This window comes from Vibrio sp. 070316B (assembly GCF_013114115.1).
In the GTDB taxonomy this organism is placed as follows: domain Bacteria; phylum Pseudomonadota; class Gammaproteobacteria; order Enterobacterales; family Vibrionaceae; genus Vibrio; species Vibrio chagasii_B.
Genome location: NZ_VTYC01000003.1, coordinates 115,343 through 173,013, shown reverse-complemented (window position 1 = coordinate 173,013; position 57,671 = coordinate 115,343). Strand labels below are relative to the sequence as shown.

Sequence of the window (57,671 nt, the reverse complement as noted above, 5' to 3'; positions counted from 1 at the left end):
GCTTATCGCATTACGTCCATTGACTTGAGCCCACCCAGTGATGCCCGGGCGCACATTATGCCGTGTTGCTTGGCGCGCATTATACAATGGTAAATACTTCATCAAAAGAGGTCTTGGACCCACTAAGCTCATATCGCCCTTAAGCACATTCCATAAACCCGGTAATTCATCCAAACTTGAAGACCTAAGCTTTTTGCCAAATGAAGTTAAACGCTCACTGTCGGGTAAAAGCCTTCCCTTGGAATCAACGGCATCCTTCATAGAACGAAATTTAACCATTTCAAATGGAGTCCCGTGCAACCCTGGACGAGTTTGTCTAAAAAGAACGGGAGAACCAAGGTTTCTCCTAATCTTCCATGCAACAAAAGCAATTATAGGAAACAAGAGAATTAGTGCAGAAAGCGATACACAGAAGTCAAACAACCTTTTCATCGAACCTCCTCAAAAACTGAAATAAACTTTGCTACTCCCTGTTTTAGTGACAAGTTCTGCTCATAATAATTCTTTCCTGCATTCCCCAGACTCAGTCGCTCACTATCTGATAAGTCGCATACATACGCTATCGCCTCAGCTAGTGACTCAGGGTTGTCTGGTTGGCACGTTACACCAGCTCCTGCTTTAGTTATCAAATCAGAGGCGTCACCGGAAACTCCCATTATGATTGGTTTACCCATTGCCATGTTTGCTTGAGTCCTTGAAGGAACTGTAATTTCGAATAGTTCGTTTTTGTTTAAATGGACGAGTAGAATATCAGCACAAGAAAGTAATGATCCTACTTGCTGCATTGGAACTCTTGGTAAAAAATATACGTTGCTTAATCCAAGCTCTTTACTCTTTTCTATTGCAGCCTGTTTAGCGACCCCATCACCAAGAAAAACAATATTAACTCCAACATTATCTTTATTCAAAATCTCTGCGGCCTGAATAATTGAAGGTAACCCTTGGGCAAAGCCAAGATTACCGGCAAATAATAGATTTAAATTTCCATTTTCTGGCATTTTTAAGTCTGTATATTCCAAGTTATTTAGAGCTGGCTCATTACACCAATTATAAATCACTTCAATTTTTTTCTCCGACACACCGCGAGATATTATTCTATTTTTAAAACCTGGAGATAGAACAACAATTTTTGATGCTCTCTTATATATAAGGTCACAAGTTTTACCTACGACATTAAGGAGTCTTTTGTTATTTATCATTCCAGTTGCAGACAACGTATCAGGCCACAAATCTTGCACATCTACCACGAACGGAACTCGCTTAAACAGTCCCAACAAACAAGCAGACAAAGATGTTGTTAGAGGGGGATGGTAACAATAAATCACATCAACATTTCGAGTTTTCAACATCCCAACAAGGAAACTACAAACCGCAAAAGATACATAGTTTAAGACTCGTTTAGAGGCTGAGCCATCATGGCTTGGATATAAAGGTGCCCTATGAACCGTGATACCATCCATAATCTCTTTTTGGTAAATGTTAATTTTGTAACCGTCGTATAATTTCCCACCTGGGTAGTTTGGAAAACCAGTCAGAACTTCAACCTCATGTCCTTCATCACGCAACGCTTGTGCAAAAAGGAGCCCCTTAAAAGTTGGTTCAGGCTCAAACCATTGAGTTAACAAAAGAATTTTCATATATGGCTCTATCTTATAACTCGTGAGCTAAACCCACGAGCTAATTCATTTAATACTCTTTCCAAACAACGCGTTTAACGTAATCTGTATAGGAGTGAATGATTCTGACCATTTTATCAGATACATTAGGCATGCTGTAATCGTATACTGGGCGTAATAATCGCTCATGACCACTTGGCTGAGTTTCTAATACCTGCAGCGCTTGCATTACACGCTCTACATCTAAACCAACCATCATAACCGAAGCCTCTTCCATCCCCTCTGGGCGTTCATGTGCTTCGCGCAAATTTAATGCAGGGAAATTCATGATCGAAGACTCTTCATTAATTGTTCCGCTGTCAGAGAGAACCACTTTGGCATTTTTCTGAAGATGATTATAGTCATGAAAACCCAAAGGTTTGAGTAATTTAATGTTCTGATGAAACTCAATACCTTGAGCTTCAATTCGGTTACGAGTTCTAGGATGTGTTGAGACTATTACTGGTAAATTATAATACTCTGCAACAGTGTTTAGTGTCTCGGCAAGCTTCGCTAATTGTTTTGGAGAGTCTACATTTTCTTCACGATGAGCACTCACCACAAAAAACTGCCCTTTTTCAAGTTTTAATCGGGCTAGCACATCTGAGCCATCAATTTGAGGCATATACTGACTTAGCACCTCAAACATTGGACTGCCTGTTTTTATCACTCGATCAGCAGGTAGACCTTCCGCAAGTAAGTAATCTCGCGCAATCGAGCTATAAGTTAGGTTTATATCGGCGGTGTGATCAACAATACGGCGGTTAGTTTCTTCTGGTACACGTTGATCAAAACAGCGATTGCCTGCTTCCATATGAAAAATGGGTACTTTTCGACGTTTTGCGGGTATGGCAGACAAGCAAGAATTAGTGTCACCCAAAACTAACATTGCGTCAGGCTGGATCTCTTCTAATGCTTGATCCACCTTGATGATCACTTGCCCAATGGTCTCTGCTGCATTTTTACCAGCAGCACTTAAAAAATAATCCGGTTTACGTACACCTAAATCACTAAAAAAGACTTCGTTAAGCTCGAAGTCGTAGTTTTGACCTGTATGAACAAGAACATGGTCACAGTGCTCATCTAATTTAGCCAACACTCTAGATAATCGAATGATTTCAGGTCTAGTACCGACCACTGACATTACTTTTAGTTTTTTCATTTTTTATTCCTACAGCGGCTTTGAAAAAGTGTCTGGTTTTTCGCGGTCAAAGATTTCGTTAGCCCATAGCATTACAATAAGTTCAGAGTCACCAATATTAGTCACATCATGAGTCCAACCAGGGACAGTTTCGACCACTCGGTAATCATCACCCGTAACATCTAACTCGTAGCATTCACCAGTTGAGATATGTTCAAACCGAAATCTTGCTTGCCCCTTAATAACCAAGAATTTCTCATTTTTTGAATGATGATAATGCCCGCCACGCGTAATACCCGGATGAGCAGTAAAGAAAGAAAACTGCCCTGCATCCTTAGTTTTTAAAAGTTCACAAAAAGAACCACGAGGATCTGTATAAGCTGGGACTGTATATGAGAACTGTTCTGGGGAATAGTAACTAATGTAGGTAGAATAAAGTGCTCGTAAGAAGCCAGACCCTACGTTTTCAGTTATCAAAGATGACTTGCTCTTTTTAAATGACTCAAGCGCGTTAGCAACCTCACCAACCGTTGTTGGATAAATTGGCTCAATTTGTTGCTCTCCAGGTTCCTCGTCATGATTTAGATGATTAATAAAATGTTCACAAACTGTATCGATGTAAACTAAATTAACTTTTGCGGCAGGGTCATTGATCGTCAACGGTAGACCGTTTGCTACATTATGACAGAAAGTAGCAACCATTGAGTTGTAGTTTGGTCGGCACCACTTACCAAAGACATTTGGCAAACGATAGATATAAACTTTTGCTTGAGACTGTAAGCCGTATTCATTTACAACGTCTTCTGCCTGAGCTTTACTGACACCATATGGGTTCGATTGTTCTGCTTGTATCGAAGAAGTTAGAAGAATGGGTGTAGCTTTATTTAGTTCGTTTAGCTTAGTTACAATATGCGAAGTTAGATCAGCATTACCTTGTTTGAATTCATCGTCATTTTTTGGCCGATTAACACCAGCCAAATGATAAATAAAATCTGCTGTCTCTAACGCATTATCTAGCTCTTGAAGTGAATGGGCTCGGTCAATTTTAACGATATCTGTAAAACCTTGCTCTGCTAGTTGAAAACAAAGGTTTTTGCCAATAAAGCCATTTGCGCCTGTAACTAAAATTCTCATTACACACCCTCTGGCACGTTAAGACTGCCAGCTTCGATATCAACAATAAAATCCAACTTATGAAGTAGCTTAACCATACCAGCTACATCTAAGCGATCGGTATTGTGAGAGTTATAATCTTCAATAACACTTAAATCTTGCTCACCTTCTTCAACATACTGTGAATAATTTAAATCTCTGTTGTCTGAAGGAATTCGGTAGTAACCACCTTGATCTTCAGCAACAAACATCTCTTCACGGCTACATAATGCCTCATACAGTTTTTCACCATGACGAGTGCCTATCACATTGACTTCATGTTCAGGTTTGGACGTAATGGTTTTCAAAGCCTGTACTAAAACATCAATAGTTGCAGCGGGAGCTTTTTGCACGAAAATGTCACCATTAACACCGTGTGTAAATGCATGCAATACAAGATCCACAGCATCGTTAAGAGTCATCATAAAGCGTGTCATGTTAGGGTCTGTAATTGTTATTGCATCGCCATTAATGATTTGGCGCAAAAACAGTGGGATAACGGAACCACGAGATGCCATAACATTACCGTAACGTGTAGCTGATATAACAGTCTTGTTAGGATCAACATTACGGGATTTAGCAACAATGACTTTTTCCATCATCGCTTTTGAAATACCCATAGCATTAATTGGATAGACGGCTTTATCAGTGCTTAAACAGACAACTCTCGCAACTTCGTTTGCAATACAAGCTTCTAGAACATTCTCTGTTCCTAACACATTGGTCTTAACAGCCTCCATCGGATGGAATTCACAAGAGGGGACTTGCTTAAGAGCTGCTGCATGATAAACAAAGTCAACACCGCGAGTTGCAGACAAAATAGAGTTATAATCTCGCACATCGCCAATATAAAACTTTAGTTTAGGCGAATTGTACTTCTTCCGCATATCATCTTGTTTTTTCTCGTCGCGCGAAAAAATTCGGATTTCACCGATGTCCGTTTTTAGAAAACGGTCAAGAACTGCGTTTCCAAAAGAGCCAGTCCCACCAGTAATCAATAATATTTTTTTGCTAAAAATGTTTAACATACTCTTCCTTATCTCGAATCAAATCAACCTGACTTTTTGAGAAACCTGATACCTTGTTTATAAAAATAATCACAAAAGCCTTGCGGTAACAAACTCACCACAGACAAAGATAAACCTGTGGATAATTTATAAGGGATCCCCAATTCTTTTAACAAATATCTGAATTCTTTGTACGCTACTCCGCCATTACTTTTGCACCTTAGAGCATAGCTAATCAACCTTCTATTATATTCCTTATTGAAGGACTCTAGTATATCTTCGGAATATATTGATGAAAGATTAAGAATTACTTTTCTCAGAAAGACTTGGTACCTTAAGTTGGATAAAATAGATGCTCTATCTTGGAGGGCAGACTTATTTTTAGCTGCTTCATTCTTTCCAAAGTAATTCTCACCGTCCCCCCCTAAAACCAAAGCTCCACTATTTATATACTTATAATCTGAAAATTCATAGTTGAGAGCTACGGTTAAGTAAACTTGCGTATAAATACATGAAGACAAAAATACCTTGTCTAATTTCAATGAACAGACTTTTTCCCTATCAAAAATCAAACCAGAGAAGAGTATTGAGTTATAAATAAGTTGAGAAGTAGAGAGTTCTAAAATATTAAAGTTCGAGTCAACAACTCTTTTCATCTCACCTGATTCGATATATGAACTAATATAAAAAGGTTTGCGACTTTTTTTCAACTCAGATATAACATCTAAAAACTCATTCCCTACAATAAAGTCATCATCACTCAACAAGTAAACATATTGAGAGTTCGTAATATAGAATGAGTCCATAAGGTTAGAATCATAACCCATATTTTTTTCATTCTGATGAAGACTGAGAGGCACCGATAAAACATCTTGAAACTCAGAACAAATATCTTTTATTTCACCAATTAAGGGGGAGACGTCATCCTTAATAATTATACAGAATTCGTCGCTTTTGACATCGACAAAGTTTTCAAGAATTCTCCTGACTTGTTGAGGTCGATTATATGACAAAATTACAATTGAAACTAACATGATATAAAATCCAAAATTCTATTCTTTATATTACCTGCGTTAAATGCAAACAACGACTTTATAAGAAAAAAGGCTAATTTAAACCTAAGGTTTAGTATCGAAAAAACAATTAGCCTTACATGGGAATAGTTAAAATCTTTTACTCTGCTACTTGGGTAAACCCTAAATATAACTCTTTTACCCAGAAAGCTCTTCTCTGTACTGTCTTGTAGAGACTCGTGGTCAATCCCTTTAATACTTATAGGTTTTATGCTTCCACCATCAATAATAGTTTGGCAGCAATATTCATAATCTACACATTCAACATGATAACTTCGATTATGCATTAGTGATTCTTCATTGATTCTAAATAGACAACCGCTACTCGGGAAAAAACCAGATTTAAACTTTTCAACATTTTCGCTAGTATAAAATATTGAGTAGCCATCATTATCTTTCAGATCACCTCTATACCTTGTAAGTATGTTGCTCAACGTTTCTCTACCAACAATAGTATCTTGATCAAAGTAAAGAAAATCACCACCTCCATTTTTAAGTAGCATAGTTTCTAGATCATTAAATGCAACACCAAGCCCTGCGTTAATATTGTCCCCGAGTATATTGATACCCATTTTTTTTAGCCGAATTATATCATCTTCACTGGCATGGTTCAAATAAACGAAAACATCAAAACCTTTATCGATAGCATTCGATATATTTACATATACGTTGTCATCTGGATTATAAACAACAGTAAAAAACACCAACTTTTTATTCATAGTAACATTCCTAAAAGTGTTATTTTAGCTACTTACAATAATTAATAATAAAAATTAAAGTACGCATAACTAATATTTAGCTTCTTTCTTTTTCACTACACAGCTTAAAAAATGAGCAGACAGAACCAAATAAATTAGCTGTGTAACTCCCGAAGATCCTAAAATATAGACGTCTTTTAGGTTTAAAAATGGTAACATAAAGAAACATACAGCAACGAAAGGTTTGAAAACTGAACTTTTTGTACAGATTGATAGGAAAAATGATATTACAAAAAAACTACCAATGAACAAAATAGAATAAATTAACCCGCCGAAATTCGTTAGAAGTATCAATCCAAGATCACTATCTATATAGGGCATATTATTGCTTCTACCAAAATTCCCATCACCAAAAATCACATCATTTGGAATGATCAGCATGTTATTTATAATATAGTTAACAGTATCACCTGAAATTTGACTTGAGTTTTCAAAGAATAAAGAAAATGCCCACATATAAAAATACATAACTTCTTCAGTGTAAATAAAAAAAGTAAGTACCAAAAATATTAATACCATAAAGAAAACGCGATAAAGGATCGATTTTTTTATTCTTAAAAAATAAGAAGGTAAGATCAGGGACAAAAGGCAGATAGAAGAGATCAATATCATCCCGGTCCTTCCAGAATACACAGCCGCTAGCGAAGAAAGTGCGGCAAATAAGTATAGATATATTACATTTCTATTGCTAAAGTTATAATTAGACATGAATATAAAGGTAATAAATACTGAAAACCCATAGAAAACAGACAATATTGAAAAACCACTCTCAAACATGCCACTAATTCGCCTTCCCAACTCAAAATATACTCTAGCTGTTTCTGAAAGACCAAATATATTATAAAATTCCACACCAAAATCTTTACTGTAAATGATTAAGATTGAAAAGGCTACATTTACAAAAACAGCTAATATAATATTTCTTAAAACATAATACTTCCAATATTCATCATATAAGCTATGATAGAGATCGACAATAGCTCTCGATGACAAAAACAGCATAATGGATATAATAATAACTTTTATTATATATAAGTCAGACGCCGCATGATAATAAGAAAATCCAATAGTCAAAAATAACAAAAATACAAGATAAAATAAAAAGTAAAGACTAAACTTATCTATCTTCAATTCCATTAAGCATTTAGAAATAAAGATAAAAGCCAGAGGGACATTGATAATGTATAACATAGGTATATCAAAGACCCTGGAAGGAATTAAATAAAATGTTGTAATTAGGAATAATACAAATCCAAGTGTGAAATTTATTTTCCTTTTAAAAAAAAATAGATTCAAAACATTTACCTTACATAAAAAACAGAAGTAAATAAGTAAAAATCAATTAATGACAAAATTTATTATCATTGGCTTTTCCTTAATTTAAAAACGTCATATAACAAGTAAATGAATTCTTTAATATTCATTAATTTAAATAATTGAAATATGGTTATAAAGCTTCCGTGATTATAATAACAGTAATATCTACTTTCTATTATGGTGGCAACGTCTTTTGAAATTTTAATATCCCCATTTCTATTGTTAATTTCTCTTAGCAATCTAACTTTCTCGAAAATTGCTGCTTTTCTCTTCTTAACATTATCCTTAGTAAGAGACTTCCGGATCCTTGCGATATAACCTTCTCCGATATTAGAACCAATAAGGTTGTCATCATGTTGTCGGTAATATATTAACTCATTATTTACGTAACAAAGCTCTCCTCTAACCTCTGAGTTTGCTGCAATCCAATAGTCATGAGGTATACCGTCAGGGAAAGGAAGTAATGAAATGACGAAATCCGATTTACAGAGCAAGGTTGCACCAGTAACAAAATTATTTACTAGTATTCCATTTTTTTTATTCAATTTATAATAAATAGAATCATCTAACTTACTGCCCTGTATACGTAACTGGCTATCTGTTACATAAGCATTGCTAAAGCAACTAGATTTATTTTCATCTATTATATTATTCAACATTGTTTCAGCTTTATTTTCCAACCAAATATCATCTTGGTCGGAAAAGAAAAAATATTTTGATCGTACGGATTTAACTAATACCTCAAAATTTTTTACGTAACCTAAATTACCCAAATTATCGTCAAGTAAGATTATATTATCAAATTCTTTGGCTATATTTTCTATAATGGCAATAGTGTCATCAGAAGAACAATCATCTCTAATATAAATAGCTTTAGGCCTAACAGTTTGACCTAGAATGCTAAGAATTTGCTCCTCAATGTATTTACTACCATTATAAGAAGCCAAAATTACATCATAATCCAAAGTAAAACCTTAATTTTAATTGATTTTTATTAACCTGAATAACTGGCTGCTTTATATCCTAGACGATTCTGTCTATGTAAACATTATCATAAGTTAAGTCTAGCTCTTATCTTCTATCACTTTAAACGAAGTCTGAATTCAGCAATTTTTTTTACAGGGATGAGTACATTGATCAGAAGTAGAAACTTATATTTCAATGAAGCAAACTTAAATGCATTATCTATAAGCTCTGTTCCATGGAGTAAATGGTTTGCAATTGATGAATTTCCTATCAAACCCAGGGCCTCTGAAGTCATATTAGACTTGTAGGCCATATAAACCCTCATTTTTAAAGTAGATAATCTAAATAAATTATATTTAGCTTCACTCTTGGTATTTGATGCAGATTCTGGCAAGACCCTATAAACTGCTGTTACGTCATCAATAAAAATGACCTCACCTTTCATTGAAAGGTAAATCCATAGTGGCCAATCACCCAATAGCCACTTTTCTGACTCGCTTCCGTGCTCTGAAAAAAAACTATCGCAGTCTATTTTTCGAAACATTGTAGTTAGCGTTCTAATTCGATTCTGTACAAATAAGCTTTTAGTAGTATTAGTTTTTAATGGGACTTGACTAAGAATAACCTTGTTCGAAACCTGCTCAAAATCATATACATTTGTATGGACCATTGATGCGTTGTCATTGGAAATTAAATGTTTGATTTGCTTATCTATTTTAGATTTATCAATCCAAAAGTCGTCCCCCTCACATACCGCTATGTATAACCCTTCTGCGCGATCTAATGCATTAACAAACGGTTTCTGACAGTTTTTAGAGTATTGGTTTTCTTCTTGTACAATTAACTTAATAATGGAAGGATACTCATTGACATATCTTTCAAGTATTTCTTGAGTTTTATCTGTAGAAGCATCATCATGAATAATCACCTCAAATCTATATTCCGTTTCCTGAGCTAAAAAACTATTGATAGCCTCTTCTATATAGACTTCTTGATTAAATGTTATACAAACTATCGAAACATAAACCTTGTCTGCGTATTTCCAAGTATTTATGATTTCTTTTTCCGACGGGCTCGAATCTAGTCTAGTGAACATGTATCTACCTTTACAGTATTATAAATTTGGCCTAGTTTAATTTAAGTCTCTTCGCCGGGTTGCCAAGCATAGTAACATTTGGTTTAACTCTTGAAACGATGACGCTCCCCGCCCCAATGATAGCATCATCTCCTACGCTAACTTTGGGTATAACAACAGCGCTTGATCCCATAAAAACTCTCTTTCCTAGTTTTGCAAAGCCTGTAACATCGCAATGACCGCTCAATGTCGAATAGTCTCCAATTTCGGCATCGTGACCAATAGTTGAGTTCGCGTTTACAGTAACGCACTTCCCAAGTGTTATACCAGTAGTCAATGTTGTATTCGGACAGATCACCGTTCCTTCCCCAATTTTGACGTTAAAACCAATAACCGCACTCTGATGAATATAGCTTAAAATTTTTATACCCTTTTTAGTATAAAAATCATATAGCTTATTTTTTTGTTCCGGTGAGGCAATAGCGATGATTACTGCATCATTCTGAGTCATTGCAGTACTTTCTCTATCATCGACAATCCGGTGCTTTACTTCAGGATAAGTATCTAAATCACCTTTATAGTCACTAAGTAGACCTTGAAGAATATAACCTTCATATTCAAAGTCTGACTCACCTAGATAACTATAAATTTCTCGAGCAAAACCACCAGCACCAACTAAATACAGATTCATAGAAGTCCCTTCTTGATTATTTCTAGCACAGTATCAACATCGCCTGTACTTAGGTGTGCGTGCATCGGCAAACACAATATTCGCTCAGAGGCACTCTGACTGTTTTTTGTTCCAAAATTATCTTTTTCAGTAAACACAGTGTCCAAACTAGGTGCGAAATAGTGCCTCGATTGAATATTATTGTTAGCGAGTACTGATGATATAGACTTCATTTGAGATTGACTCTCAAGCAATATAGGCATATAAGCACCATTAGCATTAGCCTCAGGATGCCAAAGTGGTAGCTCCACCAATTCTTTTAAACCTTGACGATACTGGTAAAATAGCTCAGATCTATGATTTAAAATATCATCAATATCTTCAAGATTGACAAGACCCACAGCAGCTTGGTACTCGTTGAGCTTAGCATTGATACCTACATCAACAACACCATCTCCAGGTCTAATTCCAAAGTTAATAATATCTTCAGCTCTTTCCAAATGAGCCCTGTCTTTGAAAACAATAGCCCCCCCTTCAACCGTGTGAAACACTTTAGTTGCATGGAAGCTTAACGTGCTAGCATCACCATAGTTCAATACTGAGCGCCCATCGATATTTACACCAAATGCATGTGCTGCATCATAAATAACCTTAAAGTTATGTTGTTTGCTCAATTGTTCTATCGATTCCACATCGCACGGATTACCGTAAACGTGAGTCGCGACTACAGTATCTGCCTTACATCCCAACTGGTAAGCAGCATCTATTGCTTTAGGGCTTAAATTCAAGCTTCTTGGGTCTATGTCAGCAAAAGCTAACTCATCTTTCTGCCACTCGTAAGCACTTACCGTTGCAACAAAGCTAAATGGCGTTGCAATGATAGATTGAGTCCCCATAGCTCGGCTTGCTACTTGCAGTGCCGATGTACCATTATTAGTTAAGAGAAGATTTTCCACCCCCAAATAAGCTTCTAATCTCTCTGTAAGCTCTTTATGCATCGGCCCAAAGTTAGTAAACCAACCACTACTATTTACTTGTTCAAGTAATTTATAAAGTTTTTTCAAGTTAGGTTTTATAGGACTATTTAATGCGATCATTTATTGTGACTCCAAGAAAGGTAAAGTTTAGTGACTATACCTTCAATGTGTTTTTTAATTTAATTAGCAAAGGACGTTGTAAGGTGGTCATCATTATAATGTAGCTAATTAACGCCACCCCTAATGTTAAGGCAATTCTTAACATATTGTTATCTAAATTATTACCAACAAAGAACCCAATAAAGGCAGATAAGATTGCAATCAAGCCTATTGGCAGTAAAGACATTAACTGCTTATAAGCAGTTAATGTGGATAGCTTGCCTGTGTAATACGTATTAATTAACAATGATAAAAATGATGTCACAACCATACCAATACACATCGCTTTAATACTAATGGGTACAGTAATAATCAACATAATAGTCATCATTATCTTCTTAATAACTTCCAGTTTTAGAAAAAGATCCGAACGGCCTTTAACCTGAAGCATATTCAAATTTATTGCATGGATAGGATATAATGAAAATGCCACACTAATGATACTAATATACTCAGCACTGGCTTGCCACGTATCTCCTAAAAGAACATCAATTAAAGGTACTGCAATAATACTAATGCCAAGCATAAATGGGAAAATTATAAAAGCTGAAAACTGCAATGTTAACAAATAAGAACGATCTAGCTTCTTTATGTCATGTTGCATGTTACTTAAGAGAGGGAAAGTAACTTTTTGAATAATTCCTGTAAGGGTCATAGCTGGCACACTTGAAAGCTTATCAGCCTGATTAAACACCCCTAGCTGAGCAGAACTAAAATACTTCCCTATAATAAGCCCATATATATTAGTGTATATTGTATCCAGCAATCCAGACAAAAGTAATTTGGATCCAAAACCGAATAACTCTTTAAAGGAATCTATAGAAAAACGACACTTTGGCCACCAAGGATCAATATAGCTCAACATTAACGTATTCACTAGAGCCAAAGTTATTTGTTGCATAACTAATGCCCAAACACCAAAACCATTTACTGCTAAGTATAAAGCTAATGAACCACTAATTAAAAGTGAAGCTAAACTACATTTAGCCTGTGTCTTAAAGTTCAAGTCAACACTTAACTTCACTTTAGGAATCACCGAAAAAGCATTAATTATAATAACGAACGCAATATAACGAGTTAATGATGTTAGCTGTGGTTCCTGGTAAAAATCACTAATATAGGGAGCGGCCCAATACAACAACATATAGCATACTACTGATACTATTAAACTAAAATAAAAAGTTGTGGCGAAATCGACTTCATTCCTATCTAGCTTTCTAATTAATGCCTGGCTAAATCCTGCATTAACAAAAACATTTGCAATTGCTATAAATATTGTCAGTATCGCTACTAATCCGAATGCACTTGGACCGAGAAGATTAGCTAACGTTAAACTAATGATTAAACCTATTAGCTGTGCACCAAAGCTATCCAGTGCACTCCAAATAAAACCGCTTTTAACCCTATCCTTTTCGAACACTGTCACAATATTTCATCGAGTTTCAAAGCATTTTCATCTTTGTTAGATAGGAGAGGTAAGCTATTATTTGGCCATTCAATCCCAATAGAGGCATCATTCCAAAGAATAGACACCTCAGCGTTAGGGTTATAATAATCAGTACACTTGTACACAAACTCAGCTTCATCGCTTGTAACGTAAAAACCATGAGCGAAGCCTTCCGGCACCCAAAGTTGTCGCTTGTTTTCTGCAGACAAATACTCTCCCACCCACTGTCCAAAAGTTGGTGAACCTTGTCGAATATCCACAGCAACATCAAACACTTCACCAGAAACCACACGCACCAATTTCCCTTGAGTGTTTTCCGTTTGATAGTGTAAACCACGCAAGATGCCTTTCTTTGACTTTGAGTGATTATCTTGTACAAATTGTGTTGGCTTTCCCGTCACAAGCTCTTCAAACAGCTTCTGGTTCCAAGTCTCCATAAAGAAACCACGCTCATCACCAAATACACTTGGCTCTATAATTTTCACATCTGGAATACGTGTATCGATTACTTTCATTTTATTATCCGGTATACGCTTGAATATTGTTTAAAGCAGCCTTCCAATCACTCGCATCAATAGAGAAGTTTGTCAGAATTTTCTCGTTACTTAAACGAGAATTATTTGGACGTTTTGCTGGTGTTGGGTATTGGTCGGTTGTAATTCTTATTAGGGTTGGCTTGCTCTCAAGAACTTTTTGCTGAACAGCAACATCAAAAATCGCGTCAGCGAAATCAAACCAGCTGACATGAGGCAACCCCGAATAATGGTAAATACCATATTCCACCTCACTTCCCTGATTAATGCGGTTCGCGATTTGAATCAATGTACTTGCAATATCACCCGCATAAGTTGGTCCACCAAACTGGTCACCAATAATACTCAACGCCTCTCGAGTCTGCCCTAAGCGCAGCATCGTTTTCACGAAATTATTACCATTCTCGCCAAAGACCCATGCGGTACGAAGAATAATGTGCTTATCACATGACTGTGCAACTGCAATTTCCCCAGCCAGTTTACTTTCACCGTAAACACTTTGAGGGTTCGTCGTATCTGTCTCGATATAGTCCCCGGTTTTATTACCTTCAAAGACATAGTCTGTGGAGATATGCAAAATTGCTGCACCAATGCTTTGCGCAGCTTGTGCTAGATACTTGGGACCATCACGATTTATCGCATAAGAGAGGTCAATTTCCTCTTCAGCTTTATCCACTGCAGTATGTGCAGCAGCGTTAATAATTATGGTCGGCTGAAATTCAGAAATAATAGCAATAACGTCTTCTTGATTCGTGATATCAAGATGCTCTCTATCAAGCGCTAATACTTTAATCTTCTCATCATTATCTAACTGTTTTATTAAACAAGAGCCAACTTGACCATAACAGCCCGTGAGTAATACTCGCATTAGCATGCTACCTCTTTTTTGATTTCACTGACTAACCGAGTCAAATATTGCCCGTATTCATTCTTCATCATAGGTTTTGCCAAAGCCAGAACTTGCTCGTCACTCAGCCATCCATTTCTCCAAGCAATCTCTTCCAAACAAGCCACCTTTAAACCTTGGACATGTTCAATTGTTTGTACAAAAGAAGACGCTTCATGAAGGCTCTCATGTGTACCTGTATCTAGCCACGCAAAACCACGACCTAATAATTCTACATTCAGTGAGCCATCATTGAGGTACATTTCGTTTAGGGTCGTGATCTCTAACTCTCCGCGCTCAGATGGCTTCACTTGCTTAGCCATTTCAACCACGCGGTTATCGTAGAAGTAAAGACCGGTTACTGCATAGTTTGACTTAGGCTGTGTTGGCTTTTCTTCAATTGAAACGGCTTTCATGTTTTCATCAAATTCAACGACACCAAAGCGCTCTGGGTCTTTCACTTGATAACCAAACACAGTCGCGCCTGATTCTCTTGAAGCTGCACTTTGTAGTGTTTGAGAAAAAGACTGACCATAGAAGATGTTATCACCTAGTACTAAACACACGCTGTCATCACCAATGAAGTCTTCACCAATAATAAACGCTTGTGCTAGACCATCAGGGCTTGGTTGAATCGCGTATTCAAGGTTGATACCAAAATCAGAGCCATCACCAAGCAAACGTTGAAAGCCCGCATTATCTTCAGGTGTCGTGATAATCAGAATGTCTTTGATTCCTGCCAACATCAAAGTAGAAATCGGGTAGAACACCATTGGCTTATCATAAATCGGCAAGAGTTGTTTCGACACGCCACGTGTAAGTGGGTACAGACGAGTACCAGAGCCACCAGCTAATACAATACCTTTCATTACTTTACATCTCCTGTTACTACACCTAGACGCTCGCGTTGGTAGCTGCCATCTTGCACATTTTGACACCACTTAGAATTGTCTAGGTACCACTGTACTGTCTTACGAAGTCCCGTTTCGAACGTCTCCTCCGGTGTCCAACCTAATTCACGTTGCATTTTAGAGGAGTCAATAGCATAGCGACGGTCATGACCCGGGCGGTCTTGAACGTAGGTAATTTGCTCTGCGTATTTGGTCTCTTTCGGTACTAGCGTATCAAGGATGTCACAAATCGTATTCACGACTTCAATGTTTTTCTTCTCGTTATGGCCACCGATGTTGTAGGTCTCACCAACTTTACCTTCGGTTACTACTTTATAGAGTGCTCGAGCATGGTCTTCAACGAACAGCCAGTCACGAATTTGATCCCCCTTACCGTAGATAGGGAGGTCTTTTCCTTCTAGAGCATTCAAAATAACAAGTGGGATCAGTTTTTCAGGGAAATGATATGGACCATAGTTGTTTGAACAATTAGTAACAATAGTTGGTAGGCCGTAAGTACGAAGCCACGCACGCACCAAATGGTCACTTGATGCTTTTGAAGCAGAATAAGGGCTAGATGGTTCATAAGAAGTGGTCTCTAAGAACATCGGAAGCTCTGTTCCCTCAGGCACTTCGTCAGGGTGAGGAAGGTCACCATAAACTTCGTCTGTAGAGATATGATGGAAGCGAAACTCTGCTTTGGCTTGATCTTCAAGGTTATTCCAGTACTCGCGTGTAGCTTCCAATAACGTATATGTTCCAACTACGTTCGTTTCAATAAATGCAGCAGGACCAGTGATAGAGCGGTCAACATGTGATTCAGCGGCTAAGTGCATTACCGCATCCGGTTTATGCTCTGCAAAAACGCGGTCAAGTTCTGAGCGATCACAAATATCTACTCGTTCGAATGCATAACGTTCATTTGAATCAACATCGACAAGTGACTCCAAGTTGCCCGCATAAGTAAGCTTATCAACGTTTACAACGCTGTTCGATGTATTACTGATAATATGGCGAACAACTGCAGAACCGATAAAACCAGCACCACCAGTGACTAATATCTTCACAAAAAACCCCTAACCTAACTTTCTTGATTCATAAACTGTGCACAGTGCAAACCTCTTTACCAAGCACGCTACCGCCCATTGGTAACAAAGCGAAAACCACACTACGCATTAAAATTTGAAAATGTAAATCGGTGCATTATCTATCTAACGGAAAATATAATCAAAAAAATCGTTAAACTTTGCTTCTGATGCTGTTTAAAGATTTAGATCTCTATGTACACTAAACTCCAAACCTCGCTATACTCCTACCCTATAATTTTCCGCCCAATAACGAATAAGAGTTCAAGGCATGCAAGAGTTAGTTCCATTTGTTCAAGAGAATATGATTTTAGCCATCGTATGGATCGGCTTGGTTGTTGCCATCATTGCGAACGTTATCAAAACATCTAATGCAGCGTACAACGAGATCACTGCAGCACAAACTACACAGCTTATTAACCGTGAGAACGGTGTTGTGGTTGATATTCGTACTAAAGATGAGTTCAAAAAGGGCCATATTACTGACGCACTTCACATTTTACCGTCAGACATCAAATCAAATAGCTTTGGTAGCCTTGAAAGCCGTAAAGCTGACCCAATCATCGTAGTATGCAAGACAGGTCAAACCGCTCAAGAAAGCGCTAACTTGCTGGTTAAAGCAGGTTTCGAAAACGTAAGCGTGCTGAAAAGCGGCTTAGTGGCTTGGAGCGAAGCTAACCTTCCTTTGGTTAAAGGCAAGAAATAGTTCAAGGCAAGAAGTAAGCTGACCGAGTTAAACCAATATGACTTTCAGGCTTTGTTCGACTGATATGGTAAACAAAGTCTAATTTAAATTTTTAAGGACAAGAAAATGGCTGAAGCAGCACAACAAGACGCACAACAGAACTTCGCAATCCAACGTATTTTCCTAAAAGACGTATCTTTCGAAGCGCCAAACTCTCCAGACATGTTTCAAAAAGAGTGGAACCCAGATGTAAAACTGGACCTAGACACTCAAAGCCGCGAACTTGGCCAAGGTGTTTACGAAGTAATCCTACGCCTGACGGTAACAGTTAAGAACGCAGATGACACAGCATTCCTTTGTGAAGTTCAACAAGGTGGTATCTTCTCTGCAAGCGAAATGGAAGCTGGTCAACTAGCACATTGCCTAGGCGCATTCTGCCCGAACATCCTATTCCCATACGCTCGTGAAACAATCTCTAGCCTAGTGGTTAAAGGTACGTTCCCACAACTGAACCTAGCACCTGTAAACTTCGATGCTTTGTTCATGAACTACCTACAGAACCAAGCTCAACAAGCTGAAGGCGAACAGGCTTAATTCTCAAAGTAGAATTTAATTCTAACGATTTAAACGTTAGTTAACTTTTAAATGCACATCGCAACTTCTGCGGTGTGCATTTTTTCTTTACACTGTACTAAAGTAGAGAGCCTTCTGATTATTAGGAAGCTTTTCCAGAACTCTTCGATTTCCCTCATTATTTTTAGGTGGAAGCATGACAGACACAACTAACACGACAAACGCTTACGGCAAAGAAATCGCCATGACAGTCATTGGTGCTGGTTCTTACGGAACCTCTTTAGCCATATCTCTAGCGCGTAACGGTGCAAACGTTGTTCTTTGGGGTCACGACCCTATCCACATGGAACGTCTTGACTCAGAGCGCGCGAATAATGAGTTTCTCCCTAATATCGACTTTCCAGAAAGCCTGATCATCGAGTCAGACCTTGAGAAAGCAGTGACGGCCAGTCGTGATCTCCTAATCGTCGTTCCTAGCCATGTATTTGGTATCGTTTTGAATAGTTTAAAGCCTCATTTGTCAGCGAATTCTCGTATTTGCTGGGCTACAAAAGGATTGGAACCAGAGACTGGCCGACTACTTAAAGATGTCGCACATGATGTGCTTGGTGACCATTACTCGCTAGCGGTTCTATCTGGCCCTACTTTCGCCAAAGAACTTGCGATGGGTATGCCGACAGCAATTTCAGTCGCCTCACCGGATGAGACTTTCTTAGAAGAACTACAAGAAAAGATTCACTGTGGCAAGACATTCCGCGTATACGCAAACTCAGATTTCATTGGTATGCAGCTTGGTGGTGCGGTTAAAAACGTTATCGCGATTGGGGCTGGTATGTCAGATGGTATTGGCTTCGGTGCCAACGCACGTACAGCGTTGATTACCCGTGGCTTAGCTGAGATGAGTCGATTGGGTGCAGCTCTTGGTGCACAACCTGAGACCTTTATGGGTATGGCGGGACTTGGTGACCTAGTACTGACATGTACCGACAACCAATCGCGTAACCGTCGCTTTGGTTTAGCGTTAGGTTCCGGTAAAGATGTTGATACCGCCCAAGAAGAAATTGGTCAGGTGGTAGAAGGTTATCGCAACACTAAAGAAGTTTGGTTACTATCAGAACGCATGGGTGTTGAGATGCCAATTGTTGAACAAATTTATCAAGTGTTGTATCAAGGAAAAGACGCACACTTAGCTGCGCAAGATCTACTTGCTAGAGATAAGAAGTCAGAAAGATAAAAGAGCAGATGCGGGATGCGAAAAGAGTAAAAGCAGATACGAGATTCGGGTAAACGAGATACGAAGAGAGCAAGAGCAAATTGAGCTTCTTAATGACGGCTACTTTTCGTTACTCGAATCTCGGTTACTCGCTTCTGTTCTTGTAGCTCTTAGAAACTCTCATCTCGCCATCGCATCAGCCCCTGATAAAGAATGGATGGAAAAATGAAACACTGTGAACAACAAAAAGTTTGGCAATGCATTGTAAAAGAAGCTCGACAGCAGTCTGAGCAGGAACCTATGCTTGCAAGTTTTTACCATGCCACGATTATCAACCATGAAAGCCTAGGGGCCGCACTCAGTTACATTCTTGCTAACAAGTTAAAGACAGCCTCAATGCCTGCGATGGCAGTGCGTGAAGTTGTTGAACAAGCCTTTGAAGAAGATGACTCGATCATTGATGCAGCCGCTTGTGATATCTGCGCGACAGTTACTCGAGATCCGGCTGTAGAAATGTACTCTATGCCATTGCTCTACCTTAAAGGCTATCACGCACTGCAAGGTTATCGCGTGGCGAACTGGTTATGGAAACAAGGGCGTATTGCACTTGCCACTTACCTACAGAACCAGATTTCAGTCGCATGCCAAGTGGATATCCACCCTGCAGCACGTATCGGCAAAGCTATCATGCTCGATCACGCGACGGGTATTGTTATCGGTGAAACGGCGGTGGTCGAAAACGACGTATCCATCCTTCAAGATGTTACTCTCGGCGGTACCGGTAAAGAAGGCGGTGATCGTCACCCTAAAATCCGTGAAGGCGTGATGATTGGTGCTGGTGCGAAAATACTCGGCAATATTGAAGTGGGTGAAGGCGCTAAAATTGGCTCTTGTTCTGTGGTACTACAAGCTGTACCACCACATACTACGGTCGCTGGTGTACCCGCTAAGATTGTTGGTAAGCCAAAGACAGATAAACCTTCTCTAGATATGGACCAAGGGTTCAATGGTCGATCACAAAGCTTTATCCATGGTGATGGGATATAAAACAGCAGTAACGGGATACGAGTAATCGAGATACGAAAAGCTTAAGAGCAGATGCGGGATTCGAGTAACCGAGATACGAAGAGCTTAAAAGCAGATGTAGATTCGATTCAGCGAAATTCTAAAAATTACGAGCAGATGAATACAACTAAATGACGATAATGATGAAACATATTCGAGCTATCAGCCGAACTCTTCTTATATCAGCCAGCCTAAGTGCTGCGCTTTTATCAATATCGTCATTTGCCGCATCTCAAGGTGAATTAAAGGGTGTGTCTAGCGAGATCACTCGCCAGCAAAAAGCCCTCTCTTCACAGCAAAAGAAGCTCGATAGTCTACAAGCAAGCCTAAAGAAACAAGAGCTCTCTATAGCTGCGCTCGAAAAAGCTATCCAAGATAGTAAAAAGCAGCTTAATACGGCGAATGCGAATATTGCTAGCTTAGATGCCAAGATCAAAGTCCTTACTGCTCAAAAAAAAGTCCATACCGATAAGTTGGAACAACTGATTCAAACTTATTACATGACAAGTCGCGCCAAAGCCTCATCTCACATTCTCAACACGGGTGTCGAAGAAGATCGCATCAGCCATTACTACCAACATCTTGCTAAAGCCCGTTCTGCAACAATTAAAACTATTGAACAAACACAACTGGAATTAGAAGAAAGCCATAAACAGCGCCAACTTGAACAAGAGCAGATCGCAACTCTGTTAAAACAACAGACAACAAAACGCGACAAGTTAGCTCAGACTCAAACGCAGCGTAAGAAAACCGTTGGCAGTATTAAGAAGAACATCTCAGGTGATAAAAATTACTTAGCCGAACTGCAGCGTAATGAGACCCGCCTCAAAGCGGAGATCGCCAAAGCAGAGAAAGCCGCTAGAGAAAGACGTAACGCAGTGCCTATGGATGGCTTAGCAAAGCGTAAAGGAAAACTACCTTGGCCAATCAAAGGAAAAGTTCTGCATAACTACGGCTCACGTCAAACCGGGCAAGTTAACTGGAAAGGTATGGTGATTAATGCCAAATATGGTCAACAGGTTAAATCGGTTTACTCAGGCACCGTTGTTTTTGCTGAGTATCTACGTGGTTATGGCTTAGTAATCCTTCTTGATCACGGCAAAGGTGACATGACGCTCTATGGCTTTAACCAAGCACTACTCAAGAAAGAAGGCGATAAAGTGAAAGCTGGCGAAGCCATTGCCCTTGCTGGTGACACTGGCGGTCAAACCCGCCCATCACTGTACTTTGAGATTCGCAGAAACAGCCAAGCTCAGAATCCAAAGAGTTGGTTGGTTAGGTAGAAGCAGATACGGGATTCGAGCAACCGAGATACGAAGAGCTCAAGAGAAGTCGCGGGATTCGAGTAATCGAGAAACGAAGAGCTTAAAAACAGATACGGAGTTCAAGTCATCGAGATAAAAATCATGAGAGCCGATACAAGGTTAGAGCAAAACGTGACATGAAAAAAGCAACCTAGTCGTCGCTCTCCTGCTTTTCGTTTACTCGTATCCCGTAACTCAAATCTGCTCTTTCCCGCTCTTCGTTTACCCGTATCTCGCTTACTCACATCTTTCTATTTAGAGTTCAACGCCCTTACACCATCTTCTAATAATGTCAGCTGTTCAAAACCTTGCGCGGTCGCAATCGGCTTAACGGTCGCGATCATCTGCAGCATACCTTGGTGCACAACTTGCTCAGTTATTTGGGCTTTTGGAGACATCGCAGACTGATACGCTAACCAACCCGATGCGATCAGGTGAAGAGAAGTCACCATCGACTTCATCTCTGAATCGTTCGCTTTCAGCAAGTTCAAGTCAACAAAAGCCTTCATAATATCGACAAGATTAGTTTGAAGTCTTTCTTGCACAGCCATGTAATCGAGGTGAAGTTGCTCGTCACGAGACAAGATTTCAGGAAGGTTTGCGTAGAAAAAACGGTACTTCCACATCAGAGTAAATATGGAATCTAAATAGTGTTTTAATAGCGTGAGGCTCTCTTTCTGACCTTGGATGGGAGTAAACCTTTCAAGCAATTCAGTAGAGTAGAGGGTAAAGATATCACGGACAATTTCTTGCTTGTTACGAAAGTGGTAGTAGAGGTTACCAGGGCTGATCTCGATGTGGTCAGCAATATGATTCGTCGTAATACTACGCTCACCATGCTCGTTAAAAAGCTCTAAAGCAGCGTAAACAATCTTGTCACGTGTTTTCATTATTTATTAGTATCCCTATCCGTTTAGTGGTTTAGTATATCGCCACTAAACAGATAGATCGAGCTGTTAACATCTGGTCTAATTAGCACTAGCTAAAATAGAACCAAATCAATCACTACCAAACAGATCTCGTGTGTAAACCTTGTCTGCCACATCTGCAATCTCTTCTACCATTCTGTTAGAAACAATCACATCGGACACCGCTTTGAATTCCTCAAGGTCAGAATAGACTTTCGAATTAAAGAAGTGCTCTTCTTTTAGTACCGGTTCAAACACAACAACTTCGATACCCTTAGCTTTCAAGCGCTTCATAATCCCTTGAATTGACGAAGCACGGAAGTTGTCCGAGCCAGCCTTCATGATCAAGCGATAAATGCCGACTATTTTCGGAGAGCGCTTGATGATTGAATCCGCAATAAAATCTTTGCGGGTGCGGTTAGCATCAACAATAGCACCAACAATGTTGTTTGGTACATCTTGGTAGTTAGCTAATAGCTGTTTGGTATCTTTCGGTAGACAATAGCCACCATAACCAAACGAAGGATTGTTGTAGTGATTGCCAATTCTAGGATCTAAGCCCACACCCTCAATGATCTGGCGAGAATCCAAGCCATGCGCTTCCGCGTAAGAATCAAGTTCATTGAAATATGCAACACGCATTGCTAGGTATGTATTAGAGAAAAGTTTTACTGCTTCAGCTTCCGTAGAGTTGGTGAACAAAACATCGATATTCTCTTTTTCAGCGCCTTCGACCAGAAGGTCTGCAAACACTTTCGCTCGCTCAGAGCATTCACCAACGATAATTCGAGAAGGGTTCAAATTATCGTACAACGCTTTACCTTCGCGCAAAAACTCAGGGGAGAAGATGATATTTTCACAGTTCAGTTCTTGTTTGATCCGTTCAGTATAGCCAACAGGAACCGTTGATTTGATGACCATCACAGCTTTAGGATTTACTGCCATCACATCTTTGATAACAGACTCGACGGAGCTGGTGTCAAAGTAGTTGTTTTTAGGATCATAATCGGTAGGCGTTGCAATGATGACAAACTCGGCACCTTCATACACTGATTTATCGGTCGTTGCCCTGAAGTTCAGTACTTTATTTGCCAGGAAGTGTTCTATTTCAGCATCAACAATAGGCGACTGCTTGTTGTTAAGCATCGTCACTTTTTCATCGATTATATCCACTGCGATCACTTCATGCTGCTGAGCTAACAACATCGCATTTGAGAGACCTACATACCCTGTACCGGCTACTGCAATCTTCATGATAATACCTATAGTTTTGAGCAATTAACTCAACAAAATTTATAACTTAGCTTGCCATATCATACTCCGGTTGGGGAATTATTCCACTAGCCCGCCTTATCTATTCCTTGCTATACTCGTGGTAGTTTTGTATTCAAAAGAGTTAGAGAATTATGATTATCGTAACCGGTGGTGCTGGCATGATTGGCAGCAATATTGTTAAGGCGCTTAACGAAGCGGGCCACAACGATATTCTAGTCGTCGACAACTTAAAAGACGGTAAGAAATTTAAGAACCTTGTCGACTTAGACATCACAGATTACATGGATCGTGATGACTTCCTAACTCAAGTGATGGCTGGCGATGACTTCGGTCATATTGAAGCGATCTTCCACGAAGGAGCATGCTCTGCAACCACTGAGTGGGATGGCAAGTACATGATGCTTAACAACTATGAGTACTCAAAAGAACTGCTTCATTACTGTGTAGAACGTGAAATTCCGTTCCTATATGCCTCTTCCGCTGCAACATATGGTGAAACTGATACTTTCATTGAAGAGCGCGAATACGAAGGTGCATTGAACGTATATGGCTACTCAAAACAACAATTTGACAACTACGTTCGTCGCTTAACGGCTGATGCAGCAGCGCACAACGAGACACTTTCGCAAATCGTAGGCTTTAGATATTTCAATGTTTATGGACCGCGCGAACAACACAAAGGCAGCATGGCATCCGTAGCCTTCCACCTGAACAACCAAATGAACGCTGGTGAGAATCCAAAACTGTTTGCAGGCAGCGAAACCTTTAAGCGTGATTTTGTTTATGTTGGTGATGTAACAGCCGTTAACCTCTGGTTCTTAGAGAATGGCGTTTCTGGCATTTTTAATCTAGGCACCGGCAATGCAGAGTCATTTGAAGAAGTGGCAAAAGCGGTAATCAAACATCATGGCAAGGGAGAAGTTGAAACCATCCCATTCCCAGAGCACTTAAAAGGCGCTTATCAAGAGTTCACCCAAGCTGACTTAACTAAACTACGCAGTACAGGTTGTGATATTGAGTTTAAATCGGTCGCCGACGGTGTTGCTGAATATATGAAGCTTGTTAACGGATAATAAATATAATCATTTCCTGAGTAGCGAGCTTTTAGCTCGTTTCCCTGTTTCCCTAATAAAAAATGTAATAGTGTATTAATGACCACACAACGCAATGACTTTGACCCCAAAGCATACAACCCTGAGTTTGAATGGGGCTTTCTCGCGCCTAAATACTGGGGCACCTGGATCGCAGTACTACTATCTTCGTTAGTTAGCTTTTTTCCTAATAGTATTCGTTTAGCTATGGCTAAATTTATGGCTAAACAAGCCGTAAAAATAAAGAATAAAGCCAACCGTCGAGCGCGTGTAAACCTTGAGATGTGTTTTCCTGAGCAGTCAATGGAAGAGCGCGAAGAAGTCCTTTATAAGTCATACGTTACATCCATCTCATTTTTGATGGGCTTTGCATCCCTAACCCTTAAAAGCAAAGATTGGTTAGAGAGTAATACGTCGATAAACGGCCTGAGTAATTTGACTGATATTACAGACAATGGCGAGAATGTTATCTTGCTGGTGCCACACACATGGGCTATCGATATCCCAGCGGTATTATTAGCTTCACGCAATTTACCTGTATCGGCGATGGCAAAAGCTCAGAAAAACAAACTCAGTGACTGGCTGATGCATCGACAGCGCGTACAATACGGCGGTCGAGTTTATGACCGTAGCGGCGGTATAAAACCTTTCATCAAGTCTGTACGAGATGGTTACCTAGGTTATTATCTCCCAGATGAGGATCTTGGTCGCGAGCACAGCGTCTTCGTTAATTTTTTTGCTACACAAAAAGCAACTATTTCAGGCCTTGGTCGATTATCTAAACTGAGCAAGGCTAAAATTGTTCCACTATTCGCTCAATACGATAGCAACACTGGCCAATACACTCTGGACTTCTACCCCGCTTTGCCATTTCCAACAGGAAGCGAAGAACAGGATGCACGTATGATGAATCAATGCATTGAAGATTACGTGAGCAAAAATCCTGAGCAATATATGTGGATCTTAAGACTACTTAAGACTCGTCCTGAAAGTACTTTAAACCCGTATTCATAACATGACTATTCGTAACAATATCCTACAACTATTAATGCTATCTCCTTATTTATTTGCTTTTTCAGGAATGCTAATTATTCCAAGTGGAGATAAAAAAATGGCAATATTTTTAGTCATCGGTGCTTTGGCTAGTTTAGCCTACTCCAAGGTGAACAAAATAGAAATTAAAGAACAACTATTCCGCCCTTATTTATACATTTTAATAGTAGCTGCTTTATATACTATTTTTAGTTACTACACCCACGGAGCAAGCTCTCGAGAAATGAGAATGTTAATAGCTAGTTCCATATTTCTAGCTGCTTGTCCTATAATGGACACCAATAAGAAGCTCCTTGCATATCTATTGCTTATAGGCAGCTTGACACTATTTTTTAATAGTTTTAATTACCATTTTTTAATAGGCTACCATAGATTTACTGGATATATAAACCCAATCCCATACGCTACCATATGCGCATTAATTGCTTCTACGGCATATTCAATTATATTATCGAGCTCTAATATTAAAGAAAAGCTGGTATGTGTATTTACTTTACTTATAGTCTCTTATCCTCTGATCACAAGTGAATCTAGAGGTGTATGGCTTGCTCTTGCTTTATCTCTTTTAATCATATCGGCGATTCATATTAAGGATACTAAAAAGGAAGCAGTGAGACTAACAATCCGGATACTAATATTATTTTCTATAGTGTCTTTTGGCTCTCTAGTATTACTTAAAGGCAGCATAATTGAAACTGTAAAAAAAACGAAATTTGAAATAAGTCAAATTGAATCTGGAGAGTTTAATAACTCTATTGGGCTAAGACTTCAAATGTGGTTAGTTGCACCAAAGTTAGTAAAAGATAATTTATTTTTTGGAAATGGTGATTACCATCAATTAAAAGTAAAACAGCTTTATAGTCGAGGTGAGGCTCCTTATTCATTATATAACTTTAATCCCACGCATTATCATAACCAATTCCTAGATAAGTTAATAAAATCAGGTATTATTGGTTTTATTATTTTATCTTTAGTTATGATATACCCAATATCAATTAGCAATCACTTATCAAAACGTGAAAAAATGATAGTTTGGGGGGTTTTTACCGTGATTTTTGTAGCATCTATGTCTGATGTCCCACTTAATCATCCGCAACCTTTAATAGTATATTTATTAATTTTGTTTCCTATATTATCAAGGTATAAGAGGGTTACCAATGACTAAAATCTTTGTCATAAACTTAGAATCTTCCACCGAGAGAAAGGAGAATATTTGCAATCAATTGAATGATTTATCTCTTCCTTTTGAACTATTCTCTGCTATCGATGGAAGGGTATCCCCTTCTCACCCACTACTAAGTCGTTACAATGATGACTTAAGCCAAACATACCGAGCAAAAACACTAAGTGCTGGGCAGTTAGGTTGTTATGCGAGTCATTTTCTTCTATGGGAGAAATGTGTAGAAATTAATAAACCAATAATAATAATTGAAGACGATGCTCTTTTATTTAAAGAGGATTTTTTAAATTTCATACAAGATATCCCAGATATTCCAGATACTATAGGGTGCATTCGATTATTCAAAAATAAGCGCCGTAAGTATGACTCTTATGAAGTGTTCAAAGCTAGATCTACAAGCATTCATAAGTTCACTAAAGGACATATGAGTGCAACAGCCTATTTCTTAAGACCTTCAGGAGCTAAAAAGTTCCTCGAACATTCAAAAGAGTGGTATATGGCTGTCGATATTTATATGGATCGATTCTGGCAAAACGAAGTCGAGTGCTACGGCTCTGCAGTACCCTGTTTAACGAATGACCCAAAGTTTGATTCTGATATCGGATATGAAAAACGCACAAGCACCAGAAGTTTATTCAAGAAATGTAAGCGTGAGTGGTTCAATTTAAACGAAACTATCCAACGTCACCTACATAACATAAAATTCAAAATTAGCATTAAAAAACAATGAGCTTTACGTGGTTAAAATACTCTTACACAGTCAAGTTAATACAGTCTTATCGAGGTAAATCATGATAGATGGAAATTCAAATCTTTATATTTGCTCTACGGTAAGGCATGTTATGCTAAGTGTTTTTCATGCTGTTAAGTCAAATAAAAAATCAACCATTACATTGTTTAATGACTACCAAAATATTCCTTCTACACTTATAAATACATCTAACCTACCAAGTAACATTAACATTATATTGGCTAGTAGAGATGAGCTAACATCCGAAATAAAGCGAAAGGGTCTAATTGGTAAATTTATAATAAAATCCTCCATGCTCGGATTGCGTATCCCTAATTTTTTAAAGAGTTCTTTGACTTCCTATATTAATGATTATAAAAAAAATACACTTCCAGATTTAGGTAGCTATGAACTTTTTGTTTTCAATGATGACAATAAAATGTCTAGATTATTTAGGTTGTTGGTTCCAACATATAAAATGATTGAAGATGGAATGAGGAACTACATTGAAATTCCTGTTCATAGTCCAGTAAAAAAAACATTTAGACGGTTTAAGGGCTACCCTTCAAAGACAATGACCATGGGCGAAAAAAAAGAGTGTCTAGAAATTCACCTTCTTTCACCTGAGAAATCACCCTCAAAAGTAAAAGACAAAGTAAAAAAACTTACTCTATCAAAATCAGGACACGCTGTTGAGGTAGTATCAGAACTATTCCAAGTCGATAATTACACAAATAGAAAAAGAACGATCATTCTTGCTACTCAGCCCACATCTAAAGAAAACGCTCTACGATTCAAAGATATCAACTTTGTCAAAAAGGTCTATCAGGACATTTATAAACAGGCAATCAATGCTGGCTATAATGTTGTTTTAAAGCTCCACCCTTCTGAGCCAAAAGACGATTACAACAAACTCTTTGAGGGCGTTGAACAACTGCCTCCCAAACTTCCAGTTGAGCTATTTCTTATGATGTCGAATCAAAAGATGGGTATTGTGTCTTTGTTTTCGTCAGTGGGCATGGGACTAGAGGAGTACTGTGATGTTTTTCAAATATTAAAACAAGAAGAAGTATCCGAAGCTATCAATACAATCGCCAGCTTTGAAGAAAATCCCAAAGAACTAGACTTTAGAATTAATCAAGTTTTGCAAAAATTTGAATTATAATTTTAGTACAATGCGTAAATTAGTTATCTAATCCAGTTCAACATATAGAGTAATGCCATGACTAACGCTTTATCTTTGATCGGCCGAACAGAGGCCCTCTTCAATTCTGATATAAAACGACATCAAGAAAAGCTATCGGACGTTGTTTCACAGTCTCGCTTTCTTGTATTAGGGGGTGCAGGCTCTATTGGTCAAGCTGTTACCAAGGAAATCTTCAAACGTAACCCTAAGAAGCTACATGTTGTCGATATTAGTGAAAACAATATGGTAGAGCTTGTTCGAGATATCCGTAGTTCATTTGGTTACATTGATGGTGACTTCCAAACATTTGCTTTGGACATTGGTTCTCTAGAGTACGATGCATTCATCAAAGCTGATGGTAAGTTCGATTATGTATTGAACCTCTCTGCGCTTAAGCATGTTAGAAGTGAAAAAGATCCTTACACACTGATGCGCATGATCGATGTGAATGTTTTTAATACTGACAAAACGATCCAGCAGTCTATTGATGCTGGCGCGAAAAAGTATTTCTGTGTTTCAACAGATAAAGCTGCAAACCCAGTCAATATGATGGGAGCATCCAAACGTATTATGGAAATGTTCCTGATGCGTAAAAGCGAGCAAATGGCAATCTCAACGGCTCGATTTGCAAATGTGGCATTCTCTGATGGTTCGTTACTTCACGGATTTAACCAACGTATCCAAAAGCGCCAACCTATCGTGGCCCCAAACGACATCAAGCGTTACTTTGTTACTCCTCAAGAGTCGGGAGAGCTATGTTTAATGTCTTGTATCTTTGGCGAAAACCGTGACATTTTCTTCCCGAAACTGAGTGAAGCTCTACATCTTATTTCGTTTGCAGATATCGCGGTGAAATACCTAGAGCTACTTGGTTTTGAACCTCACCTATGTGAAACAGAAGAAGAAGCTCGCCAACTTGCACATACGCTTCCAGAGCAGGGCAAGTGGCCATGTTTGTTTACTGCAAGTGATACTACGGGTGAAAAAGACTTCGAAGAGTTTTTTACAGATAAAGAAGAGCTGGATATGTCTCGATTCGAAAATCTGGGCATCATCAAAAATGAACCTCTTTATGAGCAAGAGCTTCTTACTTTGTTTGAAAGCAGCATCTCTGAGATGAAAGGTGAGCGAGCTTGGACTAAAGAGCAGATTGTGAAACTGTTCTTTACCATGATCCCTGATTTTGGGCACAAAGAAACGGGTAAATACCTCGATAGCAAGATGTAAGTGGAGCATTCAATGAAAGCGACATCTATTGTTGAATTTGTGAGAGATACTTACAAAACAGACGAATTTATTCCCTTACATGCACCGACATTCGATGGCAACGAAAAAGCGTACGTAATGGAAACAATTGAAAGTACATTTGTTTCTAGCGTCGGTAAATTTGTTGATGATTTTGAGAGAAAAATTGAAGCTTACACTGGTACGGCTAAAGCTGTAGCGACAGTAAATGGCACAGCAGCATTGCATGCTGCATTGTACATGGCTGATGTTCAAAGAGGCGACTTGGTCGTCACGCAAGCTTTGACTTTTGTTGCAACCTGCAATGCTCTTTATCATATGGGGGCTGAGCCTATTTTTCTGGATGTATCTCCAGTGAGTTTAGGGTTGTGCCCTAAGGCTGTGGATGCATTTTTAGAAGAGAATGCTGAAGTCACAGACGCGGGGTGTATTCATAAAAAAACAGGCAGAAGAATCAAAGCCGTTATACCAATGCACACGTTTGGTCACCCTGTAGAGCTTGATGAACTGGTTGCCGTTTGCTTGAAATGGAACATCACGTTGGTTGAAGATGCCGCAGAAAGCCTAGGCTCGTTCTACAAGGGCAAACACACCGGTACTATTGGTGATTTTGGTGCTGTCAGCTTCAATGGCAATAAGATCATCACTACAGGCGGTGGTGGCATGGTGTTATGTAAGACTCAAGAATTAGGTGCGCGTACTAAGCATGTCACGACGACAGCAAAAGTTCCTCATCCGTATGAGTTCTTCCATGATGAACCTGGTTTCAACTATCGTATGCCAAACCTGAATGCAGCTCTAGGGTGTGCTCAGATGGAAGTTATCGAGCAGTACCTAAAACAAAAGAGAGTGCTTGCTGAAGGTTACAATGACTTTTTTAAAGGTTCAGACATCAAGTTTGTCACTGAACCTGAATATGCGCAGTCAAACTATTGGTTAAATGCAATCATTTGTCCGGATAAAGAAAGTCGCGAAGAGGTACTTAAAGGCACAAATGGTTCAGGCGTAATGACTCGACCAATTTGGCAGCTCATGCACAGATTACCTATGTTTGAGAATGCAATACGTGGTGACCTAACTTACTCAGAGTTTATTGAGGCGCACCTAATCAATCTTCCAAGTACCCCAGTGGAAATCAAAGGCTAAGTAGGTTTAATACATACATGACTCAGACACATAAAAAGGTTGCGGTCTTTACTGGTACAAGAGCAGAGTATGGTCTGCTCTTTTGGCTTTTAAAGGACATACAAAGCGATCCTGACCTAACACTTCAATTGCTTGTTTCTGGTATGCACCTATCACCGGAATTCGGTGATACTTACAAACAAATTGAAAAAGATGGCTTCAATATCGATGAGAAAATAGAGATTTTGTTGTCTTCTGATTCCGCTGTAGGTACAGCGAAAAGTATGGGGCTGGGTGTATTGGGGTTTGCCGATGCCTTGTCGCGACTAGCGCCAGATGTTCTTGTCATTCTTGGGGATCGCTTTGAAGCGCTCGCTGCAGCGCAAACGGCTATGATACTTCGTATTCCGATAATTCATCTTCATGGTGGTGAAATAACAGAAGGTGCTTATGACGATGCAATTCGCCATGCGATTACCAAGTTGAGTTACCTACATGGTACATCGACAGACGAATACCGAAACCGAGTGATTCAACTTGGTGAATCACCAGCACGTGTCAGAAATATTGGTGCAATTGGCTTAGACCACCTAAACCGAGCGTCTTTTATGACGGTTTCTGAGTTGAGTGAATCACTAAGTTTTGAACTCACAAAACCTTATTTTGTCGTGACTTATCACCCTGTTACTCTGGGTAACGAATCTCCAGAGGAAAGCTTTCAATCGCTTTTAGACGCATTGGAAGAATACCCTGATCATCAAGTTATATTGACTTACCCTAACGCAGATGACGGTGGTCGACGCATTATCCCAATGCTAGAAGATTATGCAGCAAGTCAACCAAAACGTGTCTTTGCAATCCCATCACTAGGGCAAGTGCGTTATCTGAGCTCGGTAAAGCATGCGGCTGCAGTTATTGGTAATTCGTCGAGTGGTATTATTGAAGTACCAGCTTTTGATGTCCCTACAGTGAACATAGGGGCTAGACAAAAGGGGCGCTTGGCCGCAAAAAGTGTTTTAAACACCACAGCTACGAAAGAATCCATCAGTAGCGCGATTGGCCTCGCTGTGAGCCGAAAGTATAAAGCTGAAGATGAAAATATTGCTAACCCCTACGGGCAAGGTGATAGTAGCAAGCAAGTCATAGAGATGATTAAAGGATTGGATTTTGATCCTTGTAAGTCTTTTTATGATGTAAACATTGAACCTGACTTAAACAAGAAAGTAGAGTGAGACAATAATGACTTTGATTATTGCTGAAGCGGGTGTAAACCATAACGGCCAAGAAGAACTAGCGTTTTCTTTGGTCGACGCTGCTCACAAAGCCGGAGCGGATATAGTAAAGTTCCAAACTTTTAAAGCAAAAAACCTAGTTACCGAAGAGGCTAAGCAAGCTGAATATCAAGTAGCAAATACTCAAAAGCAAGAGTCTCAGTTAGCGATGTTAAGCCGTTTAGAACTGTCGTACGACACCCACCATGATCTCGTCAAATACTGTGAGTCCCTTGGTATTGAGTTTCTATCAACAGCTTTCGATTTTGAAAGTTTAGATTTCTTAGTCAATGATCTTGGTTTAACGCGCTTGAAGTTGCCTTCCGGTGAATTAACGAACGCTCCTCTTGTATTGGCTCATGCTCGTACCGGTTGCGATCTTATTGTATCAACAGGTATGGCAACAATTTCCGAAATTGAGACAGCTCTTGGAGTGATTGCTTACGGATATACGGCAGATGAAAAAGCAGAACCTTCGATGCTAGGTTTCCAAGAAGCTTATGCATCAGAAGCTGGTCAAAAAGCGCTAAAAGAGAAAGTAACAATTCTTCATTGTACGACAGAATATCCTGCTCCAATGGAAGAAATCAACCTAAGAGCAATGGATACGCTAGGGCGAACATTTGACTTGGCGGCAGGCTATTCGGACCACAGTGAAGGAATAACGATACCAATTGCGGCTGTTGCCCGTGGTGCTGTTCTCATAGAGAAGCATTTTACATTAGATAAAAACATGGAAGGTCCAGACCATAAAGCTTCTCTAGAGCCACAAGAGCTAGAGGCAATGGTAAAAGCCATCCGTCAGATTGAGATTGCATTAGGCTCTAGCGTAAAAACTCCTACAGTATCTGAAATGAAAAACAAATCCGTAGCGCGAAAAAGCTTAGTAGCAGCAATGGATATTAAAGAGGGTGAAGAATTAACAGAATCTAACCTCACAATTAAGCGTCCAGGTATTGGTTTGTCCCCTTACCGTTATTGGGAACTTCTTGGCACTAAAGCAACCAAGGGATACAAAACAGGAGAGCTGATCATTGAGTGATGAGGTGAATCTTCCTATTGTAATGATTGGTGGAGGTGGGCATGCTAGCGTGTTAACCGATATTTTGCTGGAGAAAGGACGAGAGATTATTGCAGTTATTAGCCCAGATGACATAACTCAACGTAGTGTTTTCGTGGGACTTACACAACTCTTAGAAGACACAGATATAACGAAGTACTCACCAAATGATGTTCTGTTGGTAAATGGTATCGGCATGATGCCAAAATCTTCACTACGAGAAAAAGTTGGACTCTATTTTAGCCAGCTAGGCTATCGATTTGAGACCGTTATAGCATCAACTGCTCATGTTTCAAATTTTGCGTCACTAGCTGAAGGATCTCAAGTTCTTCATCAAGCAGTCGTCCAGGCCGGCGCTGAGGTAGGAGCTCACAGCATCATTAATACTGCAGCACTCATTGAACATGATTGCACCATCGGCCAGCATAACCACATTGCTCCTCGAGCAACACTTTGTGGGCAAGTTAAAACTCACTGCTGTGTGTATGTGGGAGCAGGTTCAACGGTGATCCAGGGCATTGAGCTAGGCAAAGGCTGTATTGTAGGAGCAGGGAGCACTATTGTTAAAGACATAGGCTCTCAGATTGTTACTTTCGCTAAACAAAATCAAGAAACTAAGTTGATTGAAAATGATTAATAGTTGGAAACAAGCCATCTTATCACCGGCAGCAACACTAAAAGATGCGCTACAAATTATAGACTCAGAAGCACTGCGTGGTGCATTAGTCGTTGACTCCTCTCAAGCATTATTAGGTGTGGTAACTGATGGAGATATTCGTCGAGGGCTTTTATCAGGAAAAAACCTCGAAGCTCCTGTAGCGGATGTAATGAACTGTTCACCAATGACCGCGAATTCAGAGAGCTCAAGAGAGTACTTGATTGAGCAAATGAACAAGCTTGATATTCTGTTTATTCCAATCGTAGACGATGGCAGATTAGTTGGCTTAGAAACCTTGCATCGTGCCTTAGTTAATAAGCCTAACTATCAAAACCCGGTGTTCATTATGGCTGGAGGTTTTGGCACTCGCCTTAAACCTTTAACAGATAGTTGTCCGAAACCTATGCTAAAGGTTGGTGGTAAGCCTATTCTAGAAACATTGATACATAACTTTATCAAAGCCGGATTTCAAAACTTTTATATTTCAACCCATTACATGCCTGAGCAAATTGAAAATTACTTTGGTGATGGTACAGAGCTTGGCGTGAACATTACTTATGTTCATGAAGATGAACCACTCGGTACAGGAGGGGCGCTGGGACTTCTACCCGATGATTTACCGAAAGGGTTACCGCTCATAATGATGAATGGTGATGTACTGACTAAGGTGGACTTTCAACGCCTACTTGATTTCCATAATGAAAATCAAGCCGACGCAACAATGTGTGTGCGAGAGTACGATTATCAAATCCCTTATGGTGTGATCAATGGAGAAGGAAACAAAATAACGAGTATGGTTGAAAAACCAATTCAACGTTTCTTTGTTAATGCTGGTATATATGTGGTTTCTCCAGAAGTGATTAACTCGGTTCCCCAGAGTCACAAAATTGATATGCCGACTTTGCTAGAACAGCACATGGAACAAAGAAACAATATCCTAATGTTTCCTATTCATGAATATTGGCTTGATATTGGTCGTATGGATGATTTTAATCGCGCACAAGCTGATATTCACAGTTTAGGGATGTTCTAATGATTAATGGAAAAAAGGTCTTAGCACTTATTCCCGCTCGTGGTGGTAGTAAACGACTTCCAAGAAAAAATGTACTGCCTCTAGCTGGAAAACCACTGATTGGGTGGTCAATTGATGCAGCTCAAAACAGTAAATTTATCGACAAAATATTCGTTAGCACTGATGACCAAGAGATTGTAGATGTAGTTTCCCTATTTGGTGTCAATGTTCCGGAGCTAAGACCTGACTACCTAGCATCAGATACTGCTACGACGCAAAGCGTTTTAACTTATACGTTAGAAAAATTTGGTAGTGACATAGATATAATTGTACTGCTTCAACCAACATCTCCGTTGCGAACAGCTCAGCATATCGATGAAGCATTGGATCTGTTCATTGAAAAGCAGGCTTTCTCTGTAGTTTCCGTTACACCATGTGAGCACCCACCGCTTTGGGCTAACACGCTCCCTGAAGATGGCACAATGGGAGACTTTATTCGCCCAGAAGCATTAAAACGATCTCAAGATTGCGGTGATTTTTTCCGATTCAATGGGGCTATTTACATCTTTGATGTTCGAAGGTTTATGGAGTACGGCGAAATTAGATACACAGATGAATCCTTCGCCTACGTTATGGAAAATCGAGTTTCTTTTGATATTGACCAACCATTAGACTTTGAGCTAGCCGAGTTCTTTATGAACAAAGAGGGCTAAATAGCCCTCTTCACTCTATATTACTGCTGAAGCAACTTCTCAAAAAATTCCAGGTGCTTTTTCACTGTTACTCGTGAACTAAAGCTTTCATCTAAGCGCTTCTTAGCCGCTTCACTCATGGCTGTGCACTTGGCCTTGTCTTGTGCGAGCTTGTCCATAGACTCGCCCAACGCTTTAGCGTCTCCCGTAGGGACAATATAACCCGTTTCGCCATCTACAACGAGTTCAGGAGCACCACCGGTGGTCGTCACTACTGAAGTTGTGCCATTTGCCATTGCTTCGACAATCGTGCGTGGTAGCCCTTCTCCGCTGATCGATGGTTGAACTTGAAAGTCTGCCATACACATAATTGAAGGGATATCGGTTCGGTGACCTATGTAATGAATTCGCTCACTCATAGGGCTCGCTTTCATCTCATCAAAGTGAGGCTCATAACCACTACCCGCTAAGATCAGATGGAAGTTGGGTGCCGAAATGTATTTGGTCGCTTCAAGCAAAACGGAAATACCTTTGCTTGGCCTGACGTGCGCTGCAGTAATCGCAACAACATCCTCTTCACTCAAACCAAATTCAGAGCGCTCAGTTGGTGGTACCTTGTACCAATCCAATTCATGCCCTTTGTATATGGTAACAACGTTATCTTTGTTCTTCCAAACACGCTTCACTACATCCTGTCGTACTGCTTCAGACACACACACAATACCATCCACGCGAGGATGGAGCTGAGTTAGGTAAGCACTTGGGTCATGTCGATACAGCCCGCCAGTAGTACCTCGATAAACAACCAACTTAACGTCAAAGCCAATACACGCAAAAGCTGCATTGGGTATTGTCTTAGAGTTAAAAGCATAGCAGATATCGTAATTGTGCGTTTTTAACTCATGACGGATCTTTTTAATGGTATCAAAACAAATTTTACGTTTAGGATAGCCATCAACAACTCGGATGCCGTGCTCTTCTAGCTTCGATACGTGCTCAGATTCTCCCTGAGTCATGATCGTCACTTGATGCCCTTGACGAGCTAGCTCGATAAAAATCGCAGCTTCTGGACGCAAACTGTTCCATGCATGTAAGTAAGATGCACAAACTAAAATCTTCATCTATCGGTCCCTATTTAGCTTGGTCTGTTGAACTGTCTTCTGAGCGATTTTCAAGAATCCACAAACCAACATATTTATTGAAATTCACCTGAGCGTAAGTCATAGCCATAATGAAACCGACACTGCCATCCATAAAACCACGACGGATAATGTACACAAGGAAAAACGTCCACATCGCTCGTAGTAGAGCAAGAAATAAGCCGTGTGATTTCTTACCTTTACGGTGATATTTTTGAGAACCAAGCCAAGCATATTGCGCCGCTTTATCTAAGCCGTGCCCATAATCTCGGTGAGTATAGTGGAGCAAGTAGCCTTTCAGGATACCCGTCGTTCCTTGTTCCGGTACAACAGTTTCGTGCACTTCATCCAACGTATATCTAGAACCTTCTCTTTTGAAGAGCCTCAACACAGCACGAGCACTGCGGCCATGCTTAAGTGTTGTTCCATAGAGCGTCACTCCCCAAGGAAGTTTGTAAGCAGTATGTTTGATTTGATCTTGTTTTAATAATTCAACAAGAGCCTTGCTCATTTCAGGGTCTAAAGCTTCATCTGCATCGATTGATAACACCCAATCACATGTCGCTTTATCTAGCGCTCGTTGCTTTTGCTTACCAAAGCCCGGCCAATCGGTGATGGTCACGTTGTCTGTATATTTTTGGCATATCTCAACGGTTGCGTCCGTTGAACCGCTGTCTAACACAATTAGCTCATCGGCAATATCAACCACAGATTTAAGGCAAGTTTCAATTCGGTCTTCTTCATTCTTGGTAATAACAATGACAGACAGGGTATGTTTTCTCATTATTCAGCCCTAGAATTTCCAATAGTTTAAAGATTTACGGATTTTAAAGTTACGAATCCAATTTTTTGGTTTTTTATCCTGCCAACCGCTTTCTAGCACATCCGTAATAGCACTCAGAACTCTCGCTGAGGATTGCCCGTCCAAATATGGCGTTATTGACGGACCATAATTAGCGATGGCTTTGTCTCTTGCTTCATCCGGTAGCATCGCTTGTTGAATTGCGGATTCTAACTGCTCTGCTTGGGTAATATTGATGAAACTCGCTTGAGGGTCTCGGTTATTTACCGTAACAACCGGCTTATTAAGCAACAAAAATTCCTGAAAGATCGATGAGTTGTCACATACCATCACATCAGCACGATGCTGCATTTCAATCACTCGATCATTGTCGAAGAACAGAAGGTTGTCCCCTTCCAACGCCTGGTATTTTTCTCGTGTCTCTTGCTTCATTTTAGGATGCAATGTGACTAACCATTGCCACTGGCTCAGTTTGCTTAGGCGCTTAAGCTCTTCATAAACCAATTCAGCACAGGATAAACTTGGCGAAAAAGTGGAAGCGAATAGAATTTGAGGTCTTTCAAAATGCTTGTCACTGGTTTGGTAATTTAACAAGCTATCTAGCTTCAACCAGCCAGTCTCTTTGACTTGAAAGTAGCCGCGCTGCTTAGCTAATGGTTCCAATGAGTTGCTTCTTTCATGGCCTTCTGTGCAATACAAATCAAATAGACCACGCTCAGGATATAAGTTCCCTCGTTTACTCTCATTCAAACCGTGAAACACTTGCACCTTCAACCCTGGAATGAAAGCAGGAACGCGATCTCCGGGTACTAAGACAGCACAAGGATTATAGGCGACAGCTTCTGTCAAAGACACGCGCTGCTCTTGATCTAATAAAAGATGTTCAGAAGCATCCTCACCAACGAGCAACCACTTTACGTCATGGCCAAGTTGCTTCGCGTAATTATAAAATGGGCGAAGGATAGCAAATGAGTAGTTTTGCTCGACATAGAGCAAAAAACGATAGGATTGATCGGTTTGAATAAGCGATGAGATAGAGTTCACCATTTCCGTTTGAAAGTGTCACTAAGCATTTAATTATAACGCTCTTTACTTTCGAGATTGAAGAAAATACTCTTCTCATTACTGATTTTACCCTCTGGTGTCACTGTTCTTATGCTTATACGGCTTATATACACTCTTATATTGTCATTGGCCTCTCCACTACTCCTCTATGGGCTTTATAAGAGCAAACCCGGCAAACCAAGTTTCGGCAAGCGCTGGAAAGAGCATTTCGGTATCACGCCGCAAGTTCAAGGTAAAAGCCCTATCTGGATTCATGCGGTGTCGGTGGGTGAATCTATTGCTGCGATACCTATTATCAAGCAATTGAGGCAGAGAGAACCAAATCAAGCCATCATTGTTACCACGACAACCAGCACAGGTGCTGAGCAAATAGACAAGCTTGGTGATTTGGTCGAACATCGCTACATGCCGATTGATTTTTCTTGGTGTGTACGAGGCTTCCTTAAATCAGTACAGCCAAAGCAGATGTTGATTATGGAAACAGAGCTTTGGCCAAACACGCTACATTGCGTGGCGAAAGCTGGGATTCCTATATCAGTACTCAACGCTCGCCTTTCTGAACGTTCATGCCAACGCTACGCCAAATTCCAACCCGTGTTTAACCTTCTAGCTAATAACCTTTCTCAGGTACTCTGTCAGTACCCTAGTGATGCGGAACGTTTTGTAAGGCTAGGCCTAGATAAAGCATCTGTGCATGTGACGGGCTCAATCAAGTTTGATATTGAAGTCTCTACTGAACACGTTGAAAAAGGCAAAGCATTGAGGAAACAGATAGGTTTTGATCGCGATGTCTGGATTGCTGCTAGCACTCATCAAGGTGAAGACGACATTGTTTTAGATGCTCATAAGCAACTTCTTAAAGACAATCCAAATGCGTTGCTGATGATCGTTCCTCGCCACCCTGAGCGATTTAACCAAGTGGCAGAGCTCACTAAGCAGCACGACTTCAACACTATAACTCGAACGAGTCAGCAGCGATTAACATCTGATGTTGAAGTCTATATCGCTGATACCATGGGCGAAATGTTGGTACTACTCGGCGGTGCTGATGTCTGTTTTATGGGCGGAAGCCTTGTTGGAGATAAAGTAGGAGGGCATAACTTGCTAGAGCCAGCAGCCCTGAAGTTACCTCTACTGAATGGCCCTAGTTACTTTAATTTTAGCGAAATCACCGACAAACTGCTTGAGGCGAATGCTGTTACTATTTGTCAAAACAGCAATGAAATTACTGACCAGCTCAGAGAGCTATTTACCCACCCTGATTTGTGTCAAGACAGGGGCTTAGCGGCTTATCAAGTGGTTGAGCAGAACCGAGGGGCGTTGGATAGCACCTTACAATATATTATTGACTAGGGCGTGTTGATCTTTTGAGCTGATTTTTGCAGCGAGTTGCTGGGTATTTATACAAGGCAGAGGCTTTGATGTGTAGCTAGCCTACATGATAAGCCGATAACGTAGTAGAAATGACCAGCAAACGCTGCCCGAAGGGTTCGAGCTAGACGCCCCCGCAAAAAGCACTTTACTCTTTGTTAAGGGAGATTTGCTTAGAATGACTAGGCTACTTCCCCCTCGCCGCGATAAAAACGCTTTTGACTAGGCGTCCCCATCCGAACAAAATTTAACCGCAAAAGGTCAATACGCCCTAAAAACCATTCGATTTCGTTAGCCTTGGTAGCCTGTTAAAAGAGGCTCCCAATCTGACTCTTGCCATTGAATCTGGCGCTTGTTCACTTCTTTTAGGAATGAGCGCTTTAAGCGACTCAAGTTACCTTCTTTCCAGTCATCACCCGCTTGCTGACCACACTTATCAAAGTCAATAATCCACACCTTTTGTGAATCATCAAGCAGGATATTATGAATGTTGAGATCAGTGTGATTAACCCCAGCATCGTGCATTTTGCGTATCTCGCGGCCAATCTTTTGATAAACATCCGCACGTATCGGATCAGAAACCAAGACATCAACCAGATCTTTCGCATTGGGAATTCGTTCCGACATCAGATCTGCACGATAAAAAAGCCCGCTTTTCGTCGCCCGAGCGGCAATCGGCTTAGGTACATTCACACCTGCATTAGCTAGTACCTTAAGAACATTAAGCTCCATCGCACAGCGCGTGCTTTCCCAGTCAGAAAATCGATATTGGTCCTCGACGAGTTTGCCAAATAGCCCACCACGGCGATAGTGACGCAACGCGGCTTGCATTCCATCAAGTTGAATAAACCAGGTGGTACCACGCCCCTGTGCACTCCCTGAAATAGACTCACGTTGCTGCCAGTATTCTGCCTCAAAGATCTGAACCATCTCACCCTCCGGCACTTGTGCCAGAAGCTCAGGGTCATACCAAATTGTTTGGTTCTTAGTGTTAATCGTTTCCATCTATGAGGCCTTTGGGTCGCTTTTCGTCATTGCTATTTTACAACTAATGCGAGTATCTGCATAATTCTGATGTTATTCACTTTTTTGGGCTCTTTATGTCACTGTTCTCAACTGCACCTCAATCTCTTTGCATACTTCGCCTATCCGCGATTGGCGATGTTTGTCATGCTATTTCTGTGGTTCAAGCCATCCAGAAGCAGTGGCCTGAAACGAAAATTACTTGGATAACCGGGAAAATAGAAGCCATGCTGATCGGCGACCTGCCGGGTATTGAGGTAATTATTTTCGATAAGAAACAAGGCTTCAAAGGAATGCGTGAACTATGGCGCCAATTGTCAGATCGAAAATTTGATGCGCTGCTACACATGCAAGCCGCACTCAGAGCCAGCGTACTTTCCTGGGGAATAAAGGCGAAGTGTAAAGTAGGGTTTGGCAAAAACCGTACTCGTGAAATGCAATCACTCTTTACTAATCGCCACCTGCCTATTTCAGATAAGTTTCATGTGTTAGATAACTTTGCCGAGTTTGCTCGCTACATTGGTGTACCCTTCGATAAACCCCTGTGGGATATTCCTTTAACACAGGAAGACGAACAACTAGCCATCGACACCATGGCTGGGAAACAAACCTTGGTTATCTCTCCTGCCGCAAGCAAAGATTCACGTAACTGGTTAACTGAGCGATATGCCGCTATTGCCGATTATGCAGTAGAAAAAGGGATGCAAGTGGTACTGTGTGGCTCTCCAGCACCAAGAGAAGTAAACCTTGGTAACGACATCGAAGCGCTATGCCAATCTCCTATCATCAACTTAATTGGTAAAACTCACCTAAAACAGCTCACCGCAGTACTCAAGCATGCGACCGTGGTAATCGCACCAGATACCGGTCCAGCACATCTGGCAACGACACAATCAACACCTGTCATCGGGTTATACGCACACAGTGATCCTCGAAGAACAGGGCCCTACAATGACCTTGATATCGTAGTCAGTGTTTATCAACAACATGTAGAGGCGCAACAAGGGAAACCGGTTAAAGACCTTCCGTGGGGAACTCGAGCAAAAGGCGATGATCTGATGAAAGACATCACGCTCGACATGGTACAGCAGAAACTCGATAAAGCCTTAAACTCTATTAAAACACCAAGCAAGGACAGCTAATATGACCACTCACGTTATCTACCCAGGCACTTTCGATCCGGTAACCAATGGTCACCTCGATATTATTGTCCGAGCTGCAAGCATGTTTGATCATATCACGGTGGGAGTAGCCGCGAGTCCAAGCAAAAAGACCATGTTTCAGTTAGATGAACGAGTAGAGCTGTTGCGTGATGCCGTGTCTCACTTACCTAATGTATCTGTTGAAGGCTTTTCTGGTTTACTTGTCGACTTTGCCAAAGAGCAGAAAGCTAACGTATTGGTACGTGGCCTAAGAACAACTATGGATTTTGAGTACGAGTTCGGTCTCACTAGCATGTACCGCAAGCTACTCCCCGGCCTTGAAAGCGTGTTCCTAACCCCTTCGGAAGAGTATGCTTTCCTATCTTCGACTATTGTTCGTGAAGTCGCGATACACGGTGGGGAAATAAGTCAGTTTGTGCCACAGAAAGTTGCAGATGAAATCAAACTGAAAACAGTGAAATAATCCTGTATTCAAAAACAAAAATAGCGCTCATTGAGCGCTATTTTTAATTCGGATGAATCAATTACTACAGCGAGTAATAGATTTTACAGTTAAGAACCTCAAACACATCTTTAGTAACAAATTAACCTCATTAGTTCTAGGATTGTTGACATCAATCACAACCCTCACTTACAGGAAAGTGGCTAACTATCGCAACAAAACAGGTAGGTGCTAACATATTCCCCTAACAACAAACACATCAATACAACATTATGAAATCATACTGTATTACCTTAAAAAATAATCATTGTAGACAAAAGTCGACAACTACTGCCCTTAAGGATGTTCAGGTTGACTTTGAATTTTTTATTGGGGTGGATGCTCGAGTCGATGAACACCCTTTGCTCGAAAGAATTGAGAGCAATGAATTTCAATACAATATGGGGAGAGCACACGCAATTGGCGAAGTTGGATGCTATGCAAGTCATTACTTAGTTTGGCAAAAGTGTGTCGAACTTAATGAACCCATATTAGTTTTCGAAGATCATGTTGATATTGATGCAGATACTTTTCGGAATACTTTAACCATCGCAAAACAACATATTGAACAATGCGGGTATATTCGATTACAAAATAGTAAGAACAGATTAAATTATCCAGTCTGTAAGTACGAGAAACAGAACCTAGTCAAATATTTAAAGGTACCTCAAGGGACGGCTGGCTATGCGCTATCTCCTACTGCCGCAAAAGCATTCATCAAACATAGTCAAACCTTTAGACACCCTGTTGATGTATTCTTGAGAAACACTTGGATTCACAATCAACCGATGTTTGGTGTCAATCAAGCAGGAATGCAACGAAATGATAAGCCGTCGATCATTGGTAACCGTAAGCATCAAGGAGAAAAGAATTACTTTGTTGCTTCAATGAAACTAATGAATAAATTGAAAAGTATGGTGCTCAATCTAGTCACAAACATCAATCACTTGTTTACCTTGAATAAAGAGTACAGCCCAAAGTTTTAGAATAAAAACGGAATAATCCTGTATTAAAAACAAAAAAATAGCGCTCATTGAGCGCTATTTTTTATAACTACAATTGGGGGTTACAGTGAGTAGTAAGCCTTATACCAATCCGCGAATGCTTTGGCGCCTTCTTGGATTTTAACTTGAGGCTTGTAGCCAACTGCTTCAAACAGATCCTCAGTATCGGCGTAAGTTGCGTATACATCACCAGGTTGCATTGGCATGAAGTTCTTCTTCGCTTCGATACCTAACGCAGTTTCCAATGCTTCGATGTAATCCATCAATTTAACTGGGCTACCATGGCCGATGTTGAATACACGGTATGGTGCAGAGCTGGTTGCTGGTGAACCTTGCTCTACTGTCCAATCTGGCTGTTTTGCTGGAATTCGGTCTTGTACACGAATAATGCCTTCAACGATATCATCGATATAAGTGAAGTCACGCATCATGTCGCCGTTGTTGTAAATGTCGATCTCTTTACCCGCCACGATTAAGTTCGCAAACTTAAACATCGCCATATCAGGGCGGCTCCAAGGGCCGTAAACCGTAAAGAAGCGTAGACCTGTTGTCGGCACATCGTATAGATGAGAATAGGTATGCGCCATCAGCTCATTCGACTTCTTAGTCGCTGCGTACAATGAAATCGGGTGGTCAACGCTATCTGCCGTGTGGAATGGCATTTTCTGGTTCAGACCATATACCGAGCTTGAAGAAGCATAAACTAGGTGTTCAACCTTGTTATGACGGCAGCCTTCCAAAATAGCTAAGTGACCAACAAGGTTGCTGTCCGCATAAGCCATTGGGTTATCGATTGAGTAACGAACGCCAGCTTGTGCCGCTAAGTGGATAACGCGGTCAAATTTTTGCTGTGCGAAAAGATCAGCGATACCTTCTCTATCAGCTAGATCAAGCTCGATAAAGGTAAGGTTTTCATGTTCGATTCGCTTAAGGCGGTCATGTTTCAGAGAGACTTCGTAGTAGTCATTTAGGTTATCGATACCAACAACCTCATGTCCTGCCGCACATAGTCTCTCTGACACTGCAGAGCCAATAAAACCAGCAACGCCAGTTACTAAATATTTCATTCTACTATTCTCAATTCATATAATTAGTACAATTGTAGCCACTCGCTAGCCTACCGACTAGCAATAAAAAGTGAACACGAGTTCAGATTTTCTATACTTGGCACTCTTCGCAATAAAACGTATTGCGCTGACCGATTTTTAGCTCTTGAATCAGCGCTTCGCAGCTTGGGCACTTTTCACCTGCTTTACCATACACTTGCAGCTCTTGTGCGAAGTAGCCTGGTTTACCGTCCGCCTGAGAAAAATCTTTCAACGTCGTGCCACCTTGCTTAATAGCCGTCGCGAGCACTTGTTTGATCTCATCGGTTAACAAGATCCATTCAGCTTTGGTTACTTTGTTTGCCGATCGTAACGGGTGGATTTTTGCAGAGAACAAAGCTTCATTAGCGTAGATATTCCCGACACCGACCACCACTTTGTTGTCCATGATGAACTGCTTGACCGCAACTTTACGCTTTTCTGCCTTCTCAGCGGTGTAGTCAGCATTAAAATCGTCGGTTAACGGCTCAGGTCCAGAGCCAAGCAACACAGAGTGAACTTCATCAGGCGCCGACCACAACCAAGCGCCAAAACGACGCGGATCGTTATAGCGCAGTACTTTGCCGTTAGTCAGCTTGAGATCCACGTGATCGTGCTTTGCCGCCGGGAAATCGGCATCTAATACGCGCAGTGATCCAGACATTCCAAGATGAACAATTGCAGTACCTGTATCAGTTTCAATCAACAGGTACTTAGCACGACGCGAGATCGCACGAATCACCTGCCCTTCTAGCTTTTTAAGCTCTTGTGGGATATCCCAACGCAGCTTTGGCGTACGAAAGGTCAGTGTCTTAATGGTCTCGCCGACTAAATGAGGCGAGATCCCCATGCGGCTTACTTCGACTTCGGGTAATTCAGGCATAATCTAATCGTCCGATGTTGAGGGATTGTCTTGGCTAAGACTTGGAAACAGGTAGCTCTCTTCAATAGACACCGCCAACCACTGATCATTCCAGTTTTTTAACAACCAAAACTCAGGCAGCTGATAATAAGTAATACGTTGAGGCTCTTCTTGGTCTTGATACCACACTTCTATGGTGTGTGGGGTAGTAAGCTGAGAAGCAAGGTCAGTATAGGTTTGCGAGTCAACCTCGGTACCAACAAGCTGTTGCCAGCGTTGAGCGCGTTCTTGAGCGCTAATGCTTTGAGCTGGGGCGGAACCTTTCAATTGATAACCCCACTGACCATCTTCGAGTACCAATGACCACTTAGCAAAGTGCAACGCTTGCAACTCGGCTCCAGGATTTAACAGGTAGGGATAAGGGCTACTAACCTGTTGCTCAGGTTCTGGCTCGATAAGATACGCTTTGATCAAAGTCGGAAGGTTGAGCACCCCAATAAAAGCGATCACGCTTAACATGAGTATGTTGTTCCACCTGCGTCCACGATATCTCATCTGATTCTGCCATCTAACCTATTGAGCCTTCAGTATATCGTGAAAGTGGCGATACTTTCTATGTTGCTATTTGTACCGGCTAGATCCTTATAAAGACTAAAAAGTACATGAAGTCACCAAATTTTGGGCATAAAAAAACCCAGCGATTAAGCTGGGTTTTTCAATTCTTTCTTCTACTGAAGAAGAGCCAAAAAAGCATCAATTACTTGATTTTCGCTTCTTTGTACATAACGTGTTGGCGAACTACTGGATCAAACTTTTTGATCTCAAATTTGCCTGGCATGTTACGCTTGTTCTTATCAGTTGTGTAGAAGTGACCAGTACCTGCAGAAGATACTAGACGAATTTTCTCACGAATGCCTTTAGCCATTGCTTAATTCCTCTTAAACGTTTTCGCCACGTGCACGGATATCAACAAGAACAGCATCGATGCCTTTCTTATCAATGATACGCATGCCTTTAGCAGTTAGACGTAGTTTAACAAAACGTTTTTCGCTCTCTACCCAGAAACGATGAGTTTGTAGGTTCGGCAGAAAACGGCGCTTAGTAGCATTGCGTGCGTGTGAACGGTTGTTACCCGTTACTGGACGCTTACCAGTTACTTGGCATACTCGGGACATGAATGTCTTCTCCAATCGTTTCAGCTCGATATCAACCTTGGTGGCCGAACCTCTCTATCAATTAAAATAGAAGGTAAAAACCGTTATGGAAAATCCATACAAGGCTATCAAAGGTCGCGCATTATACTAACTTGACACGCATTGCTCAAGACCCGAACAGATCCTTTTTGCGGATTTCGTGATCTTTTTTTGTGCAGCGCAGCTTGCTTGAGTAATCAGAGCTGATTTTAGGTCTAAAAATGTGGGCGGAATGATAGCAGATTTAACGTAGTTAACAACCTAAAATGTGATTCAAATCCATCCGCGCTCAGCAAAAGAGACAACTTCGCCGTCTCCGACCACAAAATGGTCGAGAATTCGAATGTCCACCAGCGCTAAGGCATCAGTCAATCGACGAGTTATTCGTCTGTCTGCTTGGCTTGGCTCTGCAATACCCGAAGGGTGGTTATGTGCCAATATGAGGGCGGCAGCATTATGGTGAAGTGCCCGTTTAACGACCTCTCTAGGATAAACCGATGCAGCATCAATCGTCCCCTCAAACATCACTTCATCCTTTATTACTCTATTTTGGTTATCAAGAAACAGTATATAGAAGGCTTCTCGCTGGCGGTCGCGCAACATACTTGAGAGATAGAGTTTGGTATGACTCGGGCTGGTCAGTGCATCGCCTCGAGATAAGGTCTCTGCGAGATAACGCTGCGTCATCTCCAGTACGGCTTGCAATTGAACATACTTCGCCTGCCCCATCCCTTTATGAGCACAGAACTCAGCTTGTGTTGCAGAAAAAAGGTGCCTAAGCGAGCCAAAGTCCTTGAGCAGCTTATCTGCCAGCTCTAGAACGTTCATTCCTTGCGTGCCCGTTCGAAGAAAGATGGCTAGCAGCTCAGCATCACTCAAAGAATCTGGCCCTCGAGTAAGCAGTTTCTCTCTTGGCATCGACTCTGCAGGCATTTTATTTATCGGCATAGAAGAGCAAATCCATTGCTTATGAACATAACCCATCAGCGTAACCAGCTAGTATCCAGAGATCATTAAATAGAGATAAAGTCAGCCGAGCCACCAACAAAACCGTGTAATTGATAAGTTTGATAACGCCAATTTGATGAGCGTCAAGTCTGTTCAAGTTCTGCTTCTAGGCACTCATCCTTTGTTCTGATATCGTAAGTCGCAGAAAAATTAAGGAACAGAATCATGCAAACACAGGTTAATCCACTGAGTAACGCTGACCAACCAGGCCTAGCAGGGAAAAAAATTCTTCTTGGTATTAGTGGTGGTATCGCTGCTTACAAATGTGCCGAGCTGACTCGACGCTTGGTTGAACGTGGGGCACAAGTGCAGGTCGTCATGACCAATGCAGCCAAAGAGTTCATCACTCCACTGACCATGCAAGCGGTCTCGGGAAGGCCAGTGTCTGATAGTTTGCTTGATCCTGCTGCTGAAGCTTCAATGGGTCACATCGAACTCGCAAAATGGGCTGACTTAGTATTGTTGGCACCGGCGACTGCCGATCTTATTGCACGTATGACTGCTGGCATGGGCAATGACCTACTGACCACATTGGTTTTAGCGACCGATGCGCCAGTTGCGGTATCGCCAGCAATGAACCAACAGATGTACAGTCACCCTGCCACTCAAGAGAACATCGCGACGCTAAAACGTCGTGGTTGTGAGATTTGGGGCCCAGCGGCTGGCGAACAAGCGTGTGGTGATGTAGGCATGGGCCGCATGTTAGAGCCAATGCAGCTTGTACACCGCTGTGAAGACTTCTTCCAACCTAAACCACTTGCTGGCTGCTCTGTACTTATTACTGCAGGACCAACTCGTGAAGCTATTGACCCAGTGCGTTACATCACCAACCATAGCTCAGGGAAAATGGGCTATGCATTAGCTGAAGCCGCTGCTAAACAAGGTGCGACGGTCACTTTAGTGAGCGGCCCTGTGTCACTCGCTACTCCAGAAAAAGTGACTCGCGTCGATGTCGATAGTGCTCAACAGATGTTTGATGCCGTTACTGCTCACGCCGCCCAACACGATGTTTTCATCAGCTGCGCCGCCGTTGCTGATTACCGCCCTGAAACCATTGCAGACCAGAAACTTAAAAAAGTAGATGGTAAAGATGACATGACGATTCACATGGTGAAAAACCCAGATATCGTCGCTTCTGTCGCGGCAATGACTGAAGGCCGCCCATTTACAGTAGGGTTTGCGGCTGAAACGCAAGACGTTGAGAAATATGCTCGCGGTAAGCTAGAGCGAAAGAACCTGGATATGATTTGCGCTAATGATGTGTCTGTTGAAGGCCAAGGCTTCAATAGTAGCAGCAACGAATTGCACCTTTATTGGAAAGGTGGCGATAAATCTCTGCCATTGGATAGCAAAGGTGCGCTTGGATTCCAGATCCTTGAGCAGATCCAACAACTGCTAGAAAAGAATCACTAACTCACTGATTAGAGCAATATTGTCGGATAAATAGACAATTTTGAGCTGACAATCTGCTGACACCTCTCGATTCTGTTGACCTAGGGCTTACAAAACTAGGAAACAGAATTGAATGGTGTTTATAATCCTTCTTCACTCAATCCTCATCTTTAGGAAAGGAAGTAAATAGATGGCTGGTACTCGAAAATCAAACCGTCGTGAAGAAATCCTACAAGCTCTCGCACAAATGTTGGAATCGACCGAAGGTGCTTCTCGTATCACGACGGTAAAATTAGCCAAGCAAGTTGGCGTTTCTGAAGCAGCACTTTACCGCCACTTCCCTAGCAAAGCTCGCATGTTTGAAGGCCTTATCGAGTTTATTGAAGAAGCCTTGATGTCTCGAATCAACCGCATTCTGGATGAAGAGAAAGACACGCTAGAGCGCATACGCCTAGTACTGCAACTGATCTTAGTTTTCTCAGAACGTAACCCAGGCCTGACTCGAATTTTATCTGGCCATGCTCTAATGTTTGAAAACGAGCGCCTACGTGACCGCATCAATCAGCTATTCGAACGCATTGAGACTCAACTTCGCCAAATTCTGCGAGAAAGAAAGCTTCGTGAAGGGAAATCATTCCCGGTTGATGAGAAAATCTTAGCGGCACAATTGCTCGGCCAAGTTGAAGGCAGCCTAAATCGCTTTGTGCGTTCTGACTTCAAGTATCAACCAACAGAAAACTTCGATGCTTATTGGGCACTACTCAGCGCTCAGATTAAGTAGCAATCCAACTTTAAGTGATGGTTATGACGAAAACTTCTCCGACAAGCAGCACTGCACAACACGTTATTACTAAGCCGCCTTTTACACTGGCACTGCTTCACCCTAAATATTGGGGAGTATGGTTCGGCTTTGGGTTGTTGGCGCTTATCGTTAACGTTCTACCTTACCGCCTGTTATTACTGTTAGGCCGCTCATTGGGCACTTTAGGCGCTCGTTATGGCAAAAAGCGCGTCGCAGTCGCCACTCGCAATTTAGAACTCGCCTTCCCAGACAAGCCAGCAAATGAAGTTGCGGCTATGGTGAGCGAGAACTTTAAGAATACGGGTATGGCGCTGATCGAAACCGGTATTACTTGGTTCTGGCCGACGTGGCGCTTCAAGCGAATCTTAGTAGACAAAGACACTCAGATGCTGCGTACGCACAAAGCCAATGGCAAAGGTGTTCTTCTCTGCTGTGTGCATGCCTTGAACCTAGAGATCACCGCACGAGCGATGGCTGTACTCGGTATTCCTGGCTTAGGGGTGTATCGTCCACACAACAACCCTGCTTATGAGTTCATTCAGTACCGCGGTCGTACCCAAAACGGCAACCGCCTCATTCACCGTAAAGATGTGAAGCGCATGATCCGAATCTTGCGTCAGGGTGAGATCCTCTTCTACCTTCCTGATCATGATTACGGTCGCAATAAATCTGTATTTGTGCCTTTCTTCGCAGTGCCTGATGCGTGTACGACGACTGGTACTAGCATTCTGGCTTACACCAGCCGCTGCGCGATTGTTCCAGGTTCTGGCTTTAGAAACGACAACGGCAAATATGAAATCATGGCCGATGAGTCCATCGAAGATAACTACCCGCAAAAAGATGAGAAAGCAGCTGCTGTTTACATGAATAGCTACCTTGAGAAAATCATCTTACGTGCACCAGAACAGTGGATGTGGCTACACAAACGTTTCAAAACCATGGAAGACCCAGAAGCTGAACGCGGTATTCGTTATAAGTAGAGTAGCCGCTATAAATACTATTCTGAACCAAAAGAAAAGGGGCTGATGATTCATCAGCCCCTTTTGCATTCTATAGCTATAACAAATTGTATTAGATGCCGTACTGAGCGCGGTACGCTTTCACTGCTTCAAGGTGCGCTGCGTCAGTGCCCTTCTCTTCAAGGAAAGTTACTAGGTCAGTCAGGCTAACGATAGAGATAATCGCACAACCAAAGTCACGTTCTACTTCTTGAATCGCAGATAGCTCACCTTTACCTTTCTCTTGGCGGTCAATCGCAACAAGAACGCCCGCTAGATCAGCACCATTCGCTTGGATGATTTCCATCGATTCACGAATTGCAGTACCTGCAGTGATTACGTCGTCCACCAGCATGATGCGACCTTCCAGTGCGCTACCGACTAGGTTGCCACCTTCACCGTGGTCTTTTGCTTCTTTGCGGTTAAAGCAGTAAGGCGTGTCTACATCGTGGTGATCGGCCAGTGCAACAGCTGTTGTCGTTGCGATTGGGATACCTTTGTATGCAGGGCCAAACAGTACATCAAATTCAATACCAGAATCCGCCAGTGCTGCTGCGTAGAAACGACCTAAGCGCGCTAGGTCACGGCCTGTGTTAAACAATCCAGCATTGAAGAAGTAAGGGCTCTTACGGCCAGACTTTAAAGTAAACTCACCAAACTTAAGTACTTCTTTCTCTAGTGCAAATTCAATAAATTCACGTTGATATGCTTTCATGCTCATCCTCTATGTTTACTCAATAAAACTTAACTTACGCTCTGTACCACCCTTTCGGGTTTTACAGACAAAAAAATAGCCCCCAAATTGGGAGCTATTAAAAATGACTAGTCGGCCAACGCTGCTTTCTGCGCTTCGACGATATCGGCAATGCCCTTATTCGCCAGGGCTAAAAGCTTCATCAGCTCTTCGTGGCTGAACGGTTCGCCTTCTGCGGTACCTTGAATCTCAATCATCTTACCGTCTTCCGTCATTACAACGTTCATATCTGTATCGGCTGCTGAGTCTTCAACGTATTCAAGGTCACACAGTGCTTCTGCACCAACGATACCCACTGAAACTGCCGCTACGTGGCCTTTCATTGGGTTCTTTTTCAGTTTACCGCTGTCTAATAGGCTCTTGATTGCGTCAGCCATTGCTACGCTTGCGCCAGAGATAGACGCAGTACGTGTACCGCCGTCTGCTTGAATAACATCACAATCAACAGTGATCATTATTTCACCCATCGCTTTAAGATCCACAACAGCACGTAGGCTACGAGCGATCAGGCGTTGGATTTCCATCGTGCGACCACCTTGCTTACCGCTCGCTGCTTCACGACGGTTACGAGTGTGCGTTGCACGTGGCAGCATGCCGTATTCAGCCGTTACCCAACCCTTTCCTTGACCTTTCAACCAACGCGGTACGTTTTCTTCTACCGTCGCATTACATAGAACTTTAGTGTTGCCGAACTCAACTAATACAGAACCCTCAGCATAAGCTGTGTAGTTACGAGTAATTTTAATTGGACGAATTTGATCTACAGCGCGGTCATTTGGACGCATTGGTATCTACCTTATTAACAGTCTGAAGTGATTTACTATCGAAAGCGTGCATCACCTAAGAAAGGGGTGAGACATATTTGATTGGGGCGAGATTATATAGCAGTTTATCGTGCAAAGCTATTTACCATTCGAAGACGCTGTTCAAGAAAAGTGATTCCTTAGCAAAAGTGATGAGCTTCGGCTGTCACCCGTATCGTGATACTATGCGTGCGCGTTATTTTCAGAATGATAAAAGACAGGAAAATTCGATGATTTATAGTATGACCGCGTACGCACGCAAAGAAGTAAAAGGCGATTGGGGCAGCGCAGTATGGGAAATCCGTAGTGTAAACCAGCGCTACCTAGAAACTTACTTCCGTATGCCTGAACAGTTCCGTGGTTTAGAGCCAATCCTACGCGAGCGTTTCCGTAAGCGCCTAGCGCGCGGCAAAGTAGAATGTAACCTACGCTTTGAAGCTAACCCAGCAGCAAAAGGCGAGCTAAGCATCAACGAAGGTTTGGCGCAGCAAGTGATCAATGCGGCGAACCAAGTGATGACCATGACAGGTGAAGAGAGCCGTCTGAATCCATTCCAAGTAATGAACTGGCCTGGTGTGATGGAAACGCCTGAGCAAGACATGGATGCGATCAACAAAGACCTGCTAGCAGCGTTCAACGATGCGATTGCAGAGTTCATTGATGCTCGTGCTCGTGAAGGTGAGAACATGAAGGCGCTAATCGTACAGCGCTTAGATGCAATCACTGAAGAAGTGGTAAAAGTACGTGCACGCATGCCTGAGATCCTAGAATGGCAACGTGAGCGACTGCTTAACAAATTTGAAGAAGCGAAAATTGAGCTTGAAGGTTCTCGCGTTGAGCAAGAGCTTATCTTACTCGCACAGAAGTCAGACGTAGCCGAAGAGCTAGACCGCCTTGACTCTCACGTGAAAGAAGCCAATGCAGTATTGAAGAAAGGCGGCGCATGTGGCCGTAAACTGGACTTCATGATGCAAGAGTTCAACCGTGAATCAAACACGCTAGCGTCTAAGTCTATCAGCACTGACATCACAGCATCTGGCGTAGAGCTAAAGGTTCTTATCGAACAGATGCGTGAGCAAATTCAGAACATTGAATAAGCCAATGCAGAGCTAATACAAGTAAGCCCCTGTATCGAAAGATGCAGGGGCTTTTCTTTATTTTAGTAATAAAGGAGCATTAGCATTGATGTTCAGGTAAGTCTTTCGTTTTGTAGAGATTGGCAATGTCGTGATTCTTGTCGCGATGCTTAGCTTCATCCTCTCTGATACGGAAAAGCACATCTAAGAATGTTGCGCCTTCAGGTAGGCGATAATAGGTAATCGCGATTTCTGGCGCTGGATGGTTGGGCAGAGCCCCCTCTTCAATTTTGGATATGTACTCTGAATAACTGTTACAGGCTTCCTCTTCAAAGTAGCCGACAATCCTATGCGCAGTTTTAGAAGAAACTAGGTAGATAACGCCGTAGATGATGAGAAAGATAAACTGCAGTAACATCACTAAGATGCGTTCTATAATGGATGGCTTGGTAACGGTCAGGAAAATCATCAAATGCATCCGTTCATTGTCTGCTTCATCCAATAGCTCTTTAATCCAACCGCCGTCATCTTTCATACGACGTAGTGCTTTAAGGTGGTTAAATACACCTGCGACCATGCCTGGTACAGCCGCAATGGTTTCCAACAACATCGCACGTTTGGCTAAATGTTTTCCATAAAACAGGTTAAGCGTTTTTTTGAGAAGTCGAGTAACAAGAAGCGCAACCTTTTCGGAGAATATTTCAGGTTTGTAATGAGTGCTTTCAAAATGCATAGCGTGTTCCTTATATGAGTCTAATACTCACTAATCAACATTCATGCCACAACACAAAGACTTATATATCAAGGAAAAGACAAGCAAAGGAGTCATTAAGACTCCATATTAACAACATACAAAAAGACACCTTAATGTCTTTTTGACACAATAGGGATAATAAAAACCCAGCGACATGGCTGGGCTCTTAAATGACTTATAAGTCGACGGTTTTACTCGTCCGGCTGCTTGGTTCGAAGGTCCACATACGGCCAGTAGTGATGACCAACTCGAATCAGCAAGGTTGCGGCCGCTAGAATAAATGCTGCTAAAGATAGCCAAACGATCAGAACCGCATCGAGTTCCTTCATTCCCAGAGTAATGTAACGAGCGATCGCCATCATCGCGATGTAGATTGGATAACGCACAGGGATCTTACCGTTCATCACAAACTGCTGAACCATGGCCAACACTTCGAGATAGATGAACATCAACAGAATATCGGTCAGTTGTACTCTGCGCTCTGTGAAGACGTGCATGAACTCCTCAAGCATCGCAAACAGTGTTGCAAGGGTAATCGCCACCAGCAGCACCGCTTCAAGAATATGGAAAACCTTTAAGAAAGGCTTACTGAAAGATTTGGGTAAATGAGAAGGCATAGTCACTCTTCAAAAATAATTAATCCAATCTCTACAATAGCATGCCTCAATATAAGTCGCCCCTTCTCTATCGGAGAACACCAACAATGGCACACCTTTTGTTGAGGCAGATACAAAAATGGCCCCACATTCACTGCAGAGCCATTTATTCATTCTTTGTCTCAGCTTAACTCGGCCAATTAGCCTTAAAGCAGAATCAGGTAGGTTAGGAACACCACACACAGGCCATAGATTAACGGGTGAACTTCTTTACCCTTACCTGCGACCACCATAGTGAATGCATAGCTGATAAAGCCCATCGCCATACCATTTGCAGGTGAGAAGCTTAGTACCGTGAACATAATGGTGAAGAAGGCTGCAATGCGAGACTCTTTCTTCTCCCAATTGATCTGACCAAGGCGGCCCACCATGTAGATGCCTACCACGACCATCGCCGGCGCAACCATAGCCGCCGAGAAAATAGAGAAGATTGGGTACAGAAATAGCGAGATTAGGAACAAGCCTGCAACCATCACTGCCGCCAAACCTGTCTTCGCTCCTTGAGAAGAGGCAATACCCGACTCAGAGAAAGCAGTAATCGATGTGGTACCAAGAATCGAACCAATCACCGTACCACCCGCATCTGCCACTAGAGCAGACTTCGCATTTGGCACCTTACCATCTTTATCGATGATACCTGCATCACGGCCAACACCAACAATCGTGCTCAAGCCATCAAAGAAGTCGACAATCAGGAAGATAAGTACGATGAACAATAGATCGAACATTTTCTCAGGGGTGAACGCAGAGAAATCGAAAATCGCGCCGAAGCTACCTGCCATGCTCGGTGGCATCGCGACTAGCTGCTCTGGGATTGGCGCATTTGATGTACCCATGAACACGTCAGCTAGGATTGTCAGTGCAATCGCTGATACGAATGAGATAAATGTCGCTAGCTTGATATCACGAACCATACAGCCAAGCGCAATAAAAATACTGATGTAAGCGATGATCACTTGTGGGTCTGAGATATCCCCTAAACCAACCAATACAAACGGATTCGAAACGATGATGCCCGCGTTCTTAAGACCTAAGAACGCGATGAACAAACCGAGCGAGACCGTAATCGCCAGCTTTAAGTCCTCTGGGATCGATTCAATCATCGATTTACGAATATTGGTCAATGAGAATGCGAGATACAAAATACCAGAAAGGAAGATACCAAATAGCGCTTCATTCCAAAGCACAGCCACAGAACCACTCAATAGCAGGCCTTTGAAAAAGCCATTCATACTCATGCCCGGCGCTAGCATCACAGGGTAGTTACCCCAGATGCCCATGATTAACGTCGAGATGGCTGCAGCCAAAGCCGTTGCAGTAAATACCGCACCTTTATCCATACCTGGGATACCACCCAAAATCGCTGGGTTAACCGCCAGAATGTAGCTCATTGCCAAGAAGGTAATGAAACCTGCGTACAGCTCAGTGCCGATCGTGGTCTTTCTTTCAGTGATTTTAAACATTGAATCAAGCGAACCAGAGGTGTTCTGGGCTTTCAGGGTGGAATCGGTACTCACAACAAAACCTTTGCAATAAATTAAGAATTTGGAGATTCAAATGCTGTGAGAATAGAGAGGTCTCTACACTAAAAACTGTAGTCACCAAGATAGGCTCGGTAGTAGAAACGTCTAGACCTTTTTACTAGACATATACAGCATTTAATCGTTTGCGCGGATTGTAAGGATTGAGATTAAAACTTCAACAAATTTTGTCCAGATCACATAAAAAAGTGCAGTTGATGAGTGATTACATTTCTAGAACGATCTTTGAGAAGATCATTCGCCAATAAATAACGATCAAGCCAGTTGTTCTCAATCATCTAAATATGCTACTCTTCGCCTCCATTTTTCTGACCTAATTTTCACCAGTTGCCGCTCTATACGCGCAATTACCGGAACGTAATTAAGGTCAGTGCTATCTTTTATAGTGTCGGTTTATCGCCTTCACTCAATCCAACCAACAGTGGAAATATACAGATGGGCAAAGGTACTCTTTACATCGTATCTGCACCTAGTGGCGCAGGTAAGTCGAGCTTGATCTCAGCAATGCTAGAAACCAATCCAACCTACGCAATGAAGGTATCTGTTTCACACACCACTCGCGGTATGCGCCCTGGTGAAGAA

The 57,671-nt window shown here is 41.4% G+C and carries 60 protein-coding genes and 1 riboswitch (2 of these 61 running past the window's edge); of the genes, 26 read left to right on the top strand and 34 right to left on the bottom strand.

Annotated features, from left to right (window positions below):
* The 17 genes from F0251_RS04765 to rfbB form a co-directional block, all read right to left on the bottom strand.
* On the bottom strand, positions 1 to 432 hold the 5' portion of the coding sequence (locus F0251_RS04765; RefSeq protein ID WP_171730450.1) for a sugar transferase. The gene continues 165 nt to the left of window position 1, outside the view; only the first 432 of its 597 coding nucleotides appear in the window; its start codon is at positions 430 to 432; its stop codon lies off the left edge, out of view.
* Positions 429 to 1,637 carry a glycosyltransferase family 4 protein gene (locus tag F0251_RS04760; protein ID WP_171730449.1) on the bottom strand — a complete coding sequence of 403 codons (1,209 nt, stop codon included), beginning with the start codon at positions 1,635 to 1,637 and terminating at the stop codon, positions 429 to 431. The genes F0251_RS04765 and F0251_RS04760 overlap by 4 nt, the downstream gene beginning before the upstream one ends.
* Positions 1,638 to 1,686: 49 nt before the next feature.
* Positions 1,687 to 2,817, bottom strand: a complete 1,131-nt coding sequence (wecB, locus tag F0251_RS04755; protein ID WP_171730448.1) for a non-hydrolyzing UDP-N-acetylglucosamine 2-epimerase — start codon at positions 2,815 to 2,817, stop codon at positions 1,687 to 1,689.
* Positions 2,818 to 2,826: 9 nt separating this feature from the next.
* The gene (locus tag F0251_RS04750; RefSeq protein ID WP_171730447.1) at positions 2,827 to 3,930 is read right to left on the bottom strand and encodes an NAD-dependent epimerase/dehydratase family protein; all 1,104 of its coding nucleotides are present in this window, start codon (positions 3,928 to 3,930) and stop codon (positions 2,827 to 2,829) included.
* A complete protein-coding gene (locus F0251_RS04745; protein WP_171730497.1) occupies positions 3,930 to 4,967 on the bottom strand; it encodes a polysaccharide biosynthesis protein in 1,038 nt (345 codons plus the stop codon). Before F0251_RS04745 ends, F0251_RS04750 begins: the two co-directional genes overlap by 1 nt.
* A 32-nt stretch (positions 4,968 to 4,999) precedes the next feature.
* Positions 5,000 to 5,989 carry a glycosyltransferase family 2 protein gene (locus F0251_RS04740; protein WP_171730446.1) on the bottom strand — a complete coding sequence of 330 codons (990 nt, stop codon included), beginning with the start codon at positions 5,987 to 5,989 and terminating at the stop codon, positions 5,000 to 5,002.
* Positions 5,983 to 6,747: a hypothetical protein gene (locus tag F0251_RS04735; RefSeq protein ID WP_171730445.1), complete on the bottom strand. Its 765-nt coding sequence runs from the start codon at positions 6,745 to 6,747 to the stop codon at positions 5,983 to 5,985. The genes F0251_RS04740 and F0251_RS04735 overlap by 7 nt, the downstream gene beginning before the upstream one ends.
* Positions 6,748 to 6,816: 69 nt before the next feature.
* Positions 6,817 to 8,082 carry a hypothetical protein gene (locus F0251_RS04730; RefSeq protein WP_171730444.1) on the bottom strand — a complete coding sequence of 422 codons (1,266 nt, stop codon included), beginning with the start codon at positions 8,080 to 8,082 and terminating at the stop codon, positions 6,817 to 6,819.
* A 65-nt stretch (positions 8,083 to 8,147) separates the two neighbouring features.
* A complete protein-coding gene (locus F0251_RS04725) occupies positions 8,148 to 9,068 on the bottom strand; it encodes a glycosyltransferase (protein WP_171730443.1) in 921 nt (306 codons plus the stop codon).
* 116 nt (positions 9,069 to 9,184) lie between these two features.
* The gene (locus tag F0251_RS04720) at positions 9,185 to 10,165 is read right to left on the bottom strand and encodes a glycosyltransferase (RefSeq protein ID WP_171730442.1); all 981 of its coding nucleotides are present in this window, start codon (positions 10,163 to 10,165) and stop codon (positions 9,185 to 9,187) included.
* A gap of 31 nt (positions 10,166 to 10,196) precedes the next feature.
* Positions 10,197 to 10,835: an acetyltransferase gene (locus F0251_RS04715; RefSeq protein ID WP_171730441.1), complete on the bottom strand. Its 639-nt coding sequence runs from the start codon at positions 10,833 to 10,835 to the stop codon at positions 10,197 to 10,199.
* Complete coding sequence (locus F0251_RS04710) at positions 10,832 to 11,911, bottom strand: DegT/DnrJ/EryC1/StrS family aminotransferase (RefSeq protein ID WP_171730440.1); 1,080 nt, start codon at positions 11,909 to 11,911, stop codon at positions 10,832 to 10,834. The genes F0251_RS04715 and F0251_RS04710 overlap by 4 nt, the downstream gene beginning before the upstream one ends.
* 34 nt (positions 11,912 to 11,945) lie before the next feature.
* Positions 11,946 to 13,376 carry a lipopolysaccharide biosynthesis protein gene (locus tag F0251_RS04705; protein WP_345775979.1) on the bottom strand — a complete coding sequence of 477 codons (1,431 nt, stop codon included), beginning with the start codon at positions 13,374 to 13,376 and terminating at the stop codon, positions 11,946 to 11,948.
* A complete protein-coding gene (gene rfbC / locus F0251_RS04700; RefSeq protein ID WP_171730439.1) occupies positions 13,373 to 13,912 on the bottom strand; it encodes a dTDP-4-dehydrorhamnose 3,5-epimerase in 540 nt (179 codons plus the stop codon). Before rfbC ends, F0251_RS04705 begins: the two co-directional genes overlap by 4 nt.
* Before the next feature lie 4 nt (positions 13,913 to 13,916).
* Positions 13,917 to 14,798: a dTDP-4-dehydrorhamnose reductase gene (rfbD, locus tag F0251_RS04695; RefSeq protein WP_171730438.1), complete on the bottom strand. Its 882-nt coding sequence runs from the start codon at positions 14,796 to 14,798 to the stop codon at positions 13,917 to 13,919.
* Positions 14,798 to 15,685: a glucose-1-phosphate thymidylyltransferase RfbA gene (rfbA, locus tag F0251_RS04690; protein WP_171730437.1), complete on the bottom strand. Its 888-nt coding sequence runs from the start codon at positions 15,683 to 15,685 to the stop codon at positions 14,798 to 14,800. Before rfbA ends, rfbD begins: the two co-directional genes overlap by 1 nt.
* The gene (gene rfbB / locus F0251_RS04685) at positions 15,685 to 16,773 is read right to left on the bottom strand and encodes a dTDP-glucose 4,6-dehydratase (protein WP_171730436.1); all 1,089 of its coding nucleotides are present in this window, start codon (positions 16,771 to 16,773) and stop codon (positions 15,685 to 15,687) included. The genes rfbA and rfbB overlap by 1 nt, the downstream gene beginning before the upstream one ends.
* Positions 16,774 to 17,062: 289 nt before the next feature.
* Between rfbB and F0251_RS04680 the strand changes: the two genes are divergently transcribed.
* The 5 genes from F0251_RS04680 (at position 17,063) to F0251_RS04660 (ending at position 21,610) form a co-directional block, all read left to right on the top strand.
* Positions 17,063 to 17,497: a rhodanese-like domain-containing protein gene (locus tag F0251_RS04680; protein ID WP_171730435.1), complete on the top strand. Its 435-nt coding sequence runs from the start codon at positions 17,063 to 17,065 to the stop codon at positions 17,495 to 17,497.
* Positions 17,498 to 17,602: 105 nt separating this feature from the next.
* Positions 17,603 to 18,070: a protein-export chaperone SecB gene (gene secB, locus F0251_RS04675; protein ID WP_004741403.1), complete on the top strand. Its 468-nt coding sequence runs from the start codon at positions 17,603 to 17,605 to the stop codon at positions 18,068 to 18,070.
* A 175-nt stretch (positions 18,071 to 18,245) separates the two neighbouring features.
* Positions 18,246 to 19,283, top strand: coding sequence for an NAD(P)H-dependent glycerol-3-phosphate dehydrogenase (gpsA, locus tag F0251_RS04670; protein WP_171730434.1), 1,038 nt, complete (start codon positions 18,246 to 18,248; stop codon positions 19,281 to 19,283).
* A 204-nt stretch (positions 19,284 to 19,487) separates the two neighbouring features.
* On the top strand, positions 19,488 to 20,309 hold the full coding sequence (gene cysE, locus F0251_RS04665; protein WP_102424919.1) for a serine O-acetyltransferase: 822 nt from the start codon (positions 19,488 to 19,490) through the stop codon (positions 20,307 to 20,309).
* Between the two features lie 149 nt (positions 20,310 to 20,458).
* Positions 20,459 to 21,610: a murein hydrolase activator EnvC gene (locus F0251_RS04660; protein WP_171730433.1), complete on the top strand. Its 1,152-nt coding sequence runs from the start codon at positions 20,459 to 20,461 to the stop codon at positions 21,608 to 21,610.
* A gap of 272 nt (positions 21,611 to 21,882) precedes the next feature.
* Here the strand turns inward: F0251_RS04660 and F0251_RS04655 are convergent, their stop codons facing one another.
* Together F0251_RS04655 and F0251_RS04650 are read right to left on the bottom strand one after the other, a co-directional pair.
* Complete coding sequence (locus tag F0251_RS04655) at positions 21,883 to 22,521, bottom strand: TetR/AcrR family transcriptional regulator (protein WP_171730432.1); 639 nt, start codon at positions 22,519 to 22,521, stop codon at positions 21,883 to 21,885.
* Between the two features lie 108 nt (positions 22,522 to 22,629).
* On the bottom strand, positions 22,630 to 23,793 hold the full coding sequence (locus F0251_RS04650) for a nucleotide sugar dehydrogenase (RefSeq protein ID WP_171730431.1): 1,164 nt from the start codon (positions 23,791 to 23,793) through the stop codon (positions 22,630 to 22,632).
* A gap of 152 nt (positions 23,794 to 23,945) precedes the next feature.
* On the opposite strand from F0251_RS04650, the gene rfaD reads away from it, so the two are divergent.
* The 12 genes from rfaD (at position 23,946) to F0251_RS04590 (ending at position 36,138) form a co-directional block, all read left to right on the top strand.
* Positions 23,946 to 24,887: an ADP-glyceromanno-heptose 6-epimerase gene (rfaD, locus tag F0251_RS04645; RefSeq protein ID WP_171730430.1), complete on the top strand. Its 942-nt coding sequence runs from the start codon at positions 23,946 to 23,948 to the stop codon at positions 24,885 to 24,887.
* 78 nt (positions 24,888 to 24,965) lie between these two features.
* Entirely contained in the window at positions 24,966 to 25,919 is a 954-nt protein-coding gene (gene lpxM / locus F0251_RS04640) for a lauroyl-Kdo(2)-lipid IV(A) myristoyltransferase (RefSeq protein ID WP_171730429.1), read from the top strand.
* Position 25,920: 1 nt separating this feature from the next.
* Entirely contained in the window at positions 25,921 to 27,123 is a 1,203-nt protein-coding gene (locus F0251_RS04635) for an O-antigen ligase (RefSeq protein ID WP_171730428.1), read from the top strand.
* Complete coding sequence (locus tag F0251_RS04630; RefSeq protein ID WP_171730427.1) at positions 27,116 to 27,868, top strand: glycosyltransferase family 25 protein; 753 nt, start codon at positions 27,116 to 27,118, stop codon at positions 27,866 to 27,868. The genes F0251_RS04635 and F0251_RS04630 overlap by 8 nt, the downstream gene beginning before the upstream one ends.
* Positions 27,869 to 27,929: 61 nt before the next feature.
* Entirely contained in the window at positions 27,930 to 29,033 is a 1,104-nt protein-coding gene (locus F0251_RS04625) for a glycosyltransferase family 52 (protein WP_171730426.1), read from the top strand.
* A 57-nt stretch (positions 29,034 to 29,090) separates the two neighbouring features.
* Positions 29,091 to 30,281 (top strand): UDP-N-acetylglucosamine 4,6-dehydratase, encoded by a 1,191-nt coding sequence (locus F0251_RS04620; RefSeq protein ID WP_171730425.1) that lies wholly within the window; start codon positions 29,091 to 29,093, stop codon positions 30,279 to 30,281.
* Positions 30,282 to 30,293: 12 nt separating this feature from the next.
* Positions 30,294 to 31,445, top strand: a complete 1,152-nt coding sequence (locus F0251_RS04615; protein WP_171730424.1) for a LegC family aminotransferase — start codon at positions 30,294 to 30,296, stop codon at positions 31,443 to 31,445.
* Positions 31,446 to 31,462: 17 nt separating this feature from the next.
* On the top strand, positions 31,463 to 32,656 hold the full coding sequence (gene neuC / locus F0251_RS04610) for a UDP-N-acetylglucosamine 2-epimerase (RefSeq protein ID WP_171730423.1): 1,194 nt from the start codon (positions 31,463 to 31,465) through the stop codon (positions 32,654 to 32,656).
* A gap of 7 nt (positions 32,657 to 32,663) precedes the next feature.
* On the top strand, positions 32,664 to 33,737 hold the full coding sequence (gene neuB / locus F0251_RS04605) for an N-acetylneuraminate synthase (protein ID WP_171730422.1): 1,074 nt from the start codon (positions 32,664 to 32,666) through the stop codon (positions 33,735 to 33,737).
* Between the two features lie 22 nt (positions 33,738 to 33,759).
* Positions 33,760 to 34,392 (top strand): acetyltransferase, encoded by a 633-nt coding sequence (locus F0251_RS04600; protein ID WP_128162732.1) that lies wholly within the window; start codon positions 33,760 to 33,762, stop codon positions 34,390 to 34,392.
* A complete protein-coding gene (locus tag F0251_RS04595) occupies positions 34,385 to 35,446 on the top strand; it encodes a nucleotidyltransferase family protein (RefSeq protein WP_171730495.1) in 1,062 nt (353 codons plus the stop codon). Before F0251_RS04600 ends, F0251_RS04595 begins: the two co-directional genes overlap by 8 nt.
* On the top strand, positions 35,446 to 36,138 hold the full coding sequence (locus tag F0251_RS04590) for an acylneuraminate cytidylyltransferase family protein (protein ID WP_171730421.1): 693 nt from the start codon (positions 35,446 to 35,448) through the stop codon (positions 36,136 to 36,138). The genes F0251_RS04595 and F0251_RS04590 overlap by 1 nt, the downstream gene beginning before the upstream one ends.
* A 20-nt stretch (positions 36,139 to 36,158) precedes the next feature.
* On the opposite strand, the gene F0251_RS04585 is transcribed toward F0251_RS04590, so the two are convergent.
* From F0251_RS04585 to F0251_RS04575, 3 genes are read right to left on the bottom strand one after another with little or no spacing between them, the layout of a single operon-like run.
* Positions 36,159 to 37,238, bottom strand: coding sequence for a glycosyltransferase family 4 protein (locus F0251_RS04585; protein WP_171730420.1), 1,080 nt, complete (start codon positions 37,236 to 37,238; stop codon positions 36,159 to 36,161).
* 10 nt (positions 37,239 to 37,248) lie between these two features.
* The gene (locus F0251_RS04580; protein WP_171730419.1) at positions 37,249 to 38,040 is read right to left on the bottom strand and encodes a glycosyltransferase family 2 protein; all 792 of its coding nucleotides are present in this window, start codon (positions 38,038 to 38,040) and stop codon (positions 37,249 to 37,251) included.
* 9 nt (positions 38,041 to 38,049) lie between these two features.
* Positions 38,050 to 39,081, bottom strand: a complete 1,032-nt coding sequence (locus F0251_RS04575) for a UDP-N-acetylglucosamine 2-epimerase (RefSeq protein ID WP_171730494.1) — start codon at positions 39,079 to 39,081, stop codon at positions 38,050 to 38,052.
* A gap of 132 nt (positions 39,082 to 39,213) precedes the next feature.
* Here F0251_RS04575 and waaA point away from each other — a divergent pair, with 132 nt between their 5' ends.
* Positions 39,214 to 40,476 (top strand): lipid IV(A) 3-deoxy-D-manno-octulosonic acid transferase, encoded by a 1,263-nt coding sequence (gene waaA, locus F0251_RS04570; protein WP_171730418.1) that lies wholly within the window; start codon positions 39,214 to 39,216, stop codon positions 40,474 to 40,476.
* A 309-nt stretch (positions 40,477 to 40,785) separates the two neighbouring features.
* Here waaA and F0251_RS04565 read toward each other — a convergent pair whose 3' ends face one another.
* The gene (locus F0251_RS04565; protein ID WP_171730417.1) at positions 40,786 to 41,499 is read right to left on the bottom strand and encodes a 3-deoxy-D-manno-octulosonic acid kinase; all 714 of its coding nucleotides are present in this window, start codon (positions 41,497 to 41,499) and stop codon (positions 40,786 to 40,788) included.
* A 95-nt stretch (positions 41,500 to 41,594) separates the two neighbouring features.
* Here F0251_RS04565 and F0251_RS04560 point away from each other — a divergent pair, with 95 nt between their 5' ends.
* From F0251_RS04560 to F0251_RS04550, 3 genes are all read left to right on the top strand, one after another.
* Positions 41,595 to 42,659: a glycosyltransferase family 9 protein gene (locus tag F0251_RS04560; protein WP_171730416.1), complete on the top strand. Its 1,065-nt coding sequence runs from the start codon at positions 41,595 to 41,597 to the stop codon at positions 42,657 to 42,659.
* Position 42,660: 1 nt separating this feature from the next.
* Positions 42,661 to 43,143 carry a pantetheine-phosphate adenylyltransferase gene (gene coaD, locus F0251_RS04555; protein WP_171730415.1) on the top strand — a complete coding sequence of 161 codons (483 nt, stop codon included), beginning with the start codon at positions 42,661 to 42,663 and terminating at the stop codon, positions 43,141 to 43,143.
* Positions 43,144 to 43,394: 251 nt separating this feature from the next.
* A complete protein-coding gene (locus tag F0251_RS04550; protein WP_171730414.1) occupies positions 43,395 to 44,147 on the top strand; it encodes a glycosyltransferase family 25 protein in 753 nt (250 codons plus the stop codon).
* A gap of 80 nt (positions 44,148 to 44,227) precedes the next feature.
* On the opposite strand, the gene F0251_RS04545 is transcribed toward F0251_RS04550, so the two are convergent.
* From F0251_RS04545 to radC, 6 genes are all read right to left on the bottom strand, one after another.
* Positions 44,228 to 45,232, bottom strand: a complete 1,005-nt coding sequence (locus tag F0251_RS04545) for an NAD-dependent epimerase (protein WP_171730413.1) — start codon at positions 45,230 to 45,232, stop codon at positions 44,228 to 44,230.
* 91 nt (positions 45,233 to 45,323) lie between these two features.
* Positions 45,324 to 46,133 carry a bifunctional DNA-formamidopyrimidine glycosylase/DNA-(apurinic or apyrimidinic site) lyase gene (gene mutM, locus F0251_RS04540; protein ID WP_171730412.1) on the bottom strand — a complete coding sequence of 270 codons (810 nt, stop codon included), beginning with the start codon at positions 46,131 to 46,133 and terminating at the stop codon, positions 45,324 to 45,326.
* A gap of 3 nt (positions 46,134 to 46,136) precedes the next feature.
* Positions 46,137 to 46,667 (bottom strand): hypothetical protein, encoded by a 531-nt coding sequence (locus F0251_RS04535; protein WP_171730410.1) that lies wholly within the window; start codon positions 46,665 to 46,667, stop codon positions 46,137 to 46,139.
* Between the two features lie 202 nt (positions 46,668 to 46,869).
* Positions 46,870 to 47,037, bottom strand: coding sequence for a 50S ribosomal protein L33 (rpmG, locus tag F0251_RS04530; protein ID WP_002535344.1), 168 nt, complete (start codon positions 47,035 to 47,037; stop codon positions 46,870 to 46,872).
* 13 nt (positions 47,038 to 47,050) lie between these two features.
* Positions 47,051 to 47,287: a 50S ribosomal protein L28 gene (gene rpmB / locus F0251_RS04525; RefSeq protein ID WP_004728407.1), complete on the bottom strand. Its 237-nt coding sequence runs from the start codon at positions 47,285 to 47,287 to the stop codon at positions 47,051 to 47,053.
* Positions 47,288 to 47,578: 291 nt separating this feature from the next.
* Positions 47,579 to 48,253 (bottom strand): DNA repair protein RadC, encoded by a 675-nt coding sequence (gene radC / locus F0251_RS04520; RefSeq protein ID WP_004741426.1) that lies wholly within the window; start codon positions 48,251 to 48,253, stop codon positions 47,579 to 47,581.
* A gap of 225 nt (positions 48,254 to 48,478) precedes the next feature.
* Between radC and coaBC the strand changes: the two genes are divergently transcribed.
* The 3 genes from coaBC to lpxL all read left to right on the top strand — a co-directional run bounded on the left by coaBC (position 48,479) and on the right by lpxL (position 51,487).
* Positions 48,479 to 49,726 (top strand): bifunctional phosphopantothenoylcysteine decarboxylase/phosphopantothenate--cysteine ligase CoaBC, encoded by a 1,248-nt coding sequence (gene coaBC / locus F0251_RS04515; protein ID WP_171730409.1) that lies wholly within the window; start codon positions 48,479 to 48,481, stop codon positions 49,724 to 49,726.
* 169 nt (positions 49,727 to 49,895) lie between these two features.
* A complete protein-coding gene (gene slmA / locus F0251_RS04510) occupies positions 49,896 to 50,486 on the top strand; it encodes a nucleoid occlusion factor SlmA (RefSeq protein WP_004741428.1) in 591 nt (196 codons plus the stop codon).
* Between the two features lie 17 nt (positions 50,487 to 50,503).
* Entirely contained in the window at positions 50,504 to 51,487 is a 984-nt protein-coding gene (gene lpxL, locus F0251_RS04505; RefSeq protein ID WP_171730407.1) for an LpxL/LpxP family Kdo(2)-lipid IV(A) lauroyl/palmitoleoyl acyltransferase, read from the top strand.
* Positions 51,488 to 51,578: 91 nt separating this feature from the next.
* On the opposite strand, the gene pyrE is transcribed toward lpxL, so the two are convergent.
* A complete protein-coding gene (gene pyrE / locus F0251_RS04500; RefSeq protein ID WP_004741430.1) occupies positions 51,579 to 52,220 on the bottom strand; it encodes an orotate phosphoribosyltransferase in 642 nt (213 codons plus the stop codon).
* Between the two features lie 107 nt (positions 52,221 to 52,327).
* Positions 52,328 to 53,044: a ribonuclease PH gene (gene rph, locus F0251_RS04495; protein WP_061033128.1), complete on the bottom strand. Its 717-nt coding sequence runs from the start codon at positions 53,042 to 53,044 to the stop codon at positions 52,328 to 52,330.
* Between the two features lie 248 nt (positions 53,045 to 53,292).
* Here rph and F0251_RS04490 point away from each other — a divergent pair, with 248 nt between their 5' ends.
* Positions 53,293 to 54,159, top strand: a complete 867-nt coding sequence (locus F0251_RS04490) for a YicC/YloC family endoribonuclease (protein ID WP_061033127.1) — start codon at positions 53,293 to 53,295, stop codon at positions 54,157 to 54,159.
* 79 nt (positions 54,160 to 54,238) lie between these two features.
* Here the strand turns inward: F0251_RS04490 and F0251_RS04485 are convergent, their stop codons facing one another.
* The 3 genes from F0251_RS04485 to F0251_RS04475 form a co-directional block, all read right to left on the bottom strand.
* Positions 54,239 to 54,871, bottom strand: coding sequence for an alternative oxidase (locus tag F0251_RS04485; RefSeq protein WP_008224459.1), 633 nt, complete (start codon positions 54,869 to 54,871; stop codon positions 54,239 to 54,241).
* Between the two features lie 212 nt (positions 54,872 to 55,083).
* A complete protein-coding gene (locus tag F0251_RS04480; protein ID WP_008224461.1) occupies positions 55,084 to 55,509 on the bottom strand; it encodes a phosphate-starvation-inducible protein PsiE in 426 nt (141 codons plus the stop codon).
* Between the two features lie 185 nt (positions 55,510 to 55,694).
* The gene (locus F0251_RS04475) at positions 55,695 to 57,065 is read right to left on the bottom strand and encodes an NCS2 family permease (RefSeq protein WP_061033126.1); all 1,371 of its coding nucleotides are present in this window, start codon (positions 57,063 to 57,065) and stop codon (positions 55,695 to 55,697) included.
* Positions 57,066 to 57,123: 58 nt separating this feature from the next.
* A riboswitch (purine riboswitch) is annotated at positions 57,124 to 57,223 on the bottom strand.
* A gap of 301 nt (positions 57,224 to 57,524) precedes the next feature.
* On the opposite strand from F0251_RS04475, the gene gmk reads away from it, so the two are divergent.
* A protein-coding gene (gene gmk / locus F0251_RS04470) for a guanylate kinase (RefSeq protein ID WP_008224466.1) crosses the window boundary here: on the top strand, positions 57,525 to 57,671 show its beginning. Its footprint extends 477 nt past the window's final position; only the first 147 of its 624 coding nucleotides appear in the window; the start codon lies at positions 57,525 to 57,527; its stop codon lies beyond the right edge, outside the window.

Bases quoted from the DNA above. Each gene is read 5' to 3' on its own strand.
- F0251_RS04760 (WP_171730449.1), bottom strand. From the start codon at position 1,637: ATGAAAATTCTTTTGTTAACTCAATGGTTTGAGCCTGAACCAACTTTT.
- wecB (WP_171730448.1), bottom strand. From the start codon at position 2,817: ATGAAAAAACTAAAAGTAATGTCAGTGGTCGGTACTAGACCTGAAATC.
- F0251_RS04750 (WP_171730447.1), bottom strand. From the start codon at position 3,930: ATGAGAATTTTAGTTACAGGCGCAAATGGCTTTATTGGCAAAAACCTT.
- F0251_RS04740 (WP_171730446.1), bottom strand. From the start codon at position 5,989: ATGTTAGTTTCAATTGTAATTTTGTCATATAATCGACCTCAACAAGTC.
- F0251_RS04735 (WP_171730445.1), bottom strand. From the start codon at position 6,747: ATGAATAAAAAGTTGGTGTTTTTTACTGTTGTTTATAATCCAGATGAC.
- F0251_RS04720 (WP_171730442.1), bottom strand. From the start codon at position 10,165: ATGTTCACTAGACTAGATTCGAGCCCGTCGGAAAAAGAAATCATAAAT.
- F0251_RS04715 (WP_171730441.1), bottom strand. From the start codon at position 10,835: ATGAATCTGTATTTAGTTGGTGCTGGTGGTTTTGCTCGAGAAATTTAT.
- F0251_RS04710 (WP_171730440.1), bottom strand. From the start codon at position 11,911: ATGATCGCATTAAATAGTCCTATAAAACCTAACTTGAAAAAACTTTAT.
- rfbC (WP_171730439.1), bottom strand. From the start codon at position 13,912: ATGAAAGTAATCGATACACGTATTCCAGATGTGAAAATTATAGAGCCA.
- rfbD (WP_171730438.1), bottom strand. From the start codon at position 14,798: ATGCGAGTATTACTCACGGGCTGTTATGGTCAAGTTGGCTCTTGTTTA.
- rfbA (WP_171730437.1), bottom strand. From the start codon at position 15,685: ATGAAAGGTATTGTATTAGCTGGTGGCTCTGGTACTCGTCTGTACCCA.
- F0251_RS04680 (WP_171730435.1), top strand. From the start codon at position 17,063: ATGCAAGAGTTAGTTCCATTTGTTCAAGAGAATATGATTTTAGCCATC.
- secB (WP_004741403.1), top strand. From the start codon at position 17,603: ATGGCTGAAGCAGCACAACAAGACGCACAACAGAACTTCGCAATCCAA.
- gpsA (WP_171730434.1), top strand. From the start codon at position 18,246: ATGACAGACACAACTAACACGACAAACGCTTACGGCAAAGAAATCGCC.
- cysE (WP_102424919.1), top strand. From the start codon at position 19,488: ATGAAACACTGTGAACAACAAAAAGTTTGGCAATGCATTGTAAAAGAA.
- F0251_RS04660 (WP_171730433.1), top strand. From the start codon at position 20,459: ATGACGATAATGATGAAACATATTCGAGCTATCAGCCGAACTCTTCTT.
- F0251_RS04655 (WP_171730432.1), bottom strand. From the start codon at position 22,521: ATGAAAACACGTGACAAGATTGTTTACGCTGCTTTAGAGCTTTTTAAC.
- F0251_RS04650 (WP_171730431.1), bottom strand. From the start codon at position 23,793: ATGAAGATTGCAGTAGCCGGTACAGGGTATGTAGGTCTCTCAAATGCG.
- rfaD (WP_171730430.1), top strand. From the start codon at position 23,946: ATGATTATCGTAACCGGTGGTGCTGGCATGATTGGCAGCAATATTGTT.
- lpxM (WP_171730429.1), top strand. From the start codon at position 24,966: ATGACCACACAACGCAATGACTTTGACCCCAAAGCATACAACCCTGAG.
- F0251_RS04635 (WP_171730428.1), top strand. From the start codon at position 25,921: ATGACTATTCGTAACAATATCCTACAACTATTAATGCTATCTCCTTAT.
- F0251_RS04630 (WP_171730427.1), top strand. From the start codon at position 27,116: ATGACTAAAATCTTTGTCATAAACTTAGAATCTTCCACCGAGAGAAAG.
- F0251_RS04625 (WP_171730426.1), top strand. From the start codon at position 27,930: ATGATAGATGGAAATTCAAATCTTTATATTTGCTCTACGGTAAGGCAT.
- F0251_RS04620 (WP_171730425.1), top strand. From the start codon at position 29,091: ATGACTAACGCTTTATCTTTGATCGGCCGAACAGAGGCCCTCTTCAAT.
- F0251_RS04615 (WP_171730424.1), top strand. From the start codon at position 30,294: ATGAAAGCGACATCTATTGTTGAATTTGTGAGAGATACTTACAAAACA.
- neuC (WP_171730423.1), top strand. From the start codon at position 31,463: ATGACTCAGACACATAAAAAGGTTGCGGTCTTTACTGGTACAAGAGCA.
- neuB (WP_171730422.1), top strand. From the start codon at position 32,664: ATGACTTTGATTATTGCTGAAGCGGGTGTAAACCATAACGGCCAAGAA.
- F0251_RS04600 (WP_128162732.1), top strand. From the start codon at position 33,760: ATGATTGGTGGAGGTGGGCATGCTAGCGTGTTAACCGATATTTTGCTG.
- F0251_RS04595 (WP_171730495.1), top strand. From the start codon at position 34,385: ATGATTAATAGTTGGAAACAAGCCATCTTATCACCGGCAGCAACACTA.
- F0251_RS04590 (WP_171730421.1), top strand. From the start codon at position 35,446: ATGATTAATGGAAAAAAGGTCTTAGCACTTATTCCCGCTCGTGGTGGT.
- F0251_RS04585 (WP_171730420.1), bottom strand. From the start codon at position 37,238: ATGAAGATTTTAGTTTGTGCATCTTACTTACATGCATGGAACAGTTTG.
- F0251_RS04580 (WP_171730419.1), bottom strand. From the start codon at position 38,040: ATGAGAAAACATACCCTGTCTGTCATTGTTATTACCAAGAATGAAGAA.
- waaA (WP_171730418.1), top strand. From the start codon at position 39,214: ATGCTTATACGGCTTATATACACTCTTATATTGTCATTGGCCTCTCCA.
- F0251_RS04565 (WP_171730417.1), bottom strand. From the start codon at position 41,499: ATGGAAACGATTAACACTAAGAACCAAACAATTTGGTATGACCCTGAG.
- F0251_RS04560 (WP_171730416.1), top strand. From the start codon at position 41,595: ATGTCACTGTTCTCAACTGCACCTCAATCTCTTTGCATACTTCGCCTA.
- coaD (WP_171730415.1), top strand. From the start codon at position 42,661: ATGACCACTCACGTTATCTACCCAGGCACTTTCGATCCGGTAACCAAT.
- F0251_RS04550 (WP_171730414.1), top strand. From the start codon at position 43,395: ATGAAATCATACTGTATTACCTTAAAAAATAATCATTGTAGACAAAAG.
- F0251_RS04545 (WP_171730413.1), bottom strand. From the start codon at position 45,232: ATGAAATATTTAGTAACTGGCGTTGCTGGTTTTATTGGCTCTGCAGTG.
- mutM (WP_171730412.1), bottom strand. From the start codon at position 46,133: ATGCCTGAATTACCCGAAGTCGAAGTAAGCCGCATGGGGATCTCGCCT.
- F0251_RS04535 (WP_171730410.1), bottom strand. From the start codon at position 46,667: ATGAGATATCGTGGACGCAGGTGGAACAACATACTCATGTTAAGCGTG.
- rpmG (WP_002535344.1), bottom strand. From the start codon at position 47,037: ATGGCTAAAGGCATTCGTGAGAAAATTCGTCTAGTATCTTCTGCAGGT.
- rpmB (WP_004728407.1), bottom strand. From the start codon at position 47,287: ATGTCCCGAGTATGCCAAGTAACTGGTAAGCGTCCAGTAACGGGTAAC.
- radC (WP_004741426.1), bottom strand. From the start codon at position 48,253: ATGCCGATAAATAAAATGCCTGCAGAGTCGATGCCAAGAGAGAAACTG.
- coaBC (WP_171730409.1), top strand. From the start codon at position 48,479: ATGCAAACACAGGTTAATCCACTGAGTAACGCTGACCAACCAGGCCTA.
- slmA (WP_004741428.1), top strand. From the start codon at position 49,896: ATGGCTGGTACTCGAAAATCAAACCGTCGTGAAGAAATCCTACAAGCT.
- lpxL (WP_171730407.1), top strand. From the start codon at position 50,504: ATGGTTATGACGAAAACTTCTCCGACAAGCAGCACTGCACAACACGTT.
- pyrE (WP_004741430.1), bottom strand. From the start codon at position 52,220: ATGAAAGCATATCAACGTGAATTTATTGAATTTGCACTAGAGAAAGAA.
- rph (WP_061033128.1), bottom strand. From the start codon at position 53,044: ATGCGTCCAAATGACCGCGCTGTAGATCAAATTCGTCCAATTAAAATT.
- F0251_RS04490 (WP_061033127.1), top strand. From the start codon at position 53,293: ATGATTTATAGTATGACCGCGTACGCACGCAAAGAAGTAAAAGGCGAT.
- F0251_RS04485 (WP_008224459.1), bottom strand. From the start codon at position 54,871: ATGCATTTTGAAAGCACTCATTACAAACCTGAAATATTCTCCGAAAAG.
- F0251_RS04480 (WP_008224461.1), bottom strand. From the start codon at position 55,509: ATGCCTTCTCATTTACCCAAATCTTTCAGTAAGCCTTTCTTAAAGGTT.